This is a genomic window from Pseudomonas indica NBRC 103045 (genome assembly GCF_002091635.1).
GTDB classification, from domain to species: domain Bacteria; phylum Pseudomonadota; class Gammaproteobacteria; order Pseudomonadales; family Pseudomonadaceae; genus Pseudomonas_M; species Pseudomonas_M indica.
Genome location: NZ_BDAC01000003.1, coordinates 224987 through 282657 on the forward strand (window position 1 = coordinate 224987; position 57671 = coordinate 282657).

General features: G+C 61.4%; 53 protein-coding genes (2 of these 53 running past the window's edge). 10 read left to right on the forward strand and 43 right to left on the reverse strand.

Annotated features, from left to right (window positions below; genetic code table 11):
- The 3 genes in view from PIN01S_RS05705 to PIN01S_RS05715 are tightly spaced (at most 11 nt apart) and all read right to left on the reverse strand, a layout consistent with a single transcriptional unit that may run on beyond the window.
- Positions 1-291, reverse strand: partial view of an efflux RND transporter periplasmic adaptor subunit gene (locus tag PIN01S_RS05705; RefSeq protein ID WP_084334261.1) — the 5' portion only. It extends 585 nt beyond the left edge of the window; the window shows 291 of its 876 coding nt (coding positions 1-291); the start codon lies at positions 289-291; its stop codon lies off the left edge, out of view.
- An 11-nt stretch (positions 292-302) separates the two neighbouring features.
- A complete protein-coding gene (locus PIN01S_RS05710; RefSeq protein ID WP_084334263.1) occupies positions 303-509 on the reverse strand; it encodes a DUF1656 domain-containing protein in 207 nt (68 codons plus the stop codon).
- Positions 496-2484, reverse strand: a complete 1989-nt coding sequence (locus tag PIN01S_RS05715; protein ID WP_084334265.1) for an FUSC family protein — start codon at positions 2482-2484, stop codon at positions 496-498. The genes PIN01S_RS05710 and PIN01S_RS05715 overlap by 14 nt, the downstream gene beginning before the upstream one ends.
- A gap of 162 nt (positions 2485-2646) precedes the next feature.
- Between PIN01S_RS05715 and PIN01S_RS05720 the strand changes: the two genes are divergently transcribed.
- From PIN01S_RS05720 to PIN01S_RS05735, 4 genes are read left to right on the forward strand one after another with little or no spacing between them, the layout of a single operon-like run.
- Positions 2647-3288, forward strand: a complete 642-nt coding sequence (locus tag PIN01S_RS05720; protein WP_084334267.1) for a TetR/AcrR family transcriptional regulator — start codon at positions 2647-2649, stop codon at positions 3286-3288.
- Complete coding sequence (locus tag PIN01S_RS05725) at positions 3278-4243, forward strand: HlyD family secretion protein (protein WP_084334269.1); 966 nt, start codon at positions 3278-3280, stop codon at positions 4241-4243. The genes PIN01S_RS05720 and PIN01S_RS05725 overlap by 11 nt, the downstream gene beginning before the upstream one ends.
- Entirely contained in the window at positions 4230-5174 is a 945-nt protein-coding gene (locus PIN01S_RS05730; protein ID WP_212633055.1) for an ABC transporter ATP-binding protein, read from the forward strand. Before PIN01S_RS05725 ends, PIN01S_RS05730 begins: the two co-directional genes overlap by 14 nt.
- The gene (locus PIN01S_RS05735) at positions 5171-6259 is read left to right on the forward strand and encodes an ABC transporter permease (protein ID WP_244505955.1); all 1089 of its coding nucleotides are present in this window, start codon (positions 5171-5173) and stop codon (positions 6257-6259) included. Before PIN01S_RS05730 ends, PIN01S_RS05735 begins: the two co-directional genes overlap by 4 nt.
- Positions 6260-6331: 72 nt before the next feature.
- Here PIN01S_RS05735 and ccoM read toward each other — a convergent pair whose 3' ends face one another.
- The 4 genes from ccoM to PIN01S_RS05745 all read right to left on the reverse strand — a co-directional run bounded on the left by ccoM (position 6332) and on the right by PIN01S_RS05745 (position 8121).
- Positions 6332-6448: a cytochrome c oxidase subunit CcoM gene (gene ccoM / locus PIN01S_RS27300; protein ID WP_277222569.1), complete on the reverse strand. Its 117-nt coding sequence runs from the start codon at positions 6446-6448 to the stop codon at positions 6332-6334.
- 573 nt (positions 6449-7021) lie between these two features.
- On the reverse strand, positions 7022-7183 hold the full coding sequence (locus tag PIN01S_RS26705) for a hypothetical protein (protein WP_090257164.1): 162 nt from the start codon (positions 7181-7183) through the stop codon (positions 7022-7024).
- Complete coding sequence (locus tag PIN01S_RS05740; protein WP_084334273.1) at positions 7176-7787, reverse strand: alpha-ketoglutarate-dependent dioxygenase AlkB family protein; 612 nt, start codon at positions 7785-7787, stop codon at positions 7176-7178. Before PIN01S_RS05740 ends, PIN01S_RS26705 begins: the two co-directional genes overlap by 8 nt.
- 37 nt (positions 7788-7824) lie before the next feature.
- Positions 7825-8121: an aspartate-semialdehyde dehydrogenase gene (locus PIN01S_RS05745; protein WP_084334275.1), complete on the reverse strand. Its 297-nt coding sequence runs from the start codon at positions 8119-8121 to the stop codon at positions 7825-7827.
- A 266-nt stretch (positions 8122-8387) separates the two neighbouring features.
- Between PIN01S_RS05745 and rapA the strand changes: the two genes are divergently transcribed.
- Entirely contained in the window at positions 8388-11234 is a 2847-nt protein-coding gene (gene rapA, locus PIN01S_RS05750; RefSeq protein ID WP_084334277.1) for an RNA polymerase-associated protein RapA, read from the forward strand.
- Between the two features lie 74 nt (positions 11235-11308).
- Here rapA and PIN01S_RS05755 read toward each other — a convergent pair whose 3' ends face one another.
- The 9 genes from PIN01S_RS05755 to rfbA form a co-directional block, all read right to left on the reverse strand.
- Positions 11309-11635, reverse strand: coding sequence for a ComEA family DNA-binding protein (locus PIN01S_RS05755; RefSeq protein WP_084334279.1), 327 nt, complete (start codon positions 11633-11635; stop codon positions 11309-11311).
- A gap of 81 nt (positions 11636-11716) precedes the next feature.
- Entirely contained in the window at positions 11717-13732 is a 2016-nt protein-coding gene (locus PIN01S_RS05760) for a polysaccharide biosynthesis protein (protein WP_084334281.1), read from the reverse strand.
- 56 nt (positions 13733-13788) lie between these two features.
- A complete protein-coding gene (locus tag PIN01S_RS05765) occupies positions 13789-14796 on the reverse strand; it encodes an MraY family glycosyltransferase (RefSeq protein ID WP_084334283.1) in 1008 nt (335 codons plus the stop codon).
- Complete coding sequence (locus PIN01S_RS05770; protein WP_084334285.1) at positions 14793-15746, reverse strand: UDP-glucose 4-epimerase family protein; 954 nt, start codon at positions 15744-15746, stop codon at positions 14793-14795. Before PIN01S_RS05770 ends, PIN01S_RS05765 begins: the two co-directional genes overlap by 4 nt.
- A 243-nt stretch (positions 15747-15989) precedes the next feature.
- A complete protein-coding gene (locus PIN01S_RS05775; protein ID WP_244505957.1) occupies positions 15990-17177 on the reverse strand; it encodes an O-antigen ligase family protein in 1188 nt (395 codons plus the stop codon).
- 101 nt (positions 17178-17278) lie between these two features.
- Positions 17279-18667 carry an undecaprenyl-phosphate glucose phosphotransferase gene (locus PIN01S_RS05780; protein WP_084334289.1) on the reverse strand — a complete coding sequence of 463 codons (1389 nt, stop codon included), beginning with the start codon at positions 18665-18667 and terminating at the stop codon, positions 17279-17281.
- A 296-nt stretch (positions 18668-18963) separates the two neighbouring features.
- Complete coding sequence (gene rfbD, locus PIN01S_RS05785; protein WP_084334291.1) at positions 18964-19836, reverse strand: dTDP-4-dehydrorhamnose reductase; 873 nt, start codon at positions 19834-19836, stop codon at positions 18964-18966.
- Positions 19833-20369, reverse strand: coding sequence for a dTDP-4-dehydrorhamnose 3,5-epimerase (gene rfbC, locus PIN01S_RS05790; protein ID WP_084334293.1), 537 nt, complete (start codon positions 20367-20369; stop codon positions 19833-19835). Before rfbC ends, rfbD begins: the two co-directional genes overlap by 4 nt.
- Positions 20369-21247, reverse strand: coding sequence for a glucose-1-phosphate thymidylyltransferase RfbA (rfbA, locus tag PIN01S_RS05795; RefSeq protein WP_084334295.1), 879 nt, complete (start codon positions 21245-21247; stop codon positions 20369-20371). The genes rfbC and rfbA overlap by 1 nt, the downstream gene beginning before the upstream one ends.
- Before the next feature lie 113 nt (positions 21248-21360).
- Here rfbA and PIN01S_RS05800 point away from each other — a divergent pair, with 113 nt between their 5' ends.
- The gene (locus PIN01S_RS05800; RefSeq protein ID WP_084334297.1) at positions 21361-22458 is read left to right on the forward strand and encodes an acyltransferase family protein; all 1098 of its coding nucleotides are present in this window, start codon (positions 21361-21363) and stop codon (positions 22456-22458) included.
- A gap of 17 nt (positions 22459-22475) precedes the next feature.
- On the opposite strand, the gene rfbB is transcribed toward PIN01S_RS05800, so the two are convergent.
- From rfbB to mtnA, 27 genes are all read right to left on the reverse strand, one after another.
- Positions 22476-23537: a dTDP-glucose 4,6-dehydratase gene (gene rfbB / locus PIN01S_RS05805; RefSeq protein ID WP_084334299.1), complete on the reverse strand. Its 1062-nt coding sequence runs from the start codon at positions 23535-23537 to the stop codon at positions 22476-22478.
- A complete protein-coding gene (locus tag PIN01S_RS05810) occupies positions 23537-24490 on the reverse strand; it encodes a glycosyltransferase family 2 protein (protein ID WP_084334301.1) in 954 nt (317 codons plus the stop codon). Before PIN01S_RS05810 ends, rfbB begins: the two co-directional genes overlap by 1 nt.
- Before the next feature lie 12 nt (positions 24491-24502).
- The gene (locus PIN01S_RS05815) at positions 24503-25522 is read right to left on the reverse strand and encodes an NAD-dependent epimerase/dehydratase family protein (RefSeq protein WP_084334303.1); all 1020 of its coding nucleotides are present in this window, start codon (positions 25520-25522) and stop codon (positions 24503-24505) included.
- A 16-nt stretch (positions 25523-25538) separates the two neighbouring features.
- Entirely contained in the window at positions 25539-26813 is a 1275-nt protein-coding gene (locus PIN01S_RS26195; RefSeq protein WP_139198544.1) for a DUF6418 domain-containing protein, read from the reverse strand.
- Positions 26810-27766, reverse strand: coding sequence for a polysialyltransferase family glycosyltransferase (locus PIN01S_RS26200; RefSeq protein ID WP_139198543.1), 957 nt, complete (start codon positions 27764-27766; stop codon positions 26810-26812). The genes PIN01S_RS26195 and PIN01S_RS26200 overlap by 4 nt, the downstream gene beginning before the upstream one ends.
- Positions 27763-28827 carry a pseudaminic acid synthase gene (gene pseI / locus PIN01S_RS05825; protein ID WP_084334307.1) on the reverse strand — a complete coding sequence of 355 codons (1065 nt, stop codon included), beginning with the start codon at positions 28825-28827 and terminating at the stop codon, positions 27763-27765. Before pseI ends, PIN01S_RS26200 begins: the two co-directional genes overlap by 4 nt.
- Positions 28828-28832: 5 nt before the next feature.
- Positions 28833-29321 (reverse strand): UDP-4-amino-4,6-dideoxy-N-acetyl-beta-L-altrosamine N-acetyltransferase, encoded by a 489-nt coding sequence (pseH, locus tag PIN01S_RS05830; RefSeq protein WP_084334464.1) that lies wholly within the window; start codon positions 29319-29321, stop codon positions 28833-28835.
- Positions 29322-29341: 20 nt separating this feature from the next.
- Positions 29342-30430 carry a UDP-2,4-diacetamido-2,4,6-trideoxy-beta-L-altropyranose hydrolase gene (pseG, locus tag PIN01S_RS05835; protein ID WP_084334308.1) on the reverse strand — a complete coding sequence of 363 codons (1089 nt, stop codon included), beginning with the start codon at positions 30428-30430 and terminating at the stop codon, positions 29342-29344.
- A gap of 3 nt (positions 30431-30433) precedes the next feature.
- Positions 30434-31132 (reverse strand): pseudaminic acid cytidylyltransferase, encoded by a 699-nt coding sequence (pseF, locus tag PIN01S_RS05840; protein ID WP_084334309.1) that lies wholly within the window; start codon positions 31130-31132, stop codon positions 30434-30436.
- Positions 31129-32289 (reverse strand): UDP-4-amino-4,6-dideoxy-N-acetyl-beta-L-altrosamine transaminase, encoded by a 1161-nt coding sequence (gene pseC, locus PIN01S_RS05845; protein WP_084334310.1) that lies wholly within the window; start codon positions 32287-32289, stop codon positions 31129-31131. Before pseC ends, pseF begins: the two co-directional genes overlap by 4 nt.
- Before the next feature lie 3 nt (positions 32290-32292).
- A complete protein-coding gene (gene pseB / locus PIN01S_RS05850) occupies positions 32293-33291 on the reverse strand; it encodes a UDP-N-acetylglucosamine 4,6-dehydratase (inverting) (protein WP_084334311.1) in 999 nt (332 codons plus the stop codon).
- 11 nt (positions 33292-33302) lie between these two features.
- Entirely contained in the window at positions 33303-34658 is a 1356-nt protein-coding gene (locus PIN01S_RS05855) for a lipopolysaccharide biosynthesis protein (RefSeq protein WP_244505953.1), read from the reverse strand.
- 138 nt (positions 34659-34796) lie between these two features.
- A complete protein-coding gene (gene rfaH / locus PIN01S_RS05860; protein ID WP_170837184.1) occupies positions 34797-35318 on the reverse strand; it encodes a transcription/translation regulatory transformer protein RfaH in 522 nt (173 codons plus the stop codon).
- Positions 35319-35426: 108 nt separating this feature from the next.
- Positions 35427-36881: an MBL fold metallo-hydrolase RNA specificity domain-containing protein gene (locus PIN01S_RS05865; protein WP_084334313.1), complete on the reverse strand. Its 1455-nt coding sequence runs from the start codon at positions 36879-36881 to the stop codon at positions 35427-35429.
- Between the two features lie 107 nt (positions 36882-36988).
- Complete coding sequence (locus tag PIN01S_RS05870) at positions 36989-38284, reverse strand: Wzz/FepE/Etk N-terminal domain-containing protein (RefSeq protein WP_244505952.1); 1296 nt, start codon at positions 38282-38284, stop codon at positions 36989-36991.
- A gap of 291 nt (positions 38285-38575) precedes the next feature.
- On the reverse strand, positions 38576-39829 hold the full coding sequence (locus tag PIN01S_RS05875; protein ID WP_342029043.1) for a Wzz/FepE/Etk N-terminal domain-containing protein: 1254 nt from the start codon (positions 39827-39829) through the stop codon (positions 38576-38578).
- A gap of 151 nt (positions 39830-39980) precedes the next feature.
- Positions 39981-41129 (reverse strand): tetratricopeptide repeat protein, encoded by a 1149-nt coding sequence (locus tag PIN01S_RS05880; protein WP_084334317.1) that lies wholly within the window; start codon positions 41127-41129, stop codon positions 39981-39983.
- Positions 41126-41431, reverse strand: a complete 306-nt coding sequence (locus PIN01S_RS05885) for a lipopolysaccharide assembly protein LapA domain-containing protein (RefSeq protein WP_084334319.1) — start codon at positions 41429-41431, stop codon at positions 41126-41128. Before PIN01S_RS05885 ends, PIN01S_RS05880 begins: the two co-directional genes overlap by 4 nt.
- 44 nt (positions 41432-41475) lie before the next feature.
- Positions 41476-41757 (reverse strand): integration host factor subunit beta, encoded by a 282-nt coding sequence (gene ihfB / locus PIN01S_RS05890; RefSeq protein ID WP_084334321.1) that lies wholly within the window; start codon positions 41755-41757, stop codon positions 41476-41478.
- A gap of 229 nt (positions 41758-41986) precedes the next feature.
- The gene (rpsA, locus tag PIN01S_RS05895; RefSeq protein ID WP_084334323.1) at positions 41987-43666 is read right to left on the reverse strand and encodes a 30S ribosomal protein S1; all 1680 of its coding nucleotides are present in this window, start codon (positions 43664-43666) and stop codon (positions 41987-41989) included.
- Positions 43667-43807: 141 nt separating this feature from the next.
- The gene (gene cmk / locus PIN01S_RS05900) at positions 43808-44497 is read right to left on the reverse strand and encodes a (d)CMP kinase (RefSeq protein ID WP_084334325.1); all 690 of its coding nucleotides are present in this window, start codon (positions 44495-44497) and stop codon (positions 43808-43810) included.
- Positions 44494-46740 (reverse strand): bifunctional prephenate dehydrogenase/3-phosphoshikimate 1-carboxyvinyltransferase, encoded by a 2247-nt coding sequence (locus PIN01S_RS05905; RefSeq protein WP_084334327.1) that lies wholly within the window; start codon positions 46738-46740, stop codon positions 44494-44496. The genes cmk and PIN01S_RS05905 overlap by 4 nt, the downstream gene beginning before the upstream one ends.
- On the reverse strand, positions 46733-47845 hold the full coding sequence (hisC, locus tag PIN01S_RS05910) for a histidinol-phosphate transaminase (protein ID WP_084334328.1): 1113 nt from the start codon (positions 47843-47845) through the stop codon (positions 46733-46735). The genes PIN01S_RS05905 and hisC overlap by 8 nt, the downstream gene beginning before the upstream one ends.
- A gap of 90 nt (positions 47846-47935) precedes the next feature.
- The gene (gene pheA, locus PIN01S_RS05915) at positions 47936-49033 is read right to left on the reverse strand and encodes a prephenate dehydratase (RefSeq protein ID WP_084334330.1); all 1098 of its coding nucleotides are present in this window, start codon (positions 49031-49033) and stop codon (positions 47936-47938) included.
- Positions 49033-50118, reverse strand: coding sequence for a 3-phosphoserine/phosphohydroxythreonine transaminase (gene serC / locus PIN01S_RS05920; RefSeq protein WP_084334332.1), 1086 nt, complete (start codon positions 50116-50118; stop codon positions 49033-49035). The genes pheA and serC overlap by 1 nt, the downstream gene beginning before the upstream one ends.
- Positions 50119-50226: 108 nt before the next feature.
- The gene (gene gyrA / locus PIN01S_RS05925; RefSeq protein WP_084334334.1) at positions 50227-53052 is read right to left on the reverse strand and encodes a DNA gyrase subunit A; all 2826 of its coding nucleotides are present in this window, start codon (positions 53050-53052) and stop codon (positions 50227-50229) included.
- Between the two features lie 219 nt (positions 53053-53271).
- A complete protein-coding gene (mtnA, locus tag PIN01S_RS05930) occupies positions 53272-54348 on the reverse strand; it encodes an S-methyl-5-thioribose-1-phosphate isomerase (RefSeq protein ID WP_084334336.1) in 1077 nt (358 codons plus the stop codon).
- A 108-nt stretch (positions 54349-54456) separates the two neighbouring features.
- Between mtnA and PIN01S_RS05935 the strand changes: the two genes are divergently transcribed.
- The 4 genes from PIN01S_RS05935 to PIN01S_RS05950 all read left to right on the forward strand — a co-directional run.
- Entirely contained in the window at positions 54457-55791 is a 1335-nt protein-coding gene (locus PIN01S_RS05935) for a TRZ/ATZ family hydrolase (protein WP_084334338.1), read from the forward strand.
- Positions 55792-55921: 130 nt separating this feature from the next.
- Entirely contained in the window at positions 55922-56620 is a 699-nt protein-coding gene (gene ubiG, locus PIN01S_RS05940; protein ID WP_084334340.1) for a bifunctional 2-polyprenyl-6-hydroxyphenol methylase/3-demethylubiquinol 3-O-methyltransferase UbiG, read from the forward strand.
- Between the two features lie 8 nt (positions 56621-56628).
- Positions 56629-57300: an N-acetylmuramic acid 6-phosphate phosphatase MupP gene (gene mupP / locus PIN01S_RS05945; protein ID WP_084334342.1), complete on the forward strand. Its 672-nt coding sequence runs from the start codon at positions 56629-56631 to the stop codon at positions 57298-57300.
- 137 nt (positions 57301-57437) lie between these two features.
- A protein-coding gene (locus PIN01S_RS05950) for a YciK family oxidoreductase (protein WP_084334344.1) crosses the window boundary here: on the forward strand, positions 57438-57671 show its beginning. The gene runs 507 nt beyond the window's last position; the window shows 234 of its 741 coding nt (coding positions 1-234); the start codon lies at positions 57438-57440; its stop codon lies off the right edge, out of view.

A 57671-nucleotide genomic window follows, 5' to 3' on the forward strand; every position in this document is an offset into this window, starting at 1 on the left:
CATCTGTTGTTTACGCGTCTCGGCTACCGCCCGAGCCTTGTCCACGGCGGCCTGGTAACGCTCGCGGTCGATGTGGAACAACACCTGGCCGGCCTCGACCCGCTGGTTGTCACGGACTTTCAGGTCCACCACCCAGCCGGACACGTCCGGCGCAATGGTCACCACATCGGCACGGACCCGCGCATCCCGCGTCCACGGCGACAGCATGTAGTGCTGCCACAGCCAGTAGCCGGCGAGGATGGCCAGCCCGACCAGGCAAAAGGTGATGGCGATACGCCCGGCATTACGCATGAAACCCTCCTTTAGAAACGGCCCAGCAGCGCGACGACCGCCGCCAGCACGCAGACGAACAAGGCGCAGTCGAACAGCGCCTCGTGCCAGATCCAACGCCCCAGCGGCGTCCGCTGCAGGCCCAGGCGCAACAGCCCGGTGGCGAGCAACGCCAGCAGCGCATAGAGCAGAAAGGGGCTGAGCAACACGCCGCCCAGCGACCACTCACGCAAGCCCATCGATGTCCTCCCGCTGGCGGCACCACTGCCGCCAGCTGTGTTGCAGTTGCAGGACGGCGCCTTCCGCCAGGCGTCCGGCATCGTTGTCGGGCACTGCCCTCAGGGTTGCCAGCAATGCCGCGCCGGGCGCATCGAGGGCATCCATCCGGGCGGCCGCAGGGCCCTGTTGGAAGACCCGCTCGAGCGCCTGGAAATAACGACGCTGGGCCTCTCCCTCGAGCAGACCGGCAGCAGCCAGGGTGAAGCGCAGGTGCAAGAGTTCGTCCCCCAGATCGAGCCCGAGCAGACCGTCATCCCAGCGGCTGCGCGCCACTTCGGGAAGCGCCGGGTAATGCCGGGCCAGTTGCAGCAGGCGGTCGGCCATGCGTCCGGCGAACCAGGTATCCGCCCCGGCGAGGGCCCGCTGACTCAGGCGCCCGAGATCGCCAAGAGTGGCGCGCAACAAACGGCGACCATGCCAGTGTGGATTGCGCAGGCCGATCAGACGGAACGCCAGCACCGCACAGCCCACGCCCACCAGCATCCCCAGCGCCTCGTTGGCGAAGAAGGCGACATCGAAGCGCATGCCGTTCTGCGGGCCCACCAGCACGATGAAATGCAGGCAGAACGAGGTGGCGGTCGCACCGATGGCCGGCTTGGCCATGCACAGCGCGCCGAAGAACAACGGCACGCCGAGCGCCAGGCAGAGCAAGGGGAACCCGCTCCATTGCGGCAGCAGCAACTGGCCGACGAAGAACGCGACGGGAATCGCCAGGGCGATCCCGCGGATGAAGCTGAAGCCGATCTGTACCGCGTTCTCCCGATTGGCGAACAAGCTGCAGACCACCGCGGCGAGGATCATCGCGCCGCCGGCCGAGGTCCAGGCAGTCGCCAGCCAGAACGCCGACAGCGCCAGGAACGCCAGTCCGCTGCGTAGTCCATAGACCAGCGCCAGCGCGTAGTCCCGGTGGCTGGACAGCGCCCCCGCCGCGCGTTCCGTCAGCCGGCCCTGCTCCACCGCCGCCAAGGCACGCCCGGCCTCGATCGCATAGAGCAGCAGCACCGCCAGGCGCCCCAGGCAATACTGCGGTGCCGCCCCAACGGCCTGATCGCGGGCCGCCGCTTGCAACCGTTCGCGCAGAGCCAGCAACTCGGCCTCGTCGGCACGGCCAAGGGTGGCCTCCACCTCGCTCAGCCAGGGCGCCAGGGTCTCGGCATCGTGCTCATCCAAGATCGCCCACTGCCGCGCTACGGCCCGGGCAATGCGCAACAGGCTCAGCAAGGCCCGACTCAGCCCACGCATGGCGCGGGCGCGCTGGCGGCCTCGCGTGCCTTCGAACCAGGCATGCTCGCGCTGGGCATCCACCGCGACGATGCGTCCGAGCATCTGCAACAACCCCTGGCGCGCCTCCGCCTTTCCGCTGAGTGCCGCCTGGGCGGTGTCGAGGCCGGATTGCCAGGCGGCACGCGCCTGCTGCACCAACTGACGCTCGACCCGCTGCGGCCAAAGCACCGCGTTCACCGCCGTGGCGCAAAGGATGCCGAGGCAGATTTCCGTGCAGCGCGCCACCGCATGATCGAAGACCAGCAGCGGCTGGCTCAGGGCCGGCAAGGCGATGATCGCCACCGTGTAGCCGGCCAGGACGAAAGCGTAGGACCAGGCGCTGCGCAGCAGGGTCGAAGCCGCCGTACACAGGCCCAGCCAGGTCGCCAAGGCCAGCAGGAACAGCCCCGGCGCCTGGGCGAACAAGGCCATGCAGACCACCGCCATGAAGGTGCCGACCAGGGTTCCGAGCAGGCGCGCCAGGCCCTTCTGAACCACCATGCCGGACAGCGGTTGGGCAACGATAAGAGCAGTCATCAATGCCCACTGCGGCTGCTCCAGCTCGAAGCGCAAGGCGCACCAGAGCGCCAGGCCGGCGCCCAGGAGCGTCTTGACGGCGAATTGCAGCGCCAGCGAACTCGGCGCCAGCACTGCCTGCAAGGTATCGCGCACGCAAGGTACCTTCGGGATGACAAGGGATAGACAACGGAAATAGAGAGCCAACGACGGCTGCGTATCAGTGCAACCTAATTATTAGTCAGCTAACTATATCGCTAGAATTCCTGTCTGAAAAGCCAGATTGCAATTAATTAAATCTGTATTTAAATAATCATCATGAACACACCTCGCACACCCGGCCGCCCCGTCGGCGAGCCCCAACAACGCGAACGCCTGCTGGATGCCGCCCTGGCGGCCTTCTCCCAGTCGGGCATCGCCGCCAGCAGCCTGCGCCACATCGCAACCCGGGCCGGGGTGACTCCCGCTCTGGTGAACTACTACTTCGGCAACAAGGACAAACTGCTCCAGGCGGTCATCGAGGAACGCCTGTTCCCCACCCTCCTCCAGCTCGCCCAGGCGCTGAGCAAGGCCGGCGACGAACCCGCCGCGCTGGTACGTGCGTTCGTCCTCGGCATGCGCGAACTGGTCGCCACTCACCCCTGGCTGCCGCCGCTGTGGGTCCGTGAGGTGCTCTGCGAAGGCGGGCTCCTACGCCCGCTGCTGGTCGATCGCGTCGCCCCGCTGATCCCCCGGCCGCTGGCCGAACGCTTCGCCGCCGCCCAGCGCCGCGGCGCCCTGAACCCCGACCTCGACCCACGCCTGCTGGGCGTCTCGCTGATCGGGCTGACCCTGTTCCCCTACGCCGCCGCGCCCATCTGGCGTGGCCTGTTCCCCGCGCCCGAGCTGGATGACGAGGCCCTGGTCCGCCATACCCTCGTCCTGCTCGAACGCGGCCTGGAGATGCCCCATGCGCCCTGATCGTCGACTGGCCTGCCTACTCGTCCTGCTCCTCGGTGCCTGTGACCGGCAAGCCCCACCGGAACTGGCCGGCACCCTGGAATGGGACCGGGTGGCCATTCCCGCGGAAACGTCCGAACCGGTGCTGCGCTGGGCCGTGGCCGAGGGCGACCGGGTCGAGGCCGGCACCCTGCTGCTGCAACTCGACCCGCGCCGCCTGGATGCCGCAGTGGCCCAGGCACAGGCCGAAGTGGAACAGGCCGCGGCACGGCTGGCGGAGCTGAGCAACGGGGCGCGCGAAGAGAACATCGAGGCGGCACGCGCCCAGTTGACCCGAAGCCGCGCCGCACTGGACGAGGCCGAGCGCAACCACCGGCGTATCGCCGCGTTGTATGCGCGCAAACAGGTTGCGGTGGCCGAGCTGGATCGTGCGCGCGCCAGTCGCGACCAGGCGCGGGCCGAACGGGATAGTGCGGCCGCTCAACTGAGCGAGCTGACCAACGGCACCCGCCCGGAACAGATCGAGCAGGCCACCGCCGCGCTCGCCGCTGCCCGCGCCACCCTGGCCCGCCGCCAATTGGATCGCGAACGTCTCGACCTGCGCGCCCCACGCGCCGGCCGGGTCGATGCCCTGCCCTTCAAGCCCGGCGATCAGCCGCCGCAAGGCGCCACGCTGGTCAGCCTGCTGGTCGGCGAAGCGCCCTATGCGCGGGTCTTCGTGCCGGCGTCGCAGCGCAGCGGACTGGCCATCGGCGATCACCTGCAGATCAGCGTGGAGGGTATCGAGCCACCCTTCGACGCCAGCGTCCGCAGCATCGCCAGCGAAGCCAGCTTCACCCCTTACTACGCTCTGGTCGGCGACGATGCCAGCCGCCTGACCTACCGGGCCGAACTGCTGCTGCAAGGCGAAAAGGCCCGTGAGTTGCCGGCCGGTCTACCGCTGCGGGCACAACGGGTGAACGATGAACAGCGCTGAGACGGTCATCCGGGCCCGCGGCCTGACCAAGCGCTTCGGCGACTTCACCGCGGTGGACAGCCTCGACCTCGACGTCCGCCGCGCCGAGGTGTTCGGCTTCCTCGGCCCCAACGGCTCCGGCAAATCCACCACCATTCGCATGCTCTGCGGCCTGCTCTCGCCCAGCGCCGGCGAGATCGAGGTGCTGGGCTGCCGGATTCCCCAGGACGCCGAAGCGCTGAAGCGGCGCATCGGCTACATGACGCAGAAATTCTCCCTCTACGACGACCTGAGCGTCGGCGAGAACCTCGACTTCCTCGCCGCTGTCCACGGCCTACCCAGGCGCGAGGCCCGCCAGCGCATCGACGAATTGCTGGCGCTGTACCGCCTGGACGACCGCCGCCGGCAACTGGCCGGTACCCTCAGCGGCGGGCAGAAGCAGCGCCTGGCTCTGGCCGGCGCGGTGCTGCACAAGCCGGACCTGCTGTTTCTCGACGAACCGACCAGCGCGGTCGACCCGCAATCGCGCCGGGACTTCTGGGACTCCCTGTTCGAACTGGCCGATGCCGGAACCACCCTGCTGGTCTCCACCCACTACATGGACGAGGCCGAGCGCTGCACCCGCCTGGGCATCCTCGACGAGGGTCGGCTGGCCGCCGACGGCAGCCCGGAAGAATTGCTCGCCCAGTTGCCGGGCACTTCCCTGCTGGTGGAATGCGAGCAGCCCCGCCAGGCCCAGCGCGCACTGCAAGGCGGCGAAGGCATCCTCGCCCTGGCACAGATAGGCGCGTCGCTGCGGGTGCTGGTGGAGGAAGGGCAAAGCGCCGAAGACATCCGTACCCGGCTGCATGAGGCCGGCATCGACGCCGAAGTCGGCGAAACCGCGCCGAACCTGGAAGACGTATTCGTCACCGCCACCCGCCGCCAGCCGGCCGACCGGGAGGAAACATGATGAATCTGCGCCGGCTGGGCTCCATCGTGCTCAAGGAGCTGCGCCAGCTACGCCGCGACCGGCTGACCTTCGCCATGATCGTCGGCATTCCGACCATGCAGCTGATTCTGTTCGGCTACGCCATCAACCTGGACGTACGCGGACTCGAAGCGGCCGTACTGGATCAGGCCAATACCGCCCGTTCGCGCGAACTGGTGGCGGAGATTGGCGCCACCCAGGTACTCGACCTGCGCTATCGGCTGAGCACGCCGCAGGAGGTGGACAACCTGCTGCGCGCCGGCAAGATCAGCGCCGCCCTGATGCTGCCGAACGACTTCGAGACGCGCCTGGAGCGCGGCGACCGGCCGGCCTTGCAGATCGTGGTGGATGGCTCGGATCAGGTGGTGCAGGCCTCGGCGCGGCAACTGGCGTCCTTTCCCCTGCCCGGGCGTGCCGCCAACGACGTTCCCGGCATCGAGGTGCTCAACCTGTACAACCCGCAGCGCCTGGCTCCGGTGAACACGGTACCCGGCCTGATCGGCGTGATCCTCACCATGACCATGGTGCTGTTCACCGCCATGGCGCTGGTCCGCGAGCGCGAACGCGGCAACCTGGAAATGCTCATCGCCACGCCGGTATCGCCGTGGGAACTGACCCTGGGCAAGGTATTGCCCTTCGTCGGCATCGGGCTGGTCCAGGTGACCGTGGTGCTGCTGCTCGGCAAGCTGCTGTTCGCCGTGCCGCTGCGCGGCTCGCTGGCGGCGCTCTACAGCGCGGCGCTGGTGTTCATCTGCGCCAGCCTGGCGCTGGGCGTATTCATTTCCACCCTGGCGCGCAGCCAGTTCCAGGCCATGCAGATGGCGTTCTTCACCTTCCTGCCGCAGATCCTGCTGTCCGGCTTCATGTTCCCCTTCGCCGGCATGCCGAAGGTGGCGCAATGGCTGGCGGAAATACTGCCGCTGACGCACTTCCTGCGCCTGGTGCGCGGCATCATGCTGCGCGGCGCCGGGCTCGCCGAACTCTGGCCGGCGCTGGCCAGTCTCGCGCTGTTCACCGTGGTGATGCTGGGCATCGCCGTGACACGGGTGAGCAAGCGCCTGGATTGAAGATTTCGCGGGCGAAAAAAAAGGGCGACCGAAGTCGCCCGAAGTGCCTTGCGTGCTCGTTGCCGGAAGGGCTCAGCCTTGCTTGCGCTTGTGCGAGTCCTTCCAGATGAAATATCCGACACCGCCACAGAACACGATCATCAGACCGACCGTGAGAATTCCGGCGAGTACCACTTCATCGATAAACATGGCGGTCTCCTGCGCTGCCCCCCTGTTGATGGCTCTAAGTTAGCCACAAGAAATGTAGGGAAAATTGACCAGGATCAATATTGGCGAAAGGTGCGCCGGGAGGATGGCGATACGCTGACCCAGGTCAAGAAAACCGCACCTTCCGCGCGGCGGATGGTCGCGGGGAGCAAGGCAATTCGGGGGTGGCGATCAGTGAAGGGCCTCTCGCGAAGAAGACCTACCAGCGGAATCGGATTCTGCGAGACACGATCGAAACCGTAGGGACGAATTTATTCGCCCCTCGAAGGGCACCTCTAAAAACGTAGGCGAGGCAGTCAGCACAAGGCCTCGGCGGCCCCACAAAAACAAGCGAAAAAGCGCAGTTTACGAGCTGTAAATGAGCATTTTGATGGGGGCGCCTAGCCTGGGCTCGCATTCGAGCTTGTTTTTAACGCAGTGATGACAACGCAGGTAGTTTTTAGAGGTGCCCCGAAGCGGCTCGGGTGGGTCTTGTAGGAGCCAGCTCTGCTCGCGAATGGGTCACGCCAAAAGTGTCGCCAGCAGAGCTGGCTCCTACAAAGTAAGACGACTGCCTCAGCGTTTCTTCGGCTTGCCCTTGGATTTTTTCTTGCCCTTGGGCAACGGCATGGCCTGTTCGAAGGCCTGGCGTACTTCGTTCAGGCGTTTTTCGTGGAGGTCATGGATGCGCTTGCCGCGCTCACTGGCAAAGTCGATCAGCTTGTCGTCGTCACTCATGGGGCCGCACCCGGCGAAACGTGAGATTCAGGCGCGGCGCACAGGCGGTGCGCGTCTTCGCCACTTGATGTTGCCAATGATGCTGCGTCGGCCCGCTCATGACCAGCAGCGAACCGTGCTCGAGGAACAGCGAGTGCTGGATGCGCCCCGTGCCCTTGCGGCGCAGGTCGAATCGGCGGGTACCGCCCAGGTTGAGCGAAGCGATCAGCGGATTGCGCCCCAGTTCGGCTTCATCGTCGCTATGCCAGCCCATGGAATCCTGCCCATCCCGATAGTAATTGAGCAGAACGCCGTTCAGCGGCTGGCCGACCTTCTCTTCCAATCGCGAGCGGATCTCGGCGAGCAGCGGCGTCCAGGGCAGAGGGCATTGCAGCAGACCGGAATAGCGGTAGCGGGCCTCCGGGTCGCCAAACCAGGCTGTCAGACGTGGAATCGGGTGAACGCGGCCGTGCACGCGAATCTGCGGTTGTTCCCAGGGCGTCTCGGCCAGCAGCGTCGCCAGCCAGGCGTCGGCCGTGGCCGGATCGATCCAGCCGGGCAGCAGCTTCAGCTCGGCATCCGGCAATTCGATGAGGGGATCGGTAAACAGACTCGGGGTATTCATCGGCAATCGGGCATCGTAGGACTTCAGCGAGCGGTGGTCACACCTCGACGTCGACCCACAGCCCTTGGCGCGGCAGCTCTTCGATCAGCGGTTCGTCAGCCTTGGCCACCTCGCCCTCGGCCAGCTCCTCGGGCGTATAGCCCCGGCGCTGGCGGCGGCGCTGCTCTTCGCGCAGCAACTCGATGGCATCCTGCGGATGGCGCTTGTCCAGGCTGATGGCCGCTTCGTTGGCGCTCTCCTGGGCGGGCGTCACCGGCGGAATGTCAGGCCGGGGCTTGATCGGGTCCTGCTGGGCCGTCACCGGCATCAGCATGTGGGGAATAGGGGGCAGCATGGGTCCTCCTGCGGCAGGCCGCTGAAACCTTCGGGTCCGGCTGCACGTCCGACTCTACTCCTATCAGCCTTCTTCCGCGAAACGCCTGTCTACAACAAGCGGTGACATCCACACTATCGACCGGGATTCCGGCGTCTTTAATGCGGGCTCGCTACACTTTGCGGCACATCACATCGCCGTCCATACCGGGACTTTGGCCCTCGGCGGCCGGTTCCGTTACCATAGCCGGCTTTTTTGCAGGCGATTCTTTGATGACGGAGAGAGGCATGGCGCAGCAGTATCAACCGGGGCAACGCTGGATCAGCGACAGCGAGGCGGAACTGGGGCTCGGAACCATCCTGGCACAAGACGGCCGGCTGCTCACGGTGCTCTACCCGGCCACCGGCGATACCCGCCAATATGCCCTGCGCAACGCCCCGCTCACCCGTGTGCGCTTCGCGCCGGGCGACGAGATCACCCACTTCGAAGGCTGGAAGATGACCGTGCGCGAAGTCGAGGACGTCGACGGCCTGCTGGTCTACCACGGCCTCGACGGCCAGAACCAGGCACGCACCCTGCCGGAAACCCAACTGTCCAACTTCATCCAGTTCCGCCTGGCCAGCGACCGCCTGTTCGCCGGGCAGATCGACCCGCTGAACTGGTTCGCCCTGCGTTACCACACCCTGGAGCACCAGAGCCGCCTGCAACAATCCTCGCTGTGGGGCCTCGGCGGCGCCCGCGCCCAGCCGATCGCCCACCAGTTGCACATCGCCCGTGAAGTGGCCGATCGCATCGCCCCACGCGTCCTGCTGGCTGACGAAGTGGGCCTCGGCAAAACCATCGAAGCCGGCCTGATCATCCATCGGCAACTGCTCTCCGGCCGTGCCAGCCGGGTGCTGATCCTGGTTCCGGAGAACCTGCAACACCAGTGGCTGGTGGAGATGCGCCGGCGCTTCAACCTGCAGGTCGCGCTGTTCGACGCCGAGCGTTTCGCCGAAAGCGATGCCAGCAACCCCTTCGAAGACGCTCAACTGGCCCTGGTCTCCCTGGAGTGGCTGAAGAGCGATGAACGCGCCCAGGACGCCGCCTTCGCCGCCGGCTGGGACCTGTTGGTGGTGGACGAGGCGCACCACCTGGTCTGGCACCCGGATCAGGTCAGCACCGAATACGCCCTGGTGGAACAGCTCGCCGAAGTCATTCCCGGCGTGCTGCTGCTCACCGCCACCCCCGAGCAACTCGGCCAGGACAGCCACTTCGCCCGTCTGCGCCTGCTCGATCCGCACCGTTTCCACGACCTGGAAGCCTTCCGCGCCGAAAGCGCCCACTACCGTCCGGTGGCCGAGGCGGTACAGGAACTGCTCGATCAGGGCCGTCTGTCACCGGAAGCCCATGAAGTGATCCATGGCTTCCTCGGTGCCGAGGGCGAGGCCCTGCTCGCGGCGGTCAGCGACGGCGACATCGACGCCAGCGCCCGGCTGATCCGCGAACTGCTGGATCGCCATGGCACCGGCCGCCTGCTGTTCCGCAACACCCGTGCCGCCGTGCAGGGTTTCCCTGAGCGCGAACTGCATCCCTACCCGCTGCCCTGCCCGGCCGAATACATGGAACTGCCGCTGGGCGAGCACGCCGAGCTGTACCCGGAAGTCAGCTTCCAGGCCCAGCAGGAAGGCGGCGAAGACGAACGCTGGTGGCGCTTCGACCCGCGCGTCGACTGGCTCATCGATACCCTGAAGATGCTGCGCAAGTTCAAGGTACTGGTGATCTGCGCCCACGCCGAGACCGCCCTCGACCTGGAAGACGCCCTGCGCGTGCGCTCCGGCATCCCCGCCACCGTGTTCCACGAAGGCATGGGCATCCTGGAGCGCGACCGCGCCGCCGCCTATTTCGCCGATGAGGAATTCGGCGCCCAAGTACTGATCTGCTCGGAAATCGGCAGCGAGGGCCGCAACTTCCAGTTCGCCCATCATCTGGTGCTGTTCGACCTGCCGGCCCACCCGGACCTGCTGGAACAGCGTATCGGCCGTCTCGACCGGATCGGCCAGAAGCATCGCATCCAACTGCACGTGCCGTATCTGGAAACCAGCCCGCAGGAGCGCCTGTTCCAGTGGTACCACCACGCCCTGAACGCCTTCCTCGCCACCTGCCCCACCGGCAATGCCCTGCAACACCAGTTCGGCTCGCGCCTGCTGCCGTTGCTGGAAGGCGGCGATGACGGCGAGTGGCAGGCGCTGCTGGACGAAGCCCGCGCCGAACGCCTGCGCCTCGAGGGCGAACTGCACGCCGGCCGCGACCGTCTGCTCGAACTCAACTCCGGCGGCGCCGGCGAAGGCGAGCAACTGGTCGAGGATATCCATGAGCAGGACGACCAGTTCGCCCTGCCGATCTACATGGAAGAACTGTTCGACGCCTTCGGCATCGACAGCGAAGACCACTCGGAGAACGCCCTGGTCCTGCGTCCCAGCGAAAAAATGCTGGACGCCAGCTTCCCGCTGGGCGACGACGAAGCAGTGACCATCACCTACGACCGCAACCAGGCCCTGGCCCGCGAGGACATGCAGTTCCTGACCTGGGAGCACCCCATGGTGCAGGGCGGCATGGACCTGGTGCTGGCCGGCTCCATGGGCAACACCGCGGTGGCGCTGATCAAGAACAAGGCGCTCAAGCCCGGCACCGTGTTGCTGGAGCTGCTGTACGTCAGCGAAGTGGTGGCGCCGCGCAACCTGCAACTGGGTCGCTACCTGCCACCGGCCGCCCTGCGCTGCCTGCTGGACGCCAACGGCAACGACCTGGCCTCGAAAGTCTCCTTCGACACCCTAAACGACCAATTGGAAAGCGTGCCGCGTGCCAGCGCCAACAAGTTCGTCCAGGCCCAGCGCGATGTGCTGGCAGCACAGATCAACGCCGCCGAAGCCAAGATCGCTCCGCGCCATGCCGAGCGTGTCGCCGAAGCTCAGCGTCGCCTGAAGGCAGAACTGGATGAGGAACTGGCCCGCCTGACCGCACTCAAGGCCGTCAACCCGAGCGTACGCGACAGCGAACTGGAAGCCCTGAGCAAACAGCGCGAAGAGGGCCTGGCCATGCTGGACAAGGCTGCCCTGCGTCTGGAAGCCATCCGCGTGCTGGTGGCCGGCTGACGCCGGCCCACCGTTCTCCGAAAACAAAACAGGCCGATCGAAATCGGCCTGTATTTCACGCATCGCTCGCGACGTTATTGAACGGTCAACTTGTCGCGATTCTTTTCCAGCGTTGCCGCCCCGATCCCTTTCACCTCCAGCAGCTCATCCACCGAAGCGAACGGGCCGTTGGCATCGCGATAGTCCACGATTGCCCTCGCCTTGACCTCACCCACACCATTCAACTCACGCTGCAGCGTGGCCGCATCGGCGGAATTGAGATTGACCTTGCCCACCTCGGCGGAGGCCTGCGCGGCAACCGGAGCGACGGGAGAAGTCTTGGGGGCCTCCGCTGCGGTAACCGCTACGGAAACACTGGTCAGGAGGGCGAACAGAAGGGAAGAGAAATGCGATTTACGCATCGAGAAAGCTCCTTTTTCAACGGGTGAGATACGTGGCCAACTCCGGCCACGCGCCCAAACTTATCCCTTCGCCGGAGCAAATCAAACCCGTTCTTCCAGATTCCAGACGCGTCTCTGATGGCTCCAGTCAACTATGTCACCTTCCGGCACATAACCGTGAACAGCCTCACGAAGCAGTTGCCGGACCCTGGCCATGTCTCCCCGCTCGACGCTGTCTAACAGAGCATGGAGCAGCGTTTTCAACGGCTCCCAAGCCAAGTACTCCTCCTTGGCACGAAGGATCATGGGATGCTCCGTGGCGCTGGCATCGCCGCCAATCAGCAGTTCTTCATAGAGCTTTTCACCCGGCCGCAACCCGGTGAACTCGATGGCGATATCGCCGTGGGGATTGCGCTCCGAGCGAACGCTGAACCCCGATAGATGGATCATGCGCTCGGCCAGCTCGTGAATCTTCACCGGCTGCCCCATGTCCAGGACGAACACATCGCCGCCCCGCCCCATCGCCCCCGCCTGGATGACCAGTTGGGCGGCTTCGGTGATGGTCATGAAATAGCGGGTGATGTGGGGATGCGTCACCGTCACCGGCCCTCCTCGGCGAATCTGCTCGCGGAAGCGGGGAATCACCGAGCCCGACGACCCCAGTACATTGCCGAAACGCACCATCCCGAAGTGCGTCTGATTGACCCTGTGCACCCCATCGGTGTCTCCGAACAGCAGCGGCGCCGGTTCCCGGCTGAGCGCCTGGAGCAGCATTTCCGCCAACCGTTTGGTACTCCCCATCACGTTGGTTGGCCGGACGGCCTTGTCGGTGGATACCAGCACGAAATGACCGACCCCGGACATGATCGCCGCCTGTACCGTATTGAGCGTGCCGAGCACGTTGTTCAGCACGCCTTCGGCGACGTTGTGCTCGACCATCGGCACATGCTTGTAAGCCGCAGCATGGTAGACGGTATCCACCGACCAGTTCCGCATCAGCTCGAAAACCTGGCGGGCATCCCGCACGGAGCCCAGCAGCGGCACCAGACGCAGCGGAAGCGACTCGCGCGCGACCCGCTCTTCCAGCTCGGCGTGAATGCTATACAGGTTGAATTCGCTGTGATCGAACAGCAGCAAGGTCTGCGGCCCGCTGCCCAGCAATTGCCGGCACAGTTCCGCGCCGATCGAACCGCCGGCACCGGTCACCAGCACCACCTTGCCGCGGATGCAACGCTCGAACAGGTCCTGGCGAGGTGGCACGGGATCGCGCCCGAGCAGGTCGGCGATGTCCACCTCGCGGATGTCATCCACCCGGACCCGGCCGCTCGCCAAATCCATGAGGCCGGGCACGGTGCGGATATGCAGCGGAAAACCTTCGAGCAATTGCAGGATTTCCCGGCGCCGGGCCCGCGTCACCGACGGCATGGCCAGAAGAACCTGCTGGGCGCCGGTCTCTTCGATCATTCGGGCGAGATACTTCGGCCGGTAAACCTTGAGCCCGGCGATGGTGCGATTGTTGAGGCTGGCGTCATCGTCGATGAAGGCCACCGGACGGATCGTCCGCCCCATCCGCAGAGCCGCCACCAACTGGTTACCCGCAGTGCCAGCGCCGTAGATGGCCGCCTTGGGCAGGCCGTCGTCCTTCGGCGGCGCAAAGTGCATGGCCTGGCGCACGTTGAACCAATCGCCCATGAAGTAATGCCGCATCAACAGGCGCAAACTGCCGGTCATCAACAAGCTGAGCCACCAGAAATTGAAGACCAGCGAACGCGGCACCACCGCCGGCACGTCCCGGTACCAATAGACCACCAGCGCCAACACGAGAGACGACAGAGTCACCGCGCGGAAGATGGTCAGCAACGCATCGTTGCCCAGGTAACGCAGCACGGCGCGGTACATGCCGAGCCGGATATAGATCGGAATGGCGATCAGCGGACAGACCAGGAAGAGCCAGGCATACACACCGAACGGATCGACCAGCTTATCGCTGCCCAGGCGCACCCAGAACGCCAACCACAGCGCCAGCCAGGTCAGCACGATATCGACAGCGACCTGCAACAGGCGCTTGTACCCCCGGGGCCAACCCAACAACCATGCACGCGGATCGAAGCGGTCCATCCCATTCCCTTTTTCATTCTTGTTATCGGAGCCGCGGGAACTCAGCCTTCCGGGCGCTAGGTGCGTACGCCGGTTTCCCGCATCACCAGCAGCCCCAGGGGAGCATAGGCCAACGCCAGGCCAAGCAACCCATCCAAGTCGCCGAGCGCCACCCAGGCAGCGAGCGGCAACAGCCAGCATAGCGTCAGGGCGCCCGTGGCCAGCGTCACCGGCAGGTGGGCGCCATAACGACGGGCCGCCACCTGGTAGGCATGGCTGCGGTGCGCTTCGAGGATTCTTTCACCCCTCGCCAACCGGCGAAACAGTGTCAAAGTGGCATCCGTTAGAAACACGCCCAGCAAAATCAACCAGCCCCACAGCAACCGGGAGTCGACCCAGGCTGCCTGCAACGACAACCCACCCAGGACGATACCGATGAAGCCGCTGCCGCTATCGCCGAGAAAAATCCGGGCCGGCGGGAAATTCCAATAGAGAAACCCGGCGACCGCCGCGACCAGCAGCAACGGCGTCAGGGCCAGAAGCGGTTGCCCGATCAGTGCATAGAGCACAGCGCCCCCCAGACAAACGCAGATAGCCTCCATCGAGGCGATACCGTCGATGCCATCCATGAAGTTGTACAAGTTGAGCAGCCAGACCAGATAAAACGCTGCCAGGACGTAGCCGATCCCTCCCAGGTCCAAGGAGCGCCCCAGCAGTGCCAGTGGCGGCAGGCCCTGGACCCAGGCCAACAGCCAGAACGCAGCCAGGAAATGAGCCAACAGGCGCCAGCGGGGAGCAACGTGGCTGCGGTCGTCGAGAAACCCCACTCCGGCAGCCAAACCACCCGCCCCCAGAAAGGCCCAGAGCATCGGCCAAGGCAACAGGCCGTGCAGTGCCAGCAGCGGAAGAGCCGCCAGGAAGCTGACCACGATGGCCACACCGCCACCGCGCGGCGTGGGTTGCGAATGAGAGCTGCGAGCATTGGGAATGTCCATCAGGCTGCGCGACAACGCATAGCGACGCATGACCCCGGTGAGCAGCAACGCCAGGCCCGCGACCACAGGCAACAGCCAGAAAGCGCTCATCGGCCATGCTCTTCGAGAAAGGCCACGGCCGTGCTCCGTAGCGCCTCATCGACTGCAACCGGTGGCGTCCAGCCAAGCAGCTCGCGGGTCTTGTCGATATCCACCTGGAGCGAGCCGCATAGCCGCCGAGCGACGTCGTCCTTGCCCAACCAGGCCGCTCCTCTCTCCAGCCAGGAGGCCGGTATCGGCAGCAGACGCGCCGGCCGGCCCAGGGCGACGCCCAGCCGGCGCAGCCATTCCGTTGTGGACAGGTCGTCGCCGTCACTGACGAGAAAAGTCTGGGCCGCTGCTGCGGGGTGATCGAGACACAGCAGGATGAGATCGATCAGGTTGTCCAAGGCCACGAAACTGCGCCGGTTATCGATGCCTCCCAAAGGCAGCGGTATCCCCCGGTGCAGCCAATGCATCAGGCGCAGGAAGTTGGCCTTTACGCCGGGCCCGTATACCAGCGGCGGACGGATGATCACCAACTCCATGCCAGAGCCCCGTATCAGCTCGCGGAGGCCTTGTTCGGCTTCGAGTTTGGACAGTGCATAAGCATCGAGCGGAGCAGGACGGGTATCTGCGTCGTAAGGCAACTCGGCGCCCTCGCCGAGCACCTTCACCGAGCTGATGAAAACGAAACGCCGTATCCCCGCAACGGCGGCCTGCCGAGCCAGGTTCAGCGTTCCATCGACATTGACAGCACGGAACGCCGATAAAGGATCGGCATCTCGCTCATGCAGCACATGCACACGCGCCGCGCAGTGGACCACGCTGTCCACGCCTTGCAGCGCCCCGGACCAATCGAAGGCACCATCGAGATCACCCGGTACGAATGCCCCACTCGGTTTCACAGCACCGGCACGCGCCGAAGCACAGACCTTGCGCCCCATCGAGCCGAGCCGCTCCACGAGAGCCGCCCCCACGAAACCGGACGCCCCTGTCACCAGGCAGCAACGCTCCGTCATCTGCCCTCCGCCTTCTTCTTGTAATAATGAGTTCGTTCCGCACGCATTTCCGAAAAGACAACGCATCATTTCGGAGCAAAGCTACCCTGTAATACACAAGTCGCCTCCAAAGAGAAAGGCGGGCAAGAAAACGCAGACACAAAAAAACCGCCGGGCGCCAGCCAGGCGGTTCTTCGAGAAGGTTGACCGAAAGGTCACTACTGAAAGAGCAGTGTCGCTGCAGTCAATCCGCGCCTGCCCCAGTCATCGAATGACCAGCGATTCATTCAACTCCGCCTCGTCATCCTTGGGCCTCACCCCCAGCAGGATACCCACCGGGAACCAGAACACCACCCAGTACGGATTGGGCCGAAGGAAAATCGCATAGATATCCGAAACCATCGCCACCATCGCGAACACTAGCAACGCCACGCCCAGCTTGGCGATGGGCTGGGCTCTGCATTTCCAGCCTTTCCAGAACAGACTACCGATGAATAGGGCAAACAGAATAACCCCCGGAAGGCCGTACTCGTACCAGAGTTGCAGGTAAAGGCTATGGCTGTGGAAGACGGTGAATCCACTGGGAAAACGGAACTTGAACTCAGCTCCGGAGCCAGCCCCGGAAAGCCAGAACTCGGGGAAACGACGAAGCCATTCAGCCCAAATCAGATCCCGGCCATTGACACCGATCTGTCGCTCCGCCTGGATTTCAGGCCAGAACAGATAAGCGCCTGCTAACAGCAGTACCGCTACTGTGCCGATAACACTCCAGGTTTTGCGGCTATTGAAAATGACAAGCAGGACGAAGCCACCTGCCCCCATCGCAAACCAGGCTCCTCGGGAAAAGGTGAAAAAGACGTAGGCCACCAGACCCAGCATGGCGAATGCCACCAAGGCAAGCTGCCAAAGCCTCAACTTGAAACGGGCAAATATGAAGGTCAGCATCACGGCGAATGTACCGTAATAAAGACCGGCGACAATGGGATGCCGAAGATCGGCATACCCTTCCCATCCCAGTTCGCGGAGGCGCTTCCAGCGAAACTGGCTGTAATCCATGGGTTTATCCAATATGCCAAATTGGTAGTACAACGTGAGCCAGGCAAACAGCGCAGCTACAGCCACGGCCACCAGAAGCACTGTATGGAAATACCGTTCACTCCTGACCAGACTCCCCACCGCAAACAAATACAGCGCAATGAGCGTCACTATCTTGAACGTACGCCCGAGCTCATCCCGAGAACCCTCGAACTGCGTGGCGAGAAGCACCCACCCTATCAGTATGAGAAACGTGATGGCCGGTATCTGCCGCCAGAACGTCGGGGCCAGACGCAACCCGACCAACAACAACAAAGCAGGCAGGAACAACCCCAGATAGAGCTGGGTCGCATACCGACTCCCGTCATTATTGAACAACAACCCACACAACTGAGCGAATACCCCAACGCCCAGCACGACCAGCAATACCCTCACCATACCGCTCGGCTGATCGATTCGAATCCCATTCATTCACTACTACCCCAGCAATCACTCATGTTTTAAGAACGGCGCGCCTATCAGTAGGCGTTCTTGTTGATGAAGCCCTTGAAGATCGTCCAGAAGATGATTTTCAAGTCCAGCCAGAGCGACCAGTTATCGATGTACCAGAGGTCATGCTCGACCCGCTTCTGCATCTTCTCGATGGTGTCGGTCTCGCCCCGGTAGCCGCAGACCTGAGCCCAGCCGGTGATTCCCGGCTTGACCTTGTGTCGCTGCATGTAGGATTCAACCAGATCCTTGTAATACTCGTTGTGAGCTAACGCATGGGGCCGAGGCCCGACAATGGACATGCGGCCCTGCAGCACGTTGAAGAACTGCGGTAACTCGTCGAGGCTGGTCCGGCGCAGGAAGGCGCCTACCTTGGTAACCCTGGCATCGTGCTTAGTGGCCTGGGTGACGGCTCCGCCGCACTCCTTATGCACGACCATCGAGCGGAACTTGTAGACCTTGAACTTTTTTCCGTTGATACCCGTACGGTACTGCTTGAACACCGCAGGCCCCGGCGAGGTCGTCTTGATGGCGATGACAATCAACAGGCAGACCGGCAAGATCAGCAGGCTGATAAGGCCGCCGACCAGCAAGTCTTCCGCCCGTTTGATGAGGCGCGCAGGACCATCCATGGGGCTGCAACTCAAGTCGAGCGAATACAGTCCGGCGATCTGGCTCACCTTGTGATTGAGCAACGGAATATCGCCCCACTCAGGTATGAAACGCACCTCAACGGTGTGGTGGCGCAATGCGTAGAGAATGTCACGTATGGCGTCCCCTTCGTTCAGCCTCAGGCACAACCACACCTCATGAACACCGTACTTCTCCACGGCAGCCACCAACTCGGACAACCAGGCTTCGCCACGCTCGAAGGGCAGGCCGTGGACCATGCGGAAACCATACTCGCCCAGATGACGTCCACCACCGTTAAGAAACTCGGCAGAACGCCCCCCGGAATCCACCAGCAGTACCGACTTCAGGTTATGACCGGCAGAGCGCAGGCGCCGCAACAGTAGAAAGACGGACAGGCGCAGCAGAATACTGGCTCCGCCACCAATCAGCAGCATGGTGCCGAACCAGATACGCGAATAATTGGTGGACACTTTCAGAAAGAAAGAAAGCGACAGCAGGATACCGGCCGCGGCCAACCAACCGATGGTTACCAGGCTGAGCTGACGGCGGAAGCTCAATCCACGCAACGAGCCATAAACCCCGCCCATCATCAGGCAGAACATCACCAGAATGGCGCTCAGCAGGGTTGCCGTGTTGTAGCGGCCCGGCATGTCTAACGTGTCGAAGCGGATGTAGTAGGCCAGGAAGCCCGAAGCGATCACCAGCAGGATATCGAGCAGGGCCGCGAACAACGGAACGGGGTAACGCTCGGCGAAGGTCGGCTGGTAGCGGGGGATCGGCTGCATGTCCTTTTTAAAGGCTCCTGAAAAAACGGGCGACATCCTATCACGTCAGGAAATCCTGGCCCGAACGAAGAGTCGACTGATGGCGGATAAATAGGTTCGGCATGCTCGGCATGACCGCTGGGTTTCTTCCGTGGGAGCGAATTCATTCGCGAATAGCTGGGGCTCTGCTGACGAAGCTTTTTATGCCTTGATTTCGCGAGCAAGCTCGCTCCTACAACGGCAACTATCCAACTTCGGCAACACGCACACCGCTCTTCGTAGGAGCCAGCTCTGCTGGCGAAGCTTCATGCCTCTGCCTACGCCACCAGAATCCTTACCAACGCCGCCTGCCAATCGGACGGTTCAATGCCAAACACCGCGCCAATGCGCGACGAATCCAGCACCGAATAGGCGGGGCGCTTTGCCGGCGTGGGATATTCATGGGTAGCGATTCCCACGATCCGGGGGGCCTTGGCAATCATCCCCGCCTCCACTGCCCGAGCAATGATTTCCCGTGCGAACCCGCACCAGGTCACCGCCTTGTCGCCGGCGAAATGGTAGGTGCCATACAACCCTTCTCCCCCAGCGACCAGCCGCTCGGCGATGCGCAACAAGGCATCGGCAATATCGCCGGCATAAGTCGGACAACCCAGTTGATCGTCGACCACGCGCAGCTCATCGCGCTCGCCGGCCAGCCGCAGCATGGTCTTCATGAAGTTGTGCCCGTGCTCGCCGAATACCCAGGCAGTACGCACGATCACATGCGCGGGACAGGCGTCGCGAATGGCCGCCTCCCCTTCCAACTTGGTGCGCCCGTACACACCTTGGGGTGCGGTGGGATCGGTTTCCACGTAGGGCCGTTCGGCCTCGCCGGAAAACACGTAGTCAGTGGAGAGATGAACCAATGCACAGCCCACCGCATGACACGCCCGGGCCAACACAGCCGGCCCCTCCACGTTGCCGCGCCGTGCCGCATCCGGCTCCGCCTCGGCCTTGTCGACGGCCGTATAGGCAGCGGCATTGATCACCACGTCCGGCCGGAAGCGCTCCAGCAGCGCCGCCACGGCCGCTTCATCGGCGATATCCAGGGTATCCCGCCCATGGGCTTCCCATTGCCAGTCCGAGTGCTCCAGACGCTCCACCAGCGAACGCCCGACCTGGCCGTTGGCTCCCGTCACCACTACCTTCATCCGAACAGCTCCCGGAGCGTCAGCCCCTGGGCATCCTTGGCGGAAAGCTGTGGCTCCGCCAGTGGCCATTCGATACCCACGGCGGGGTCGTTCCAGATCAGGCAGGCCTCATCGCTGGGATCGTAGTAATCGGTGCACTTGTATTCGAAGTCGGCCGTCTCGGAGAGCACGACGAAGCCATGGGCCAAGCCCGGCGGCACCCAGAACTGCCGCTTGTTCTCCTCGGAGAGGATCGCCGCCTCCCAGCGACCGAAGGTCGGCGAATCGCGGCGGATATCCACCGCCACGTCGAACACCTCGCCCCGCACCACCCGCACCAACTTGCCCTGTGGCTTGGTCTTCTGGAAATGCAGGCCACGCAGCACGCCTTTTGCCGAGCGGGAGTGGTTGTCCTGCACGAACGGCAGATCGATGCCCGCCTCCTCGGCATAGCGCCGGGCCTGGAAGGTTTCCAGGAAGAAGCCGCGCTCGTCGCCGAACACCCTCGGCTCGATGATCTTCACCCCGTCGATGGCCGTCTCGATCACCTTCATCACTGATACCCCTCGGCTACCCGGCGCAGATACTGGCCATAGCCGGTCTTGTTCAACTCGTCGGCCTGGCGCAGCAGTCGCTCGGCATCGATCCAACCCTGGCGGAAGGCGATTTCCTCCAGGCAGGCCACCTTCAACCCCTGGCGATGCTCGATGGTCTGCACGAACTGGCCGGCCTCCAGCAGCGAATCGTGGGTACCGGTATCCAGCCAGGCGAAGCCACGCCCCAGCAGGCTCACATGCAGGTCGCCACGCTTCAGATAGGCATTGTTCACATCGGTGATTTCCAGCTCGCCACGGGCGGAGGGCTTGATAGCCCGGGCGATCTCCACCACGTCGTTGTCATAGAAATACAGGCCGGTCACCGCGTAGTTGGACTTCGGCTTGGCCGGCTTTTCTTCGATGCTCACCGCACGCCCCTGGGCGTCGAACTCCACCACGCCGAAGCGCTGCGGGTCCTGCACGTGGTAGCCGAACACCGTCGCCCCGCTCTGCCACGAAACCGCCTCCTGCAGCGCCTCGGAGAAGTGCTGGCCGTAAAAGATGTTGTCGCCCAGCACCAGGCAGACATTGTCGTCGCCGATGAACTCCGCGCCAATGATGAACGCCTGAGCCAACCCGTCCGGGCTCGGCTGCTCGGCATATTGAATGCTCATGCCGAACTGGCTGCCGTCGCGCAGCATGCGCTGGAAACCCGGCAGGTCGTCCGGGGTGGAAATCACCAGCACCTCGCGAATCCCTGCCAGCATCAGCACCGACAGCGGGTAGTAGATCATCGGCTTGTCGTAGATCGGCAGCAGTTGCTTGGAGACACCCAAGGTAATGGGGTGCAGCCGGGTGCCGGAGCCACCAGCGAGGATTATTCCTTTGTAATTCATTGAGTCCTCTGTGTCATACCCATCGTCAAGATCGTTGCGGCAGGGAAGTTTGGTGGTTTTCGACCACTAACTCAATCCGCCATAATGCATCACCTGCTCAGAGGCACCCTCTCATGCAACGAATACTTTCAATCGATTACCTGCGCGGCTTGATGGCCTTTTCTGTTCTTATTTATCACTTTATCAGTTGGAGTCTAGGAGTACCTTCGAGCGATACCATCTTGGGTCGACTCGGTATCTATGCCGTTTCACTGTTCTACATCATTAGCAGCATTGCGCTTTATCAAATTTATGCAGACACACGCTGGTCGCTCAAAAACATCGGCATCTTTGCGATCAAACGTTTTTTTCGCATCGCTCCGGTATATTGGCTGGCCACAGTTCTTCTCATTCTCTTAGCGGCCATCACCCTGCCATCCTTCACACCAAATTGGCTCGCCTACCTATCAAACTTCTTACTTATATTTGGCTTCTATGACCCGGCGACTTATGTCCCGATCGGTGGTTGGTCTATTGGCAACGAGGTCGTCTTTTACTTTACATTTCCGGCACTCGTAATCCTGGCACGCTATCGCTGGCTGTTCTTGCCCGCGCTATGTCTAATCTTGGCACTGTATGGCTACTTTGCTTTCGTTGCCCTGACCCCGGAAAACACGCTTGCCAAACAATGGGCAACCTATGTCAACCCATTGAATCAGCTTTTCCTCTTTGCGCTAGGCATTGGTGCGGCATGGGCTCGACGAAAAATAGAAATCACCCAGCGCGCGGCGGCCTCCGCCCTGATTTTCAGTGTTTTTATCTTTATCATGTATCCCGCGAAAGGCGACCTGATAACTCTTGTCACGGGAATCGAGCGTCTCGTATTTACCTTCTGCTGCGGTGGAGTCTGCTTTTCCTTACTCTACCTTCGCCCATCCTTCCCAAGCTTTATTGACAAGCTTCTTAGATTCTTAGGCGACACGTCTTATTCGATCTATTTGTTGCACGGCGTCATTAGCAAATATAGCCTCACTTATCTTTATCCCCTACTGAGCAATGACTCCCCGGTTATAAAATGCCTGTTTCTCTTTATCTTCGCCCTGCCTCTCACAATTCTAGCCAGCCATTTTATTTATCGTCATTTAGAGAAACCAATGATCGATGCGGGTAAGCGCGCTGAAATTTATTTGACGAATAAAAACAATGAAACGATTAATAAAGTGCCAGCCTAAGGGCCGGCACTACTTATTCACAGCTCGCCAATACGCTCCAATCGATAAGCACCACTCAGCACCCTTTCCCACCACTGGCGGTTACTCAGATACCACTGAACCGTCTTGCGGATTCCACTCTCGAACGTCTCCTGCGGCTTCCACCCCAGCTCTCGCTCGATCTTGCCCGCATCGATGGCGTAGCGCTTGTCGTGCCCAGGACGATCTTTGACGAAAGTAATCAAGTCGCTGTACTGCGCAACGCCGCAGGGTTTCTCAGGTGCCAGCTCTTCCAGAAGCGCGCAGATAGTTTCCACCACTTGCAGATTCCGCTTCTCGTTATGCCCGCCGATGTTGTAGGTCTCGCCCACCACGCCCCGGCACACCACTTCGCACAAAGCCCGCGCATGGTCCTCCACATAGAGCCAGTCGCGAATCTGCGAGCCGTCGCCATACACCGGCAGCGGCTTGCCATGGATCGCGTTGAGGATCATGTGAGGGATCAGCTTTTCCGGGAAGTGGTACGGCCCGTAGTTGTTCGAGCAGTTGGTCACCAGCACCGGCAGGCCATAGGTGCGATGCCAGGCGCGAACCAGATGGTCCGAACTGGCCTTGGAAGCCGAATAAGGGGAGCTGGGTGCATAGGGCGTGGTCTCGGTGAAGAGATCGTCCGTCCCCTCCAGATCGCCATAAACCTCATCGGTGGAGATGTGATGGAAGCGGAACGCACTACGCGCCTCCTCCGGCAAGGCGCTCCAATAGCGACGCGCCACCTCCAGCAATGTGTAGGTACCGACGATATTGGTCTCGATGAAATCCGCAGGCCCATCGATGGAACGGTCCACATGGGACTCTGCCGCCAGATGCATCACCGCGGTCGGCCGGAACTCGGCAAACACCTTTTCCAGCGCAGACGCATCGCAGATATCCACGTGATAGAAGCGATAACGCGCCGAATCCGCCACCGCCGCCAAGGACTCCAGATTGCCGGCATAGGTGAGTTTGTCGAGGTTGGCGACCTCGAATGCCGTGTTGCCAATCAGATGGCGAACGACGGCGGAGCCGATGAAGCCGGCGCCGCCGGTGACCAGAATGCGCATCAGTATTTCTCCGCGTAGGGGCTGTCCCAGTAACGCTTGTACATGCCCAGTTTTTTCTTCAGAGCCAGCGACATGCCCTGCTCCTTCTGCCCCAGTTTGTAAGCGAGCAACTTGCAGGCGTTACGAAAAATGGCCGATGGCCAGAGGTAAAGGCGGGGCAAACCGAGAAACTTGAGTTCGGACTTCACGTAACGCAGCCCTTCCCCACCGGCACCGCCGAAACGTTCACGAATCCAGGGCTCGCGGGCGTGGAAGACGCCCATGTCGAAATAGCGGCGGAATTCTTCCTGAAGGCTGTAGTTATGGGAATGGCGACAACCTGCATTGCCGGCATAAGCAACCTTCCAGCCACCGAGCAGCATCTTGGCCGCGACATACATGTCCTCGGCGAAAATCACATGCTCTGGAAAGCCACCCACCTCCATCAGTGCGGCGCCTCGATAGGCCGCGAAGGAATTGGACATGAACGCCGTCTTGATGCCCAGCACGGGCGCATCCTCGAACGATTTCACCACGGAGGTCGCCGGGTAATTGAACAGACGCGCATGCTCGGCCAGTGGTGAAGCGTCCTTGTGTGGCAACTGACGTCCACATACCGCCCCAACCTTTTCGTCCTTGAAGGGAGCCACCAAATGCTCGATGGCATCGACGTCCTCCAGATAGGCATCCTGGGTCAGGAATACGTAGATGTCGTAGCCAGGGTTACGGCTCACCATCATCTGCCGCGTACCACCGTGGTTGAACTGGCTGCTGGGAATCGTTACGACGTTTGCCACGCGTGAACGCGCCAATTCACCCGTCCCATCCGAGGAACTGGAATCGACGATGAACAAATCGAAGGACGCGCTCTGTTTTTCCAACGAATCCAACAACCGGGCCAGGTCGTTCCGGCCGTTATAGGTCGGCACGATGCAGGCGATCCGAGTCTTCCGGTTATCGAGTAAATCCGACATGCAACCTCGCGCTCATTGCCATTCTTCCGGACAGCTCTGCTTCCAATCCGCAAAAGCGCTTTCCAGGGTGTATTGATAGGGATAGCCGTTCTCCACCAGATAGGTGGGCAGGATATTGTTGGACCGCACCAGCTTACGAATGCGAACCGGGCTGAACGGATGGCTAATACGCAACGGCTTGGCGATGGCATCGATGGCATAGGCAGCCGTCAACAACAAGGGATAAGGCACAGCCGGAACCGTGCGCCTTACCCCCGCCACCTTGCAGACGGTCTCGACATAGTCCTCGATGGACGGCCCGGGGTTCATCGACATATTGAACAAGCTGACGTGCTCGCCTTTCGCCTCTTGCTGCTGTAACACCCACCACATGGCGTTGCACAGTTCCTTGACATAGACGCCCGCCTTCCGGGTGCTCCGGTTTCCCATATAGAAGAAATAACGGTGCAGCACGGCCTTGATCAGACGGGACACGTTGCCGCCTTCGCCGGGGCCGAACACCACCCCCGGCCGCACGATCACCAAGCGACGGTTGGCATTGTCCTTCGCCTGCCATGTCTGGTGAATCTTCTCCGCCGCCAACTTCGATCCACCATAGGCAGTGGCCGGCACGGGCAACGAACGCTCGTCCTTCACCGCCTCGCTGGGACCATAGGGCGAAATGGAACTGGTGAAGATCAGGCGGTTGCAACCCACCTTCTCCGCCCAGGCACAGACATTTTCCGCCCCCAACAGGTTGGTTTCGTAATACTCGAAATCTTCATGACCGGGCTCGCGATGAATTGCGGCAAAGTTAGCGATCAGTTCGACAGGCTCTTCAGGCACCCAATCGATTGAACGGCGAACATCGCCAATGACAACTTGAAGCTTAGAGCAGGAGGTGATCAGTGCCCGCCGAAAAGCGCTGGACTTCTGACCTGCGGACTCCAGATCATAAAGATAAACTTTGTTAACGATTTTTTGATCCAGAAGAAAACGAGCCCAAAAAGACCCGACAAAACCAGCGCCACCAAAAACAACGGCACAATTCATATAGAACAATCCTTAATCAAGACCACCCCCTCACGCCACCCCTTGCGCCAGACATCGCCCAACGAAGACCAGTAACGCCCAAAAGAAGAAGAAGAAGAAAGAGAAGCTTCAAATTCAAAAGACCTGACAAGCTACCCATTGAAATAAATCCGTTGTACATAACCAGCATATTCGCTAGGAGAAAGTAACCAATCAGGTCACGCTCAAGCACGGCCTTGACGACCCTAATAGCAATAGCAGAATGCAACACCCCAAAAATAAGGGCAGCAGGAAAAGCAAATACCCCTAAATGCACGACCAAACTGGCAAAATAGCCAAACGTAAACCTGACCCCTCGCTCAATCATTCCATCGGCAATATCCGGGGATATGAGCAGCATTACATTCTCCATTCCATCCCAAAGCCCAGCAGGATTAAAATACAAAAAAGGCTCTCTTACAAAGAGATCATATGCCCCCCAAAATGTATGCCCCTGCAAACCCAAAATGCGGTAAGCAAGCAACCCCAATGGACCTCCGAACTCATCAGACAGAGAATATCTTGTATAGTGATAATAAACCATCGACAATGAAATTATAAAAACAACTAACACGGGCAAGAGAGCTTTTTTTAAAAACAATGACAAACGCAAAAAAAATGCCTTCTCACAAACAAGCGGCAAGGACACCAAGAAGAAGGAAAGAATAAAACCACCAAATTTCTGCCCAATCAAAGCAAGGTAGAGCAAATACAGCAAAGTCAAGAAAAATGGAAAAAAATGCCTCTTTGAAACAAGGAAGAGCCAGCCAAGCAAAATCGGCAGAGGAACAGCCACGACCCCCATCGGAGCGATGACCCACCAAAGACTTGTACCTTGGATATATTCAAATCTATCTATATAACCATCCTGAAACAACGGCGGCGGCGAACTTATCAGAACATTAACATACAGGAGAGTTAAAACAAGAAGACTAACACAACCAATCAGTATTGGTTCCCATGCCGGCACAAGCCCATATTTAGAATACCCCCCCGATAGATCACCACGCCGAAATCTCGCCCACGTAGCCCCTCCAACAAAATGGGTAAACATCAGAAAAAAAAGAAAAATCGCCGCACCATTGAAGTGCGAATATTTAAACTGCTCAATTATATAAACGTCAAAAGCCTCTAAATAAGCAACCGAAACAAACCCTACAAAACCAAAAAACCAAAAAAGAGACTGAACATAAAGAAAACTTACATTCTGATGAAAAAGACACCCCCCTAGAAAAACCAACAACAAGAAAACAAGAACAAAGTATATAATCACAAGAATAAAACTCCACTATCCTTCATCAAGCCCAATACCTCCTTCATTGCCGAGTCAGAAAAATCACCCTCTCCAGCCAAAGAAATCGCCATAGCAGCTGGACACAAACACTTGATCATCAGCAACGCACTGCTTGTTGTAGAAACAACAGTCTGGCAATGAGATTTGAAGAAAAACACTTCAGCAGGCTCTACGCTACTTGTCACGTCAACAGAGAACCCAGCCGCTTTAAATTTCGCCAAATCCATTAAACTACCAGCCCGACTAGGATGCGGTTTAATCAAAATATCTCTACCTCTATAATGCGTCAGCAACATATCATAGAGACGACTCTCAAACGACTTAGCAGTCACAGCGTCCATTGGTGGCTCCAGCACCAAGACACCATTACCAGACGCCACCATGCCCACATCCCCGCCAATAGTGGTCACAGAACCATCAAATTGCAATTTATCTAGTATCACCCCTTGAGGAACAAGCATCCCTCTGACGCCTTTAACATCCTGATCAACAACGTCACTCATTAACCTCACATATCGATGAAATATAAATACTGACTTCCTCCTCTGCTTAACTTGGTAATCAACCATAGCCCCCGAGAAAGCTGATACACGTCTATAATTTAGAATCCCATCAAACAGATAATATAGCGAAACCCTATCAACATTCGAATAATAAACTTTATTAGCTACAAAATTCATAAGATGCGGGGTATAAATATCGACCTCCGCATACCTCCGAATACGAAAGCAATAAAATACAACTTTTAAACACATCAGCACAAGATTCAGCAGCCCCACCGGCCTTATACCAATGACCCGCCCTTGAACCGGAGCGAGAGGCGGGTAAACAGTAAACAAATAGACATCTGTACCATCTACCCTCTCCAAAATTTGCCGCAGAATAATATTCTGTGCTTGGCCCAGAACAAAAATCACCGAAGCTTTTCTCATCCCTCACACCCGACAACTTCCAACGAAACCGGAGTGTAAGCCCCAACATCAACCTTTACCTTCTTGCCAATCACCTCGCCCAGATACTTTGGTGGTAGACCAAACCCAGGACGCACACTTCTAACCACATCTTCGGTAATAACTGAGCCTGCCTTTAAACTTTTCACAAAATACAGAGACCGTCGAAATTGGACACTCCCCTGTTCACTGGACTTCCTTCCATAGTCAACTCGCCCCAAGGCGGCCCAAGCTGTCTTGCTGTCTCGGCACAGGGCTTCCAGCTCTTTCGGTTCCAAGGAAAAACTGTCGTCGGGCCCACCGCCGCTGCGATCCAGCGTGAAGTGCTTTTCGATGATGGAGGCGCCCAGCGCCACGCTGGTTATGGCTGTGGTGTTATCCAAGGTGTGGTCAGATAGGCCCGTTACCAGACCGAAGCGCTGAATCATGTCCGGGATGGTGCGTAGGTTGTAATCCTCGGCTGGAGCCGGGTAGCCACTGACGCAATGGAGGATTGCCAGCTCTTTGCAGCCGCCTTCACGTGCCGCCTCGATGGCTTCCTGAATTTCCTCGGCGTCGGCCATGCCGGTGGAAATGATCATGGGCTTGCCGGTGGCCGCAACATATTTGATCAGCGGTAAATCCACGGCTTCGAAGGAAGCGATCTTGTAGGCCGGTGCGTTCAGGTCTTCGAGGAGATCGACTGCAGTGTTGTCGAACGGCGAACTGAAAATAGTGATGCCAAGCTCGCGCGCGTAGTCGAACAGCGGCTTGTGCCATTCCCACGGCATATGCGCTTCTTCATACAACTCGTAGAGTGTACGGCCATCCCAGAGGCCGCCATGAATCTGGAAATCTTCCGAGTTGCAATCGAGGGTGATGGTATCCGGCCGGTAGGTCTGCAACTTGACGGCGTCGGCGCCCGCCGCCTTGGCTTCCCGAATGATGCTCATGGCCGTCTCGAGCTTGCCGTTGTGGTTCGCGGACAGCTCGGCAATGACGTAGGGCGGCTCATCGATGGCGATACGACGCCCGGCGATGGAAATGCTGGGATGGTTCGGCATGTTGCTTATCCTTCTTGAAGCGGCTGCCATTCGTGCTTGAGCAAGCCGAAGCACACCACGGCGTGATAGCGTTCACCATCGAAATGCTGGTCACGCAGGATGCCTTCCTGCTGAAACCCCAACCGGCGATGGAAGTTGATGGAGCGTTCGTTGTAGGCCAGCGCCTGGCCGCAAATCTTGTGGAATCCCAGGTTCATGAAGGCATACTCCAGCGCGGCGCCACCCAGCAGACGACCGCTGCCTTTGGGCGCGTCGGGCGCGGCATAGAATCCCCAGTCGGCGATGCCACCGTCGTTCAATCGATTGAAATGGATGAAGCCGGTAGGCGTGCCCTCCAGTTCGAAGACCAGAAGATGTCTTGCAGGGTTGGATGCGCTTCGCTCGAACCAGCTTCGATGTTCATCGAAGCCGATCTCATGCTGGGTATACATGTATCGGCGAACGTCCGGATGGTTTCGCCATGCGAGTACCCTTTCCAGGTCTGCTTCGACCATAGGGCGAACCTGCGCTTTTTTCATCCAAGCAATTCCGTCAGTGAATCGACAACGCGGCTAGCTCCCAGGCCATCGGTTATCCGCGCGGACATGACCGACATTGTTTCCAGTTCGTTTCGCTGTTCAAGCCGCATGAGTGTGGCAGGAAGCCGGGAAATTTCCGGGGTGTCTCCAAGCAGGCACGCAGCCTGCGCCTCCTGTAGCGCCTGGGCGCCTGACCACTGGTTATCGGCAAGGACCACCATGATTGTCGGCACACCCAGGCAGCACCGCTCCCATGAGGTTCCCCCCGCCGCACCGATGGCCAAATCGCAATCCGCCATGCGTTGGGCCATATCGGCGACATTGACCAGTACGTCGGTCGGCCAGGGCATATCCCTGGCAATTCCCTTGACCGCCTCTAACCAAGGGGCCTTGGCTCCCATCACGACATCGATCCGAATATCGTCCGGCAAGGCGCTGTGTTTCAAAGCTTCCAATACTTTGCCGGTGGCATTGGGCTGGTCTACGCCGCCCATGGTGATGAGTAGATTCTGCAACTTGGGCTGCTTACGACGTTCAAGGCTGTACTCCCGTAGCGCCGCAAATTCCGGTCGCAACAAACCATATTGCGGCCCCGCGAGCACGGTGCACGCCTCTGGAGTCAGCCCGGCATAGTCCGCGGGCTTTCGCCCCAGGTTCTGGTCGAGCAACAAGTCGCATTGGTGGGCCCGATCAGCCAGATCATCGATGACCATCAACCGTCGACAGAAGGGCCGCAGGCTCTCTTCCCAACGAATATCCAGGGCATAGTGGTCGACGATCAGCCAATCTGGCTGGAGCGCCTGCAGGATGGGCAGGCAGGCCTGCGCATCCTGCTCCTGGGTGGCGCCCAGCCAGGCGGCGTGGGCCGGACCATTTCGGTCTATCGGGCTCTCCGGTTCGCAAGGCAGGACATGAACGACATGGCCCTTGCCGCGAACCAGTTCGAGGAGGTGGCCAGGGTGCTCCCGGCAGAGGAAGTGGCATTCCGCACCCTTCTGCTTCAAGGCGTCGGCCAAGGTCACGCAGCGCATGACGTGGCCGCTGCCCATCTGCAATGAGGCGTCCGCACGGAAAGCAATCTTCATGGCTTACCGCTCCCCCTGGGCCTGCATGGCCTTGAACAGCCACTCGGCCCGCTCCCAGTCTTCCAGGGTGTCGATGTCCTGAACGCGATGGCGAGGTAGCAGAACCGGTACGGCATGTGTCCCGAACAGGATCTTGCCTTCCAACCAGGCATTGGCGCGTCCCCAGTAGAACTGGCCCGCATCGTGATAGGCCTCTTCGAGGTCCTGGGAGCGTGTGTTGAAATGCTCGGGATTGAACATTTCGACGCGGCCCGCCGACGTAATGCGGATTGCTCGCTGGATGGGGAAGGCATAACTGGTGACGGAGAAGGCGTAGTCGCAGTCGTTCCCGGCCAGCGCCTCCAGCCCCCTGCGGATGTTCTCGCCGGTCACGAAGGGCGCGGTGGCGTAGATGCAGCACACCTGCTCCGGGGCCTCGCCGTTGGCGATGAACCACTCCACTGCATGGCGAATGACCGGAACGGTTCCGGCGTAGTCGTCCGACAGTTCCGCCGGACGCATGAAGGGAACGTCCGCGCCGTACTGGCGGGCAACCTCGGCGATTTCCGCATCGTCGGTGGAGACGATCACCCGGTCGAAGCAGCCGCTCTCCAGGGCGGCCTCGATCGAGCGTGCGATCATCGGCTTGCCGCAGAATGGCTTGATGTTCTTGCGTGGGATGCGCTTGCTACCGCCGCGCGCGGGAATGACTGCCAGCCTCATGCGTCGATTGCCTTGTGCAGCGCGGCGATCACCTCATCCTGTTGCTGTTCCGTCATGGTTTGGAACATGGGCAGGCTGATGGCTTCGCGGTAGTAACGTTCGGCCTCGGGGAAGTCACCGGCCTGGAAGCCCATGCGCTGGTAGTACGGCTGGGTATGGACCGGGATGTAGTGGAGGTTGACGCCGATGCCCTGCTCGCGCAGCGATTCGAACACCTGACGGTGACTGCTGCACAGCTTCTCCAGTTGCAGACGGATCACGTAGAGATGCAGGCCGGAGTAGCTGTCCGGATGTTGCCAGGGCGTGGTGACCGGCAGCCCTGCCAGCAACTGGTCGTAGCGCCGGGCCAGTTCGTGACGACGGGCGACGTAGCGGTCGAGGCGCTCCAGTTGGGTCACGCCCAAAGCGGCCTGCAGCTCGGTCATCCGGTAGTTGAAGCCGAGGTCGATCTGCTGGTAGTACCAGGGGCCGTCCGATTCGTGGGTCATCTTCGACGGTTCGCGGGTGATCCCGTGGCTGCGCAGGAGTGCCATGCGCTCGGCCAGCGCGGCATCGTTGGTCAGCGCCATGCCGCCTTCGGCGGTGGTGATGATCTTCACCGGGTGGAAGCTGAAAACGGTGATGTCGCTGTAGCGGCAGTTACCGATGAACTCGCCCTGGTACTTACCCCCGATGGCATGGGAGGCGTCTTCGATGACGCGGAAGCCATAGCGCTTCGCCAGCGCATGGATGGCCTGCATGTCGCAAGGCTGGCCGCACAGGTGCACCGGCACCACCACCTTGGGCAGCGTGCCGTCGCGCTCGGCCTGCTGGAGTTTCGCCTCCAGCGCCTTCGGGCACAGGTTGTAGGTGCGCGGGTCGATGTCCACGAAGTCCACCTCGGCACCGCAGTACAGGCCGCAGTTGGCGGACGCGACGAAGGTGACCGGACTGGTCCAGAGCCGGTCGCCCGGCCCGAGCCCCAGCGCCAGGCAGGCGATGTGCAGGGCCGAGGTGGCGCTGTTCACCGCCAGCGCGTGTTCGGCCCCCACATGCCGGGCCACGCCTTGTTCGAAGCGCGGCACCATCGGGCCCTGGGTCAGGAAGTCGGATTGCAACACACCCACGACGGCATCGATGTCGGCCTGGGTGATGTCCTGGCGACCGTAGGGAATCATGGCTCAGATGCTCCCGATCTTTTCGCGGTTCTTGTCGATCCAGGCTTGCAGCTCTTCGTCGCTCATCCACTCGGTGTTGTTGTCGCTGGCGTAGACGAAGCCCTCCGGCACTTTCTTGCCGTCCTTGATGCGCTTCTCGCAGGACGACCAGTTGTTGATCACCGGCAGGATCTTGAAGTGCTCGGGGTACTCGTAGGTGTAGTAGGAATCTTCCGCGCTGATCATCTGCTCATGCAGCTTTTCGCCGGGGCGAATGCCGACGATCTCCTGGCGGGCTTCCGGTGCGACGACTCGGGCCAGATCGGTCACCTTCATGGAAGGGATTTTCTTCACATAGATCTCGCCGCCTTCCATGTCTTCGAAGGCATGCCAGACCAGCTCGACGCCCTCTTCCAGGGAAATCATGAAGCGGGTCATGCGCTCGTCGGTGATGGGCAGCACGCCTTTGTCCTTGATGGACATGAAGAACGGGATAACCGAGCCACGGGAGCCCATGACGTTACCGTAGCGCACCACGGCGAAGCGGGTGTCATGGCCGCCGGCATAGGAGTTGCCAGCCACGAAGAGCTTGTCGGAGGCCAGCTTGGTGGCACCGTAGAGGTTGACCGGGCTGCTCGCCTTGTCGGTGGACAGGGCGACGACACGCTTGACGCCCTTGTCGATGCAGGCATCGATCAGGTTCATGGCGCCCATGACGTTGGTCTTCACGCACTCGAACGGGTTGTACTCGGCGGTCGGTACGATCTTGGTGGCGGCGGCATGGACCACGTAGTCCACGCCATCCAGGGCACGGTAGAGACGCTCACGGTCGCGTACGTCACCGATGAAGAAGCGTACACGGTTGTCGCCCTGGAATTTCTTGGCCATCTCCCACTGCTTCATCTCGTCACGGGAATAGATGATCACGCGCCGCGGATTGTATCGGGCCAGGATCATAGGCACGAAGGTATGGCCGAACGAGCCGGTGCCGCCGGTGATGAGAATGGACTTGTCGTTGAACATGCAGCGGTTCCTCAGGTTGAAGCCTGTGTTTCAGGGCAGCAGTGACGATACTGCACTGGAGTCAGCCGGAAATAGGCCGTTGTCTTCCAGACGAGTATCAGAAAAAAGGCGACACTCAGGCCGAGCGGAACGGCAAGGTGGGGCCAGTGGATTGAAAAGAGCCAGGTCGCCGGAATGAAAACGACCAAGCTGGCGATATGGCTGTGGATCAGCGGTCGATCTCTTCCCTGTGCGTACAACGCATAGTGAGGAATCATGCCCAGGGCATAAAGAAAGATGGCCAGCAGGATCCAGGGGAACATTCCCTGCTGCTCGCGATAGAGCGGCTTGTCCAGCCAACTCAGCAGGGGATCGATCAGGACCAGCGCCACCAGGGCGAAACACAGTGAGAAGACAGTCGTCTGGATGAAAAAGCGCTTCACGCCCTGCCGGAAGGCGTCGGCGTCTCCCTTCTGGAACGCGCTGATCAGACCGGGATAGAGGAAGGCGAAGACCCCGGCGTCGAGGAAAGACATCATGGCGTTGCCGATGCCCATGAAAAGCACATAGGCGCCCAACACCTCCAAGCCTGACAGGGCCTCCAGCCAGTAACGATCGAGGGTGAATACGCCGCGTATCGCCAGCGTCGCCACCAGCATCGGCACCGCCACCTTGACGCCCTGGCGAATCCAGGACCAATCGACCCGCTTGCGCCAACCACCGATGCGTAACTGGCACAACCGGCCGGCGGCCAGGAGAAGCGCGGCAAGGCCGCCCAGCGTCCAGGCCAGCAACACGGTCTCTAGGTTGCGGGTCTCCGGTTCGAAGAACATCAGCGCCGTGGCGATCACCGCCCAGGCCCCCTGGCGGAGGAACAGCACCACGTTCGCCAACACGGGACGGGATATCGCGATCAGCAGCCGCATCAATTCCTGGTTCAGGTGTTCGAGGACGATCAGGCCGAAGAACCAGCCCGCCACCGGCCAAGGCAACGTCCCCGTTGCGAAGACCAGCGACAGCAACGGCACGAACAGCACATACAGAACTAACGTCAGTGCACCTTGGTCTTTAAGGAGTTCGCCCCATTCTTCACGGTCTCGCTTGAGTAATTCCCGGGTGGTGTAGGTGTAGAAGTCCAGCCCCAGCAGATACAGGGCATAGCCGATGGTCGCCGCCAGCAGACCATACAGCCCCAGCTCTGCCGGCTCGAGGAAGCGCGCCAGGAAGAAGATCAGCAGGAACTTGCTGGCCAACGTCGCACCGCGCAGTACGAGGTTGAACAGACGTGTCAGGGTGCGGACTGGCATGGGCTCTTGAGTATGTTTCCGGTTTTGTTCATCGCTGTGATCGGGATATAGCCTTTGCCTACCGTTACCAATCGCGAGCAAAGCTCGCTCCTGCGTTTAGATTCGAGCCCGTACCTGGGCACGCTACCGCCCCAGGATTTAGCGTCGGCTTTCCTGAGAACGATTCCTGAAATGACAAACCGCCCGGAGCGCCCATGCACTCCGGCAACGGCCGTTTATTCAATGCACACGAATACTCGCCAGCGGCAGGCTGATCTGCTGCTGGCGATTGAGCAGGTTCATGAGCAGTACGACGCGATCGTCGCCATCCATGGACAGGAAAATGGCGTCGAGTTCGGCGAAGCTGCCCTCCAGGATGCGTACCGCTTCGCCGGGTTGGAGCATCTTTTCGACGCTGGGTTCCGCGCGATGCTGCAATTGCGCTATCAAAGCGTCATCAACGATGATCGGCCGCCCGCCAAAGGAAACCACGCGATTGACGCCACGGGTCGAGCGCAAGGGAGACCAGTTGTCGTTCGAAGCCAGGTGGATGAAGAGGTAGCCGGGGAAAAGCGATTCGGTCGCCTCCTGCCGATGGCCGCGCACCAGCCGCTCCCGCCGACAATGAGGACGGTAGCAGGCGTACCCCTGGCGGGTCAGATGTTCCTCGGCACGTTCGTCCTGCCGAGGCTTGCACTGCACGAGGTACCAGGACTTGTCCCGGTACTGACTGGTCGCGCGGTCCGCAGTGCCATTCTTCATATCCGTATCACCTTGCCCCTGGCCAATGAACCGGGCCATGGTAGGGACTTTCCAATCGATCCACTGAAGCTACACCCGCGATCGCTGAGATCGCCCTTGGCACTCCACTTAATCCGGGGTGACGATGGTCACCGGCCGGTTCCGTTGTTCGTAGCGACTACGCAAAAGCTCTGCAAGCGCCCGCTTGGCCGATGCTTCGCCATGGACCAGGCGTATCTCGCCTGGCCACTCCCGCATGCGGGTTACGAAGTTCAGCAATCCGTGCCGGTCGGCGTGAGCCGAATAGCCACCGATGGTGGCGATACCGGCCCGAATAGTATGCCGCTCGCCATCCAGGTCCACATATCCGCCTTTCGGCCCATGGGTCTGGAGGGCATGCCCTGGCGTGCCTTTCGCCTGGTAACCGACGAAGAGCACGTTGTGGCGCTTATCGCCCAGCATCGCCTTGAGGTAATTGACGATACGGCCGCTGGAGCACATGCCGCTGCCGGCGATCACAATGGCCGGTCGCGCCGTATCGGCCAGGTGCCGCACCATCTGGAGGTGATCGGCATGCTCATCCACCGTGACCAACTGCTCAAATCCAAGTGGACGGCGGCCGCATTTTACACGTTGCAGCGCTTCTTGGTCCCAGAAAGACTGCAACTGGCGATAAACCGTCGTGAACCGGCTGGCCAAGGGCGAATCCAGAATGATCGGCAGCTCGGGCCAATCGACGCCCAGTTCTCCCTGGCCCCTGGAGCGGGGCGCGGTGGCGGCGCGCTGACGAGCCCGACGGAAGATGATGTCCTCCAGCTCGTAGAGCAGTTCCTGGGTACGACCGATGCTGAATGCGGGAATAAGCACCGTGCCGCGATCCGCCAGCGCCTGCTCGATCACCGCTTGCAAGCGTTGGCGCCGGGTGCGGCGGTCCTCATGCAGACGATCGCCATAGGTACTTTCCAATATCAGGATGTCAGCCCGGTACGGTGGTTTCGGCGCCGGCAAAAGAGGAGCATGCGGCGCGCCCAGGTCTCCGGAGAAGAGGATGCGCGTGCTACCCTGCCCAGGATACGTCAGGTCTATCTCGACATAAGCCGAACCAAGGATATGCCCTGCCCTCTGCAGCCTGACGCGGCAACGCAGCTCAGCCGTATCGACCAGGGTGAACCATGTCTTGTAGGGCAAGGCAATGATGCGCTGTTCGATCAGTTGCAGATAACGCTCGACCTTCGCCTGGTCGCGACTGACGCTGAGCTTGAAAGCATCCTCCAGCACAAGAGGCAGCAAGCGCGCCGATGGCTCGCTGCAGAGAATCGGTCCTTTGAAGCCTGCCGCCAGTAAATGAGGAATCCGTCCGACATGGTCGATGTGGACATGGGTGGCGACCAGCGCCTTGACGGTATCCAGCGGAAAGTCGATGGCCAGGTTGCCAGCTGCCGAGCGGCCCTCCGGAGAGGTTTCCGCGCCTTGGAACAGGCCGCAGTCGATCAACAGGCTATGGCTCGCGTCCATTCGCAACTGATGGCAGGAGCCGGTTACGCCCTGGGTAGCGCCATGGTGGTCGATGAGAGGAAATTGCATGATGGGTCAGTCCCTTAACATGGCAGGGTTCCCCATGAACCCCGCTGGGCAAAGCGGCCCCAGGGTGCCAGCCTTGTCCAGAGGTATCGTTGGAATGGATCAGAAAATCATCGCGAGATGGCGAAGGTATCGGGCTTGCGACGCACGATATTTCTGATGAGCGCAATGAAAACGCCCAACATGGCGCCCAATACGATCCCCAACGCCAGAATCAGTAATTTCTTCGGTTTTATCGGTTTAGACGGCTCCACAGCCGCCTGGTCGATATGGACCAGCTTCAGCTTGGAAACGTCCATGTCCAAAGCACGCAAACGCGCCGCCTCCTCGCGCCAGAGCGCCAGGTCCTTGAGGAAGAGATCGTCATTCTCGCGCTGCTTGAGGATTTCCACCTCGCGGTTGTTTTCCAGCAGCCGCAGTTCCTTGGCGATCTGGGCGATGCGCGGCTCGGTGAAATCGTCCGAACGCCGTTGCTGCAGGGCATCCCGTTCGGCTTCCAATGCCTCGCTACCCATGAAATAAAGCGGTATCTGCTGGTTGTTCACTTCGGTACGAATCACATTACCCTGCGCGGATCGCCCCTCATCACCCAGCGCAGAAGGCGTGGTGGGCTTGGCAATGCCTAGGGACTTGGCGATTCGAATCGCTTCGTTCAGCTGCATGATGCGGTCATCGCGGCGCGTCTTCAGCTGCTGCCGGAGTGCCCTGAGCTCGTCCTGGAGTTCCGCCCGCTTGAGTTCGTCCGCTTCCAGCAGCGCTGCGATCTTGGCTTGCTTGCTGGTTTCGTAGCTGGCACGGGCCGCCTCTATCTTTCGCTCCAGCTTGTCGAGGCGATTCTTGATCACTGCCTGCAGGTCGGCAGCAATGAGCTCACGCTCTCGCTGCAAGGCGAATTCCACAAGGCCGTTGACGATCGACACACCCTGAACATCTTCAGGGTAAGTCAGCCGGATACCGACATAGGGGGTCAGACTCGTCGCCTTCGGGTCCGGCAGCAGCATCTGGAAGGCTTCGTCATTGAACTTCTCGAAGGCTTGCTCGGGGGAACGAAGGGGCGTTTGCAGCGCCTCGAACAGCTCGGGATGGGCGCGGGAAAACTCCAGGCGAGTTTCGTACGAATCCAAAGCGGTTCCGACACGACGCAACGCTTCATCCGGAGTGAGCGGATAGACTTCCGTTCCGTTCAGCGCATCGAGGTCCTTGATGGCGGCCGGGCGCAGCAGGCTCTGTACCTGATATTCAGGGGTGGCGAGGAAGAAGGCATAGCTTCCTGCCAACAGAGCGGCGGCGACTGTGACCCCAACGATCAGCAGTTTCTGAGCCCACAGCGAGCGAAACAGCTCGGCCAGATCGATTTCGTCGTTCAGCGCAGGTTGAACGGGAAGGTGGGCAGAAATCGTATTCACAGAAAGGTCCATCTTTGGATAGCGTCAACAACAACCCTGACAGGGTAGACGACGATCCTTGGTGAATCCCGCTGTCGTCAGCCAATCAGACGGAGAGAGCTGAAGCTATACCCTCTCGAAACAGGGGGCATTTTGCCAGTCAGGAATGACAATACAAGACTTGACAGCCTGCCCAGCTATCAATTCCGAAAAAAATTCCAGTTTCTCCGTCACATTTTACACTGGTAGTTGGCGCTTGCTGCCAGGTTGGAAAACTCAGGAGCAAGCAGCCACACCCCATGCCGATCAGCGCTAAGCCGGCACCGCTGCGCCAGGCTCATTTCTACGCAAGAGGTTGTGCAACAGGGCCACGAAAAGCCCCAGTATGCCGCCGATCACCACTCCCAAGACCAACACCAGAGCCCGCTTCGGCTTCACTCTGGAAAGAGGCTCCAAGGCCATTTGGTCGACCCTGACAAGTTGCAAGCCGGATGCGTCGAACTTGATACCTTTCAATCGGGCAGCCTCCTCTCGCCAGAGAGCCAGGTCCTTCAGGTAAAGGTCTTCATCCTGCCGCTGCTTGAGCAACTCGACCTGCCGGTTGTGCTTCAGCAACTCCAGCTCTTTCTTGATTTCGGCGATCCGAGGCTCGACGAAATCATCCGAACCTCGCTCACTCAGGGCCTTTCGCTCAGCCTGGAGCGCTTCAGTCCCCATGAAGTACAGAGGGATTTCACGGCTAGTGACCTCGGTCCGCACGACTTGTCCCCGGGATTGGGCATCGGACATGGCCGATGGCGTAGTGGGTTTGGTTATGCCGAGCGACTGAGCAATACGAATCGCCTCATCCAGCTCGCTGATACGGCTCTCGCGACGCATCTTGAGCTCACCTCGCAAGGCTTCCAGCTCATCCTGCAATTTGGCACGTTGCAACGCGTCCTCTTCGAGCAGCGTAGCGATCTGAGCCTCTTTGGAGGCATTGTAATTGGCCCTGGCGGCCTCGATCTTCTGTTCCAGATTGGCCAGACGGTTGGCAATCAAAGCTTTCAGGTCTTCGGCAACCGCTTGCTGCTCGGCCCGTATCGCAGCCATTACCATCCCATTGACTACCGCCACACCATCGACGCCCTTGGGATAGACGAGCGACAAACCGACGTATTCTTTCAGGCCACCCGCCTTCTTCGGATCGGGTTGCAGCATGGTGAACGCTTGCGCATTGAATTCTTCGAAAACCTGCTCCAGCGAGCGTCCCGGTTCGGCCAGCGGAGCAAACAGCGCCTGGTTCTCGCGAAAGTATTTGAGTCGATTTTCATAGGAGGAAAGCGCTGCCGCTACCCTCGCCAAGGCATCGGATGGGGTGAGCTCATAGATTTCGGTACCGTTCAGCGCATCCAGCGCACCTTGGTCCACCGGCCTTACCACGCTCTGAACCTTGTAATAAGGCGTCGCAAGAAAGGCATATGCCGCGGCCAACAACGTAACGCCCAAGGCTACGCCAGCGATGAGCAATTTTTGTTGCCAGAGAGACCGTATCAGTTCGGCCAGATCGATTTCATCTTCACGCAAGGAGTACTGCTGTCGGTCAGACATTCTTTTCAGGTCACCTTCTCAGGGATCACTCGGAACACCAGCGAGTCCAGCTCACCATTACAAGAGGTGCTATGACTCCTCGTCCGCCGGTTCGTTCAACAGGTTCCCTCCAGAATAGCCCCTCCCTTCAGTACAACGGCTTGACTACCCCCCAGCCATGGCAGGCGGGGCATTGCCAATGCAGCAGCTTGCCCGCGAACCCACAGCGCTCACAGCGGTAGCGAAAATCTACGAGCAAAAGCTTATCGAGCGCCCCCTCGATGTCTTCCATAGCGACTTTCCCCGAGTCGCCGCAGATTTGGCAGAGCTCCACCCAGCCCTTTAGCGCGAGCAAGGAAGGATACGCACGAAGATGCTCCTGGACGAAACGAAGCGCCTCAGAGGTAGAACGCTGGGCGATCTGGCGCGCGAGAACTAGAACGGCTGCGGTTACGGGTAGCCCACGGCCTTCCCCGATCACAGCCCGGAGAGCACCCTCAAGGTCCGCACCACTCCTCCCCGCCGCCTCGAGGACATCATTCCCCACACTTCCCACGAGAGCCGGCTGAAGCCTGCAAGCCTGGATCAGCGCCGAAAAAGCGTCGGCATGACGCTCCGCCCTTGAAAACAACTTGGCCTGCAATAGAAAAGCGCGCAGACAGCTCGAATCGGCCTGTAGCGCCTGCTCCAGATAGCCGAGCGCGTCCTTCGGGCGACCGTGACGCGTGTCCTGCTCGGCCAACTCACAGAAATAATGAGCCAGGACCGAACGGTAATAACTGTCTTCCGCAATCAGGCGCTCACAGACCTCTACCGCCTTTGACCATTCGTGCTCCTGCTCGTATATCCGTAACAGCCCTTTCAGCGCGGCAAGCCTGACCGCCTTCTCCTCTGCCAGCTCAAGAAATAACGTCTCGGCACGTGAAAGCACGCCAGCCGCCAGAAAATCCCGGCCCAGCTCCAGATGCACCTGAAAGGACTGCGCATTGGTGAGCTGCCGGTTCGCCAGCATGCCCTCATGCAATTGAATGGCTTTGTCGACCTCGCCGCGCTTGCGTAACAGCCGACCCACGGCCAGATGCGCATCAAGCGTACTGTCATTGATTTCAAGGGCGCGAATGAATCGCTGGAGCGCTTCGTCCGACTGCTCGTCCAACAGCGGAACGTAGGGATAGGAGGGAATGGGCTTAACGGAGCCGTGGGAACGAGCAGACCAGGAGATACCCGAACGTCCCAGTCCCCAGCCGATCGCCAGCGCGAGGAAGAAAAGGATCAGCCAGAAGAGACTATCAATCAAAGCCGGGCCGGAGCCTGTGCGCTATCGAGATCGGCCAAGCGCCGGCGGCAAGCGTCCAACTCGCGCTGCTGCGATGCGACTTTCAGCCGAAGACGGCCATAGAAGAACCAGCCGATGAGCGGACCAATCAGCATCCCGACCAAGAACGCAGCGGCCATGTAACCGGCAACCGGCAATGCCGGCATCGGCCAGCCGAAAATGACCAGGTCGACAGGCGCCTGGTTCTCCAGCACGAATACCAGAACGGCAACCGCCAGAATGACGCAGCCAGCCAGAACCAAGAAACGCTTGAGGGTTTTCACCGTGTAATCCTTTTTTCCAACGGAGGAGGAAGTCCGGTCGGACCTCACTCCTCGTTCACCCGGTCACGCAATTCCTTGCCCGGCTTGAAATGCGGGACGTACTTGCCATCGAGCCGCACCGATTGACCGGTCTTAGGATTACGCCCCACCCGTGGCGCACGGTAGTGCAGTGAAAAGCTGCCGAAGCCGCGAATCTCGATGCGATCGCCTGTCGCCAATGCCTGGGACATTTGCTCCAGCATGGTCTTGATGGCCAGCTCGACATCCTTCGATGACAGCAGCCCCTGATGGGAAACGATGCGTTCGATCAACTCCGACTTGGTCATGGTTTTCCCTTCTTTTTCAAGCGGCTAGATCACTAGTAGGGTGGTTTTAGCATGCTCGCCAGAGTTTGAACAGTCTCATTGTCAAGAGGCGGCAAACAGAGGGAACCGAGCGGTCGGAAGGATGGAGCGTAAGGCCACGGCTGCTCTGCGCTACAGCAGACTCAGCCTTTTTTTGGCAGGCATGAAAAAGGGCGACCGAAGTCGCCCTTTTTCCGAAGCATCGAGGGGATTAGCCCTGATTCTCCATTTGTGCACGGATCAGGTCACCAATGGTGGTCGGGCCGGTGCTCTCGGTTTCCTGCTTGCGCAGTTCCTTGATCGCATCCTTCTCGTCGTCCACGTCCTTCGACTTGACGGACAGGCTGATCACGCGGCTCTTGCGGTCGATGCTGATGATCTTGGCTTCGACTTCGTCGCCTTCCTTCAGCACGTTACGCGCATCTTCCACGCGGTCGCGGCTGATTTCGGAGGCCTTCAGGATGCCTTCGATATCGCTGCCCAGATCGATCACAGCGCCTTTGGCGTCGACTTCCTTGACGGTACCGCGAACGATGCTGCCCTTCTCGTTGAGCGAGGCGTAGTTGGAGAACGGATCGTCTTCCAGCTGCTTGATGCCCAGGGAGATGCGCTCACGCTCCGGATCGACCGACAGAATGACGGTTTCCAGCTCGTCGCCCTTCTTGAAGCGACGTACGGCTTCTTCACCCGGCTCGTTCCAGGAGATGTCGGACAGGTGAACCAGACCGTCGATGCCGCCGTCCAGACCGATGAAGATACCGAAATCGGTGATCGACTTGATGGTGCCGGAGATACGGTCGCCCTTGTTGAACTGGCTGGAGAAGTCTTCCCACGGGTTGGACTTGCACTGCTTGATGCCCAGGGAGATACGACGACGCTCCTCGTCGATGTCCAGAACCATGACTTCCACTTCGTCGCCGACCTGAACGACCTTGGACGGGTGGATGTTCTTGTTGGTCCAGTCCATTTCGGAAACGTGCACCAGGCCTTCCACGCCCTCTTCCAGCTCGGCGAAGCAGCCGTAGTCGGTGAGGTTGGTGACGCGGGCCATGACACGGGTGCCTTCCGGATAACGGGCCTTGATGGCGACCCACGGATCTTCGCCCAGCTGCTTCAGACCCAGGGAGACGCGGTTGCGCTCGCGGTCGAACTTCAGGACCTTGACGTCGATCTCGTCGCCAACGTTGACGATTTCGGACGGATGCTTGATGCGCTTCCAGGCCATGTCGGTAATGTGCAGCAGGCCGTCTACGCCGCCCAGGTCAACGAACGCACCGTAGTCGGTGAGGTTCTTGACGATACCTTTGACCTGCTGGCCTTCCTGCAGGGATTCCAGCAGGGCTTCGCGCTCGGCACTGTTCTCGGCTTCCAGCACGCTGCGGCGGGAAACGACGACGTTGTTGCGCTTCTGGTCGAGCTTGATGACCTTGAACTCGAGCTCTTTGCCTTCCAGGTGAGCGGTGTCGCGCACCGGACGGACGTCGACCAGGGAACCCGGCAGGAACGCGCGGATACCGTTGATGTCGACGGTGAAGCCGCCCTTGACCTTGCCGTTGATGATGCCCTTGACCACTTCTTCGGCGGAGAAAGCCGCTTCCAGAACAATCCAGGATTCCGCGCGCTTGGCTTTTTCGCGGGACAGCTTGGTTTCACCGAAGCCGTCTTCAACCGCGTCCAGAGCGACGTGGACCTCGTCACCCACCTTGATGGTCAGCTCGCCCTGTTCGTTGTAGAACTGCTCGACCGGGATGACGCCCTCGGACTTGAGGCCGGCATGCACGGTGACCCAGTCACCGTCGATGTCGACCACGATGCCGGTGATGATGGCACCCGGCTGCATGTCGAGGGATTTCAGGCTTTCTTCAAAAAGTTCTGCAAAGCTTTCGCTCATGTTGGTTCCTGTGTGATCAAGGGCGAAGAATCTCGCCCAAAGCCACATTCCAGACAATGTGGGTTCGTTCATGTAAAAAGAGGCCTGCGGGACTTGGACTGGTCTCCCGCACGCCTCCTTGTTGGCCACTTGGCCCCTGGCTCACCCGGCGAGGTCGCGATTGGCGACTTCGCTCAGAATACGCTCCAGTACCTGCTCGATGGAGAGCTCCGTGGAATCCAGCTGTATGGCGTCAGACGCCGGTTTGAGCGGGGCGACCACTCGCTGGGTATCGCGCTCGTCGCGCGCCCGAATCTCTTCTAGCAGACTACTCAGACTAACATCATCCCCCTTTTCCTTCAACTGCAGATAGCGCCGGCGTGCGCGTTCTTCTGCACTGGCGGTCAGGAAAATCTTCAAGGGTGCGTCGGGGAACACCACGGTTCCCATGTCCCGGCCATCGGCCACCAGACCGGGAGCCTCGAGAAAGGCGCGCTGGCGCTGCAGCAGGGCCTCGCGCACCGCCGGCAGGGACGCCACCTGGGAGGCCCCGGCGCCGACCTGCTCGTTGCGAATGACGTCGGTCACTTCTTCGCCTTCGAGGATGATGCGCTGGCCGTGACCCTCCGACGCCGCGACGAATTGTACGTCCAGATGCGCAGCCAGAACTTTCAGGGCCTCCTCGTTGGTAAGGTCAACGCCATGGTTACGCGCGGCGAAGGCCAGCAGACGATAGAGCGCACCGGAGTCCAGCAGGCTCCAGCCCAGTTTCCTGGCGAGCAGGCCGGCGATCGTACCTTTGCCCGAACCGCTGGGACCATCGATGGCGATTACCGGCACCCGCGCGATCATGACTTGCCCTCCTCGTTTACGCGAATGCCCGCCTGGGCCGCCAGGCCGAGGAAGTTCGGGAACGACGTGGCAACGTTGGCGCAGTCATGGATGCGGATCGGTGCACTGGCGCGCAGCGACGCCACGCTGAACGACATGGCGATACGGTGGTCGCCGTGGCTGTGCACTTCGCCCCCGCCAATCGGCCCGCCTTCGATGATGATGCCGTCCGGTGTCGGCTCGGCCTTGACGCCAAGCGCCTGCAGGCCGTCGGCCATGACCTGGATACGATCGGATTCCTTGACCCGCAGCTCCTCCGCGCCACGCAGCACGGTGCGGCCCTCGGCGCAGGCGGCCGCGACGAAAAGCACCGGGAATTCGTCGATCGCCAGCGGGACCAGGCTTTCCGGGATGTCGATGCCTTTGAGCCTGGCCGAACGCACACGAATGTCGGCCACCGGCTCGCCGCCGACCTCACGCTGGTTCTCCAGACTGATATCGCCCCCCATCAAGCGAAGGATCTCAATGACGCCGATACGGGTCGGGTTGATGCCGACATGCTCGAGCACCAGCTCGGAGCCCTCCGCAATGCTGGCGGCGACAAGGAAGAACGCTGCCGAGGAGATGTCCGCCGGCACTTCGATGTGAGTCGCGCTCAGCTTATGCCCGGACTCGACGCGTGCGGTGGCACCCTCGACGCTCACCGGATAGCCGAAGCCTCGCAGCATGCGCTCGGTGTGGTCGCGGGTCGGCGCCGGCTCGGTCACCGCAGTCTCGCCGCCGGCATACAAGCCGGCAAGCAACAGACAGGACTTCACCTGAGCGCTGGCCATCGGCATTTCGTAATGCATGCCGGTCAGACGTTGGCCACCGCGAATGGTCAGCGGCGGGCGCCCTTCCGGGCCGGTCTCGATTACCGCTCCCATGGCACGCAGCGGCTTGGCGACGCGGTTCATCGGGCGCTTGGACAGCGAAGCGTCGCCGGTCAGCACGGTATCGAACGGCTGGGCTGCCAACAGGCCGGACAGCAAACGCATGGAAGTACCCGAGTTGCCCAGGTACAGCGGACCGGGCGGCGGCTTCAGGCCATGCAGACCGACGCCGTGAATGGTCACGCGGCCATGATGCGGGCCTTCGATCACCACGCCCATGTCGCGGAATGCCTGCAGGGTCGCCAGGGCGTCCTCGCCCTCGAGGAAGCCTTCCACCTCGGTGGTGCCTTCAGCCAGGGAGCCGAGCATGATGGAGCGATGGGAAATGGACTTGTCGCCCGGTACGCGAATACGGCCGGACAGCTGGCCACCGGGATTGGCGAGGAAGATCAGATCGTTATTCGAATTCATGGCATCCACGTAGGCCCTACGGGCCAAGATTTTACTGAAATGCTCGCGGGCAACGCGGGCGCGGGTGAACACGCCCAGCAATTGATGCCCGTCCCCAGCGTCGACCGCCGCACGCAAGGCGTCGAGGTCGCCGCGAAAATCGTCCAATGTCCGCAGCACCGCCTCGCGGTTGGCGAGGAAGATGTCGTGCCACATCACCGGGTCGCTACCGGCAATCCGGGTGAAGTCCCGGAAACCGCCCGCCGCATAGCGGAATATCTCCAGGTTTTCGTTGCGCTTGGCCAGCGAATCCACCAGTGTGAAAGCCAACAGGTGCGGCAGGTGGCTGGTCGCAGCGAGAACTGCATCATGGTGGCCTACCTCCATGTGCTCGACATCCGCCCCCAGTTCGCGCCAGAGCCTGTCCACCAAGGCCAGCGCATCGGCATCGGTCGAGGCCAGCGGTGTGAGAATCACCTTATGGCGCTGGAACAGGTTGCTCTTGGCAGCCTCCACGCCGCTCTGTTCGGAACCTGCAATGGGGTGCCCGGGCACGAAGCGCGCCGGCATGCCGCCGAAGGACTGTTGCGCCGCTCGCACCACATTGCCCTTGGCGCTGCCGACATCCGTCAGCACGGCATTCCCCAGCTCCAGCCCGGCCAACTGGGCCAGCAGCTTCTCCATGGCCAGAATAGGCACCGCCAGCTGAATCACATCCGCGCCCTGACAGGCGGCAGCCAGCTCCGTTTCGCAGCGATCCACCACGCCCAGCTCCACCGCCAGGCGTCTGGATTCCGGATCGAGATCCACACCAATCACTTCGCGGAACAGCCCTTTTCCCCGCAATCCCTTGGCGAAGGAGCCGCCAATCAGGCCCAGCCCCACCACCACCAGGCGGCCGAGAATAGGGGCCGCCTGTTGCAGCGGCATGACATCAGGCACGGTCGAGCACCTTGCTCAGCGCGTCGAGGAAACGCTGGTTCTCTTCGGGCAGGCCAATGGATACACGAAGATAGGTGGGCATGCCGTAGCCACCCACCGGCCGGACGATCACCCCTTCGCGGAGCAACGCCTGGTACAACGGCGCGGCATCCCGCCCCATGTTCACGGCGATGAAGTTGCCCTTGGAGGGAATCCAGTCCAGCCCCAGCTTACGGAAGCCTTCCTCCAGTTGAGCCATGCCGGCATCGTTGAGACGGCGGCTTTCGGCGAGATAGGTAGCATCATCCAGTGCCGCGCACGCAGCAGCCAACGCCAGACTGTTGACATTGAACGGCTGGCGTACGCGATTCAGCACGTCGGCGATCTCAGCCGAAGAGATGCCATAGCCGACGCGGAGCGCAGCCAGGCCATAGGCCTTGGAGAAGGTCCGGGAGACCAGCAGGTTGGCGTGCCGGGAGAGATATTCCAGCCCGTCCGGCAGCTCATCGCCCTCGGCATACTCGATGTAGGCCTCGTCCAGCACCACCAGAACATGCTCAGGCACTCGCGCCAGGAAGTCAGCCAGCACCTGCGCGCCGAACCAGGTGCCCGTCGGGTTGTTCGGGTTCGCAACGAAGACGACGCGGGTATCGTCGTCGATGGCAGCCAGCATGGCGTCGAGATCATGCCCCCAATCCTTGGCCGGTACGACCTTGCCCTGGGCGCCGACGGCCTGGGTAGCGATCGGGTAGACGGCGAACGCATGCTCACTGAACACCGCATTGAGACCGGGCGCCAGATAGGCACGCGCCACCAGCTCGAGAATATCGTTGGAGCCGTTGCCCAGTGTCACCTGGGTCGGCGCGACGCCGCAGCGTTCGGCGAGCTTGCGCTTGAGTTCGAAACCGTTGCCATCGGGGTAGCGGGTCAGCTCGGCGAGTTCGGCACGAATGGCTTCCAGCGCCTTCGGGCTTGGTCCAAGGGGATTCTCGTTGCTGGCGAGTTTGACGATCTTCGTTGGGTCCAGATCCAGTTCCCGGGCCAACTCGTCCACCGGCTTGCCCGGTACGTAGGGGGACAGCTTTTGCACCCCTGGCTGGGCCAGGGTCAGAAAGTCGCAACTCATAGCAAGGCCTCGAGCTTCAAGCGGCAAGCTGCAAGAAAAAGCCGGGGACGGGTCCGCTTGTGGCTTGAAGCTTGTAGCTTGCGGCTGCCTTTAAAGTACCGCTTTGGGATAGGAGCCCAGCACTTTCAGCGCCACGGCTTCCTGGTTGATCTTTTCCAGTACGTCCTTGATCAGCGGGTCCTTGTGGTGGCCGACGAAATCGATGAAGAAGACGTAGGTCCACTTGCCGCTGCGGGACGGGCGGGTCTCGATGCGGGTCAGGTCGATGCCATTGTTGTGGAACGGCACCAGCAACTCATGCAGCGCCCCCGGCTTGTTGCGCATGGAGACGATGATGGAGGTCTTGTCGTCGCCGGTCGGCGGCACTTCCTGGCTGCCGATGATGAGGAAGCGCGTGGAGTTGTCGGGACGATCCTCGATCTTCTCGGCCAGCTTGGTCAACCCGTACAGGCTCGCCGCCATGTCGCCGGCAATCGCCGCCGAGTTCCACTCGCTCTTCACCCGTTTGGCCGCATCGGCATTGCTCGACACGGCCACCCGCTCGACGTTGGGGTAATGCGCGTCCAGCCATTTGCGGCACTGGGCCAAGGACTGGGCATGGGAGTAGATGCGGGTGATGCGATCGGTCTTGGTCGTCTCGCCCACCAGCAAGTGATGGTGAATCCGCAGCTCGACTTCGCCACAGATCACCATGTCGTGTTCGAGGAAGCTGTCCAGGGTGTGGTTGATGGCGCCCTCGGTGGAGTTCTCCACCGGCACCACGCCGAAGTTCACCGCGCCGGCCGCAACCTCACGGAACACTTCGTCGATCGCCGCCATCGGCACGCTGATGACCGCATGACCGAAGTGCTTCAGCGCCGCAGCCTGGGAGAAGGTGCCTTCCGGACCGAGGTAGGCGACCTTGAGCGGCTGCTCGAGCGCCAGGCAGGAGGACATGATTTCGCGGAACAACCGCGCCATTTCCTCGTTGTCCAGCGGCCCCTGGTTGCGCTCCATGATGTGCTTGAGCACCCAGGCCTCACGCTCGGGACGGTAGAACACCGGCTTCTCGCCTTCGGGCAGCGACTGCATCTTCACCCGCGCCACGTCCTGGGCGCAGCGCGCACGCTCGCTGATCAGCTCGAGGATTTTTTCATCGAGGCTGTCGATACGCAGGCGCAGTGCATTGAGCTGGTCTTTCTCGCTCATCAGCCGTGCTCCTTCTCGAACTCCGCCATGTACGCCACCAGGGTCTCCACTGCATCGAGACCCACGGCGTTATAGATGGAGGCACGCATGCCGCCCACCGAGCGGTGGCCCTTCAGGTTCAGCAGGCCACGGGCGTCCGCGCCGGCGAGGAAGGGCTTGTCCAGGCGCTCGTCGGCCAGACGGAACGGTACGTTCATCCAGGAACGGGCATTGGCGGCAATGGGGTTGGTGTACAGCTCGCTGCGGTCGATGAAGCCGTACAACAGCTCCTTCTTCGCGCGGTTGCGTTTTTCCATCGCCTCGACGCCGCCCTGCTCCTTCAGCCACTCGAAGACGAGGCCGGAGAGATACCAGGAGAAGGTCGCCGGCGTGTTGTACATCGAACCGTTATCAGCGGCGATCTTGTAGTTGAGCATGGTCGGGCAGATCGACCGGGCACGGCCGAGCAGGTCTTCGCGAACGATGACCACCACCAGGCCGGACGGGCCGATGTTCTTCTGCGCGCCAGCGTAGATCAGGCCGAAACGGGAAACGTCCAGCGGACGGGAGAGGATGTCGGAGGACATGTCCACCACCAGCGGAGCGTCGCCGACCTCGGGAATCCAGTCGAACTGCAAGCCACCGATGGTTTCGTTGGAGGCGTAGTGCAGGTAGGCGGCATCCTTGCTGAGCTGCCACTCGTTCTGGCCGGGGATGGCGAAGTAGTCGTAAGGCTTGGCGCTCGCGGCGACGTTGACATTGCCAAAGCGGCGCGCCTCTTCGATGCTCTTGCGCGACCAGATGCCGGTGTCGATATAGTCAGCCACGCCGTCTTCCGGCAGCAGGTTCAGGGGAATCTCGGCGAACTGTTGGCTGGCGCCGCCCTGGAGAAAGAGCACCTTGTAGTTCGACGGAATGGTCAGCAGATCGCGCAGGTCCTGTTCGGCCTTCTCGGCGATGGCCACGTACTCGTCGCTACGGTGGCTCATCTCCATGACCGACAGACCCTTGCCCTGCCAGTCGAGGAGTTCCGCCTGGGCACGCTGCAGGACGGCTTCGGGAAGCGCGGCCGGGCCAGCGCAGAAGTTATAGGCGCGTTTGCTCACTGCTCTATCTCTCGATTCATTGCCTGCCCACCCTTGCGGGGCGAGCGATCCGCCGATCAATCGGCATCCCCTGACAGCGGCGCGCCGGGATCGGCACGCCCCTACCCATCAGTCTTCGTCGTCGGTCGGCACGACGTCGGCGGGAACATCGCCGACACCGCCCAACAGCTCGTCCTCGCTGGGCTCCGAGCTGGCTACCGGCATTTCCTTCTCGAGCACGTCATCGGGAAGCGCAGCCTCGATATCCTCAGCCTCTTCTTCCACCGACGGCTCCTGCACACGCTCAAGGCCCACCAGTTTTTCGTCGCTGGCGAGCTTGATCAGGGTTACGCCCTGGGTATTGCGGCCGGAGCTGGACACCTCGTCGACACGGGTACGCACCAGGGTGCCCTGGTCGGAAATCAGCATGATTTCCTCGCCGTCCTGCACCTGGATTGCGCCGACCAACTTGCCGTTACGCTCACTGGTGACCATCGCGATGACGCCCTGGCCACCACGACCGCGACGCGGGAATTTGCCCAGGCCCGTACGCTTGCCGAATCCACGCTCGGACGCGGTGAGGATCTGCGCACCGGACTCGGGAATCAGCATGGAGATCAGTTGCTGGTCCTTGCCCAGGCGCATGCCACGCACGCCGCGAGCGGTACGCCCCATGGTACGCACCTTGCTCTCGGCGAAACGCAGCACCTTGCCAGCGTCGGAGAACAGCATGACTTCCTTGGCGCCGTCGGTGATGGCGGCAGCGATCAGGGTGTCACCCTCCTCCAGTCTCAGCGCTATCAGGCCGGCGCTACGCGGACGGCTGAACTGCACCAGCGGGGTTTTCTTCACGGTACCGAAGGCGGTGGCCATGAAGATGTAGGCACCCGTCGGCTCGGCGACCAGCTCAGGCGTTTCGCCCTCGACTTCCTCGACTTCCTCGGCCTCGATCACCTCGACGGCTTCGCCCTCGATCACCACGCCTTCGGCTTCGTCCAGGTCCTCGTCGTCACCAGAGCCTTGCTGCAGGGCCTCTAGATCGACCTGCAGCATCGCGGTAATGCGCTCGCCTTCGTCCAGCGGCAACAGGTTGACCAGCGGACGTCCACGCGCCGTGCGCGAAGCCTCCGGGATCTCGAAAGTACGCAGCCAGTAGACCTTGCCTTTGCTGGAGAACAGCAGCAGGGTCGCGTGGCTGTTGGCCACCAGCAGGTGCTCGATGTAGTCCTCGTCCTTCACACCGGTCGCCGACTTGCCCTTGCCGCCGCGACGCTGCGCCTGGTAGGCGGCCAGCGGCTGGGACTTGGCGTAGCCACCGTGGGAAATGGTTACTACACGGTCCTCTTCGGTGATCAGGTCGGCGATGGTCAGGTCGACCTGGGAGGCGACGATCTCGGTACGGCGCGCATCGCCGAACTCCGCCTTGACCTTCTCCAGCTCCTCGCGGATGACTTCCATCAGGCGCACGGGGTTGGTCAGGATGCGGATCAGCTCGCCGATTTGGGCCAGGATTTCCTGGTACTCGGCCAGCAGCTTTTCATGCTCCAGGCCGGTCAGACGGTGCAGGCGCAGTTCGAGGATCGCCTGAGCCTGTTCCGGCGACAGATAATATTTACCGTCACGCAGGCCATACTGCGGATCGAGGTCTTCCGGTCGGCAGGCGTCGGCCCCGGCACGCTCCACCATCGCTTCCACTGCGCTGGATTCCCAGGCGGTGGCGATCAGACGCTCCTTCGCCTCGGCCGGTGTCGGCGAGGTCTTGATCAGCTCGATCACCGGATCGATGTTCGAAAGGGCAACGGCCTGGCCTTCGAGGATATGGCCACGTTCGCGTGCCTTGCGCAGTTCGTAGACGGTCCGCCGGGTCACCACTTCGCGGCGGTGGCGGACGAACACTTCGAGCATGTCCTTGAGGTTCAGCGTGCGCGGCTGGCCGTCGACCAGGGCCACCACGTTGATGCCGAACACGCTCTGCAGCTGGGTCTGGGCATAGAGGTTGTTGAGCACCACCTCCGCCACTTCGCCGCGGCGCAGCTCGATGACCACGCGCATGCCGTCCTTGTCGGACTCGTCGCGCAGCTCGGTGATGCCTTCCAGCTTCTTCTCTTTCACCAGCTCGGCGATCTTCTCGATCAGCCGCGCCTTGTTCAGCTGGTACGGCAGCTCGGTAATGACGATCTGCTGGCGATTGCCGGTCTTGTCGATGTCCTCGACCTCGGCGCGGGCACGCATATAGATGCGGCCACGGCCGGTGCGGTAGGCCTCGATGATCCCGGCACGGCCATTGATGATACCGGCGGTGGGGAAGTCCGGGCCCGGGATGTAGCGCATCAGGTCGTCGACCGTCAGCTCCGGGTTGTCGATCAATGCCAAGCAGCCATCGATCACCTCGCCCAGGTTGTGCGGCGGGATGTTGGTGGCCATGCCCACGGCGATACCGGAGGAGCCGTTGACCAGCAGGTTGGGAATCTTGGTCGGCATGACCGCCGGAATCTGCTCGGTGCCGTCGTAGTTCGGCACCCAGTCGACGGTTTCCTTGTCCAGATCGGCCAGCAGTTCGTGGGCCAGCTTGGCCATGCGCACTTCGGTGTATCGCATGGCCGCGGCGTTGTCGCCGTCCACCGAACCGAAGTTGCCCTGCCCGTCCACCAGCATGTAGCGCAGCGAGAACGGCTGGGCCATGCGCACGATGGTGTCGTAGACCGCGGTATCGCCGTGCGGGTGGTATTTACCGATCACGTCACCGACCACACGGGCGGATTTCTTGTAGGGCTTGTTCCAGTCGTTGCCGAGCTCGCTCATCGCGTAGAGCACGCGGCGGTGCACGGGCTTCAAGCCATCGCGCGCATCCGGCAGAGCACGTCCGACGATCACGCTCATCGCGTAATCGAGATAGGACTGTTTCAGCTCGTCTTCGATATTGACCGGGAGAATTTCTTTGGCCAGTTCGCCCATGAGAAGCCTGGTTCCTTTTTCTGATGAACCCCGAGCATCCATCCTGGAATGTCACGAGGCGCGCCGCTGTGGCACCTGGCCACAACGACTCACGACAAATCAACGAGTTAAGCCGACGATTCGGGCAGTCGGACGGCCCATGCGAGGCCGTCCGGAAAACTGCCGGAGCTTATCACAGTCGCCGTCCCGCACCTACCCCGCCGGACGCGCCGCCCGGCTTCAGTGGAGGCGCTTGCGGCACATGAGCTGCGCCATTTTCGCCGCGTCCGGGCGCTCCACCACGCCTTTCTCGGTCACGATGGCATCGATGAGGTCGGCCGGCGTCACATCGAAGACCGGATTGAACGCTTCGACATCCGCCGCCACGCGCTTGCCGCCCAGTTCCAGCAACTCGCTGCCGTCGCGCTCTTCGATCGGGATGTCGTCGCCGGTTTCCAGGGCCATGTCGATGGTCGAACTGGGCGCCACCACCATGAAGCGCACGCCGTGGTGCATGGCGTTGACCGCCAGTTGATAGGTGCCGATCTTATTGGCCACGTCGCCGTTCGCCGTGATGCGGTCGGCACCGACGATGACCCAGGTGATGCCCTTGGTCTTCATGATATGGGCGGCGGCCGAATCGACGTTCAGGCTTACCGGGATGCCTTCGTTGGCCAGCTCCCAGGCGGTGAGACGCGAACCTTGCAGCCAGGGACGGGTTTCGTCCGCGTAGACGCGCTCGACCAGCCCCTCCAGGTTCGCCGCCCGGATCACGCCGAGGGCGGTACCGAAGCCACCGGTCGCCAGGGCACCGGTGTTGCAGTGGGTCAGCAGCGCCTGCGGCCGCGAGCCGACCCGGCGAATCAGCTCGACGCCGAGCTGGGCCATGGTCAGGTTGGCCTCACGGTCGCTCAGGTGAATGGCCTCGGCCTCGGCTTCCAGCGCCGCCAACGGGGTTTCGCCTTCCTTGAGTCGCTCCAGCCGTTCGCGCATGCGGTTCAGCGCCCAGAACAGATTGACTGCCGTGGGCCGGGAAGCCGCCAAGACGTCGAAATCGCTCTCCAGTGCAGCGCGCCAGTCACCACCCTCCGCAAGCCGAGCACGCAGGCCCAACACCACGCCGTAGGCAGCACTGATGCCGATGGCCGGAGCCCCGCGGACCACCATGCTGCGAATCGCCTCGGCCACGGCCTCGGCGGAATCGTAGGCCAGCCAGCGCTCCTCGGACGGCAACAGACGCTGATCCAGCAGATGCAGCCTGCCATCCCGCCACTCAATGGCCTTGACCTTCTCCGCTGCCAGCAATCGCTCGCGCATGGCTACACCTCGTATCCTGAAACGAAAAAGCGGGGATTATAGCGAGCCTCCCGCCGAGGTGCTCGGGTATACTGCGGCATCTTCGACGACCGCCCAAGGACGCCCGCCATGCATGACCCCGCCGCCCCGCTCGACCTCCTGCTCCTGCCGACCTGGCTGGTGCCGGTCGAACCCGCCGGCGTCGTCCTCCAGGAGCATGCACTGGGCATCCGCGACGGTCGCATCGCCCTGATTGCGCCCCGCGCGGAAGCGCTCCGGCATGCCTGCAACGAGGTACGCGAACTGCCCGGCATGCTGCTCGCCCCCGGCCTGATCAACGCCCACGGTCACGCCGCGATGACACTGTTCCGCGGCCTGGCCGACGACCTGCCGCTGATGACCTGGCTGGAACAGCACATCTGGCCGGCCGAAGCCCGCTGGGTGGACGAAGCGTTCGTCCGCGACGGCACCGAGCTGGCCATCGCCGAACAGCTCAAGGGCGGCATCACCTGCTTCTCCGATATGTACTTCTATCCGGAAGTCGCCAGCGAACTGGTCCACAAGAACGGCATTCGGGCACAGATCTGCATTCCCGTCCTCGATTTTCCGACGCCCGGCGCTCGCGATGCCGCCGAAGCGCTGCGCAAGGGCGTGGCGCTGTTCGATGACCTCAAGCACCACCCGCGCATCAAGGTGGCCTTCGGCCCGCACGCGCCCTACTCGGTCAGCGACGACAAGCTGGAAAACGTGCGCATGCTGGCCGACCAGTTGGACGCCAACATCCATATGCACGTGCAGGAAACCGCCTTCGAGGTGCAGCAGGCCCTCGACCAGAACGGCGAGCGTCCGCTGGCGCGGTTGGCCCGCCTCGGCCTGCTCGGCCCACGCTTCCAGGCCGTGCACATGACCCAGGTGAACGACGACGACCTGGCCCTGCTGGTAGAAAGCAACAGTAGCGTCATCCACTGCCCCGAATCGAACCTCAAGCTGGCCAGCGGTTTCTGCCCGGTCGAGCGGCTCTGGCAGGCCGGCGTCAATGTTGCCGTCGGCACCGACGGCGCGGCGAGCAACAACGACCTGGACCTGCTCGGCGAGACCCGCACCGCTGCGCTGCTGGCAAAAGCCGTGGCCGCTTCGGCCACCGCCCTGGATGCCCATCGCGCACTGCGCATGGCCACCCTGAACGGTGCCCGCGCCCTGGGCATCGACGATTGCACCGGCTCGCTGGAAATCGGCAAGTTCGCCGATCTGGCCGCCTTCGATCTGTCCGGGCTGGCCCAGCAGCCGATCTACGACCCGGTGTCGCAACTGATCTATGCCAGCGGTCGCGATTGCGTGAAGCACGTCTGGGTCGGGGGCAAGCAGTTGCTCGACCAGGGCCGCCTGACCCGCCTGGACGAAGAACGACTGGGCGCCAAGGCCCGCGAATGGGGCGCGAAGATCGCCGCACCCCGGCACAATTGAAACCGTCCCCTCGGGGCACTGCGACAAACTGCCTCAATGCCGAGCCGGCCCGTGGCGCTCACGGGCCGGCACGAAACTGGCAAGATGCACGTTTCGGAACCGGCCCTCGCGCCCAGCTTCAGGAATCACTATGAGCAACGTCGACCACGCCGAAATCGCCAAATTCGAAGCCCTGGCCCATCGCTGGTGGGATCGCGAGAGCGAGTTCAAGCCACTGCACGACATCAACCCGCTGCGTGTGAACTGGATCGACGAGCGCGTCCAGCTCGCCGGCAAGAAGGTGCTCGACGTCGGCTGCGGCGGCGGCATCCTCAGCGAAGCCATGGCCAAGCGCGGCGCCACCGTCACCGGCATCGACATGGGCGAAGCGCCCCTGGCGGTCGCGCAGCTGCACCAGCTCGAGTCTGGCGTGGAGGTGGAGTACCGGCAGATCACCGCCGAAGCGCTGGCCGAGGAGATGCCCGGCACGTTCGACGTGGTCACCTGCCTGGAAATGCTCGAACACGTCCCCGACCCAGCCTCGGTGATCCGCGCCTGCCATCGCCTGGTCAAGCCCGGCGGGCAGGTGTTCTTCTCCACCATCAACCGCAACCCCAAGGCCTACCTGTTCGCCGTGATCGGCGCCGAGTACCTACTGCGCCTGCTGCCACGCGGCACCCATGATTTCCGCAAGTTCATCCGGCCGTCCGAACTGGGCGCCTGGTCCCGCGCCGCCGGCCTGCAGGTGAAGGACATCATCGGTCTCACCTACAACCCGCTGACCAAGCACTACAAGCTGGAAGCGGACGTCGACGTCAATTACATGATTCAAACCCTGCGCGAGGAGTAAGCAGTCTTATGCGCCTGAGAGCGGTTCTTTTCGACATGGACGGCACCCTGCTCGACACGGCACCGGACTTCGTCGCGGTGGTCCAGGCGATGCGCGAAGCACGCGCCCTGCCCCCGGTGGACGAAACCCAGGTGCGCGACGTGGTTTCCGGCGGCGCCCGGGCCATGGTCATCAATGCCTTCGATGTGGACCCCTTCTCTCCCGAGTTCGAGGTGTTGCGCCTGGAATTCCTCGAGCGTTACCAGAATCACTGCGCCGTCCGTACGCGCTTCTTCGACGGCATGGCCGAACTGCTGGAAGATATCGAGCGGGCCAGGCTGATCTGGGGTGTGGTGACCAACAAACCGGTGCGCTATGCCGAACCCATCATGCAGCAGCTCGGCCTGGCCGAACGCTCGGCGGTGCTGGTCTGCCCCGATCACGTGAAGAACAGCAAACCCGACCCGGAACCGCTGCTCCTTGCCTGCAGCCAGCTCGGCCTGGACCCGGCCAGCGTGCTGTTCGTCGGCGACGACCTGCGCGACATCGAATCCGGACGCGCCGCCGGCACCCGTACGGTGGCGGTGACCTACGGTTATATCCACCCCGAGGACAACCCGCGCAGTTGGGGCGCCGATGCTGTGATCGAGCACCCCCTGGAACTGCGCCGGCTGCTCGATCAGGCGATGTGTAGCTGCTAAGCGCAAGCTGCAAGCTGCAAGCTGCAAGCTGCAAGCTGCAAGCTAGCCTGGAGCCGACAGCAAGCCACGGCAAGACTCATTCTTTCGCTTCTTGATAATGGCGACGTGACGCTCGCCGCTCTCCGAAGGAGACAACGATGTTCCAATATTCCGCCCGCCCCGATCTGCTCAAGGACCGGGTGATCCTGGTCACCGGCGCCGGCCGGGGCATTGGCGCCGCCGCGGCGAAGACCTTCGCTGCCCATGGCGCCACCGTGCTGCTGCTGGGCAAGACGGAAGAGCATTTGACCCGCGTCTACGACGAGATCGAAGCCGCCGGGCACCCGCAGCCGGCGATCATCCCGTTCAACCTCGAAACCGCCATGCCGCAT

Bases quoted from the DNA above. Each gene is read 5' to 3' on its own strand.
- PIN01S_RS05710 (WP_084334263.1), bottom strand. From the start codon at position 509: ATGGGCTTGCGTGAGTGGTCGCTGGGCGGCGTGTTGCTCAGCCCCTTT.
- PIN01S_RS05720 (WP_084334267.1), top strand. From the start codon at position 2,647: ATGAACACACCTCGCACACCCGGCCGCCCCGTCGGCGAGCCCCAACAA.
- PIN01S_RS05725 (WP_084334269.1), top strand. From the start codon at position 3,278: ATGCGCCCTGATCGTCGACTGGCCTGCCTACTCGTCCTGCTCCTCGGT.
- PIN01S_RS05730 (WP_212633055.1), top strand. From the start codon at position 4,230: ATGAACAGCGCTGAGACGGTCATCCGGGCCCGCGGCCTGACCAAGCGC.
- PIN01S_RS05735 (WP_244505955.1), top strand. From the start codon at position 5,171: ATGATGAATCTGCGCCGGCTGGGCTCCATCGTGCTCAAGGAGCTGCGC.
- ccoM (WP_277222569.1), bottom strand. From the start codon at position 6,448: ATGTTTATCGATGAAGTGGTACTCGCCGGAATTCTCACGGTCGGTCTG.
- PIN01S_RS26705 (WP_090257164.1), bottom strand. From the start codon at position 7,183: ATGAGTGACGACGACAAGCTGATCGACTTTGCCAGTGAGCGCGGCAAG.
- PIN01S_RS05740 (WP_084334273.1), bottom strand. From the start codon at position 7,787: ATGAATACCCCGAGTCTGTTTACCGATCCCCTCATCGAATTGCCGGAT.
- PIN01S_RS05745 (WP_084334275.1), bottom strand. From the start codon at position 8,121: ATGCTGCCCCCTATTCCCCACATGCTGATGCCGGTGACGGCCCAGCAG.
- rapA (WP_084334277.1), top strand. From the start codon at position 8,388: ATGGCGCAGCAGTATCAACCGGGGCAACGCTGGATCAGCGACAGCGAG.
- PIN01S_RS05755 (WP_084334279.1), bottom strand. From the start codon at position 11,635: ATGCGTAAATCGCATTTCTCTTCCCTTCTGTTCGCCCTCCTGACCAGT.
- PIN01S_RS05760 (WP_084334281.1), bottom strand. From the start codon at position 13,732: ATGGACCGCTTCGATCCGCGTGCATGGTTGTTGGGTTGGCCCCGGGGG.
- PIN01S_RS05765 (WP_084334283.1), bottom strand. From the start codon at position 14,796: ATGAGCGCTTTCTGGCTGTTGCCTGTGGTCGCGGGCCTGGCGTTGCTG.
- PIN01S_RS05770 (WP_084334285.1), bottom strand. From the start codon at position 15,746: ATGACGGAGCGTTGCTGCCTGGTGACAGGGGCGTCCGGTTTCGTGGGG.
- PIN01S_RS05780 (WP_084334289.1), bottom strand. From the start codon at position 18,667: ATGCAGCCGATCCCCCGCTACCAGCCGACCTTCGCCGAGCGTTACCCC.
- rfbD (WP_084334291.1), bottom strand. From the start codon at position 19,836: ATGAAGGTAGTGGTGACGGGAGCCAACGGCCAGGTCGGGCGTTCGCTG.
- rfbC (WP_084334293.1), bottom strand. From the start codon at position 20,369: ATGAAGGTGATCGAGACGGCCATCGACGGGGTGAAGATCATCGAGCCG.
- rfbA (WP_084334295.1), bottom strand. From the start codon at position 21,247: ATGAATTACAAAGGAATAATCCTCGCTGGTGGCTCCGGCACCCGGCTG.
- PIN01S_RS05800 (WP_084334297.1), top strand. From the start codon at position 21,361: ATGCAACGAATACTTTCAATCGATTACCTGCGCGGCTTGATGGCCTTT.
- rfbB (WP_084334299.1), bottom strand. From the start codon at position 23,537: ATGCGCATTCTGGTCACCGGCGGCGCCGGCTTCATCGGCTCCGCCGTC.
- PIN01S_RS05810 (WP_084334301.1), bottom strand. From the start codon at position 24,490: ATGTCGGATTTACTCGATAACCGGAAGACTCGGATCGCCTGCATCGTG.
- PIN01S_RS05815 (WP_084334303.1), bottom strand. From the start codon at position 25,522: ATGAATTGTGCCGTTGTTTTTGGTGGCGCTGGTTTTGTCGGGTCTTTT.
- PIN01S_RS26200 (WP_139198543.1), bottom strand. From the start codon at position 27,766: ATGAGAAAAGCTTCGGTGATTTTTGTTCTGGGCCAAGCACAGAATATT.
- pseI (WP_084334307.1), bottom strand. From the start codon at position 28,827: ATGCCGAACCATCCCAGCATTTCCATCGCCGGGCGTCGTATCGCCATC.
- pseH (WP_084334464.1), bottom strand. From the start codon at position 29,321: ATGGTCGAAGCAGACCTGGAAAGGGTACTCGCATGGCGAAACCATCCG.
- pseG (WP_084334308.1), bottom strand. From the start codon at position 30,430: ATGAAGATTGCTTTCCGTGCGGACGCCTCATTGCAGATGGGCAGCGGC.
- pseF (WP_084334309.1), bottom strand. From the start codon at position 31,132: ATGAGGCTGGCAGTCATTCCCGCGCGCGGCGGTAGCAAGCGCATCCCA.
- pseC (WP_084334310.1), bottom strand. From the start codon at position 32,289: ATGATTCCCTACGGTCGCCAGGACATCACCCAGGCCGACATCGATGCC.
- pseB (WP_084334311.1), bottom strand. From the start codon at position 33,291: ATGTTCAACGACAAGTCCATTCTCATCACCGGCGGCACCGGCTCGTTC.
- rfaH (WP_170837184.1), bottom strand. From the start codon at position 35,318: ATGAAGAATGGCACTGCGGACCGCGCGACCAGTCAGTACCGGGACAAG.
- PIN01S_RS05865 (WP_084334313.1), bottom strand. From the start codon at position 36,881: ATGCAATTTCCTCTCATCGACCACCATGGCGCTACCCAGGGCGTAACC.
- ihfB (WP_084334321.1), bottom strand. From the start codon at position 41,757: ATGACCAAGTCGGAGTTGATCGAACGCATCGTTTCCCATCAGGGGCTG.
- rpsA (WP_084334323.1), bottom strand. From the start codon at position 43,666: ATGAGCGAAAGCTTTGCAGAACTTTTTGAAGAAAGCCTGAAATCCCTC.
- cmk (WP_084334325.1), bottom strand. From the start codon at position 44,497: ATGATCGCGCGGGTGCCGGTAATCGCCATCGATGGTCCCAGCGGTTCG.
- hisC (WP_084334328.1), bottom strand. From the start codon at position 47,845: ATGAGTTGCGACTTTCTGACCCTGGCCCAGCCAGGGGTGCAAAAGCTG.
- pheA (WP_084334330.1), bottom strand. From the start codon at position 49,033: ATGAGCGAGAAAGACCAGCTCAATGCACTGCGCCTGCGTATCGACAGC.
- gyrA (WP_084334334.1), bottom strand. From the start codon at position 53,052: ATGGGCGAACTGGCCAAAGAAATTCTCCCGGTCAATATCGAAGACGAG.
- mtnA (WP_084334336.1), bottom strand. From the start codon at position 54,348: ATGCGCGAGCGATTGCTGGCAGCGGAGAAGGTCAAGGCCATTGAGTGG.
- PIN01S_RS05935 (WP_084334338.1), top strand. From the start codon at position 54,457: ATGCATGACCCCGCCGCCCCGCTCGACCTCCTGCTCCTGCCGACCTGG.
- ubiG (WP_084334340.1), top strand. From the start codon at position 55,922: ATGAGCAACGTCGACCACGCCGAAATCGCCAAATTCGAAGCCCTGGCC.
- mupP (WP_084334342.1), top strand. From the start codon at position 56,629: ATGCGCCTGAGAGCGGTTCTTTTCGACATGGACGGCACCCTGCTCGAC.